51 protein-coding genes (2 of these 51 running past the window's edge) are annotated in these 57,671 nt (G+C 52.1%); 23 read left to right on the plus strand and 28 right to left on the minus strand.

What is annotated here, in order from left to right:
* From lptB to yrbL, 7 genes are all read left to right on the plus strand, one after another.
* Positions 1-385: the 3' portion of an LPS export ABC transporter ATP-binding protein gene (gene lptB, locus ACJHW7_RS13790; protein ID WP_000224099.1), read on the plus strand. 341 nt of this gene lie to the left of the window's left edge; 385 of the gene's 726 nt are visible here — the last part of the coding sequence; the start codon falls outside the window, past its left edge; the stop codon is at positions 383-385.
* Positions 386-432: 47 nt separating this feature from the next.
* Positions 433-1,866 (plus strand): RNA polymerase factor sigma-54, encoded by a 1,434-nt coding sequence (gene rpoN / locus ACJHW7_RS13795; RefSeq protein ID WP_000809051.1) that lies wholly within the window; start codon positions 433-435, stop codon positions 1,864-1,866.
* A gap of 22 nt (positions 1,867-1,888) precedes the next feature.
* A complete protein-coding gene (gene hpf, locus ACJHW7_RS13800; protein ID WP_001176599.1) occupies positions 1,889-2,176 on the plus strand; it encodes a ribosome hibernation promoting factor in 288 nt (95 codons plus the stop codon).
* 117 nt (positions 2,177-2,293) lie between these two features.
* Positions 2,294-2,785 carry a PTS IIA-like nitrogen regulatory protein PtsN gene (gene ptsN / locus ACJHW7_RS13805; RefSeq protein WP_000183676.1) on the plus strand — a complete coding sequence of 164 codons (492 nt, stop codon included), beginning with the start codon at positions 2,294-2,296 and terminating at the stop codon, positions 2,783-2,785.
* 45 nt (positions 2,786-2,830) lie between these two features.
* On the plus strand, positions 2,831-3,685 hold the full coding sequence (gene rapZ / locus ACJHW7_RS13810) for an RNase adapter RapZ (protein WP_000243741.1): 855 nt from the start codon (positions 2,831-2,833) through the stop codon (positions 3,683-3,685).
* Positions 3,682-3,954: a PTS phosphocarrier protein NPr gene (gene npr, locus ACJHW7_RS13815; protein ID WP_000216791.1), complete on the plus strand. Its 273-nt coding sequence runs from the start codon at positions 3,682-3,684 to the stop codon at positions 3,952-3,954. Before rapZ ends, npr begins: the two co-directional genes overlap by 4 nt.
* A gap of 213 nt (positions 3,955-4,167) precedes the next feature.
* Positions 4,168-4,800 (plus strand): PhoP regulatory network protein YrbL, encoded by a 633-nt coding sequence (gene yrbL, locus ACJHW7_RS13820; protein WP_000620387.1) that lies wholly within the window; start codon positions 4,168-4,170, stop codon positions 4,798-4,800.
* On the opposite strand, the gene mtgA is transcribed toward yrbL, so the two are convergent.
* From mtgA to ACJHW7_RS13840, 4 genes are all read right to left on the minus strand, one after another.
* Positions 4,797-5,525 carry a monofunctional biosynthetic peptidoglycan transglycosylase gene (mtgA, locus tag ACJHW7_RS13825; protein ID WP_000047091.1) on the minus strand — a complete coding sequence of 243 codons (729 nt, stop codon included), beginning with the start codon at positions 5,523-5,525 and terminating at the stop codon, positions 4,797-4,799. The two genes, yrbL and mtgA, sit on opposite strands and share 4 nt — an antisense overlap.
* On the minus strand, positions 5,522-6,175 hold the full coding sequence (elbB, locus tag ACJHW7_RS13830) for an isoprenoid biosynthesis glyoxalase ElbB (protein WP_001302019.1): 654 nt from the start codon (positions 6,173-6,175) through the stop codon (positions 5,522-5,524). The genes mtgA and elbB overlap by 4 nt, the downstream gene beginning before the upstream one ends.
* Positions 6,176-6,404: 229 nt before the next feature.
* A complete protein-coding gene (arcB, locus tag ACJHW7_RS13835) occupies positions 6,405-8,741 on the minus strand; it encodes an aerobic respiration two-component sensor histidine kinase ArcB (RefSeq protein WP_000809774.1) in 2,337 nt (778 codons plus the stop codon).
* 95 nt (positions 8,742-8,836) lie between these two features.
* Entirely contained in the window at positions 8,837-9,766 is a 930-nt protein-coding gene (locus tag ACJHW7_RS13840) for a TIGR01212 family radical SAM protein (protein WP_001299745.1), read from the minus strand.
* A gap of 674 nt (positions 9,767-10,440) precedes the next feature.
* Between ACJHW7_RS13840 and gltB the strand changes: the two genes are divergently transcribed.
* From gltB to ACJHW7_RS13855, 3 genes are all read left to right on the plus strand, one after another.
* The gene (gene gltB / locus ACJHW7_RS13845) at positions 10,441-14,901 is read left to right on the plus strand and encodes a glutamate synthase large subunit (protein WP_001388534.1); all 4,461 of its coding nucleotides are present in this window, start codon (positions 10,441-10,443) and stop codon (positions 14,899-14,901) included.
* A 12-nt stretch (positions 14,902-14,913) separates the two neighbouring features.
* On the plus strand, positions 14,914-16,332 hold the full coding sequence (gene gltD, locus ACJHW7_RS13850; protein ID WP_021557256.1) for a glutamate synthase subunit GltD: 1,419 nt from the start codon (positions 14,914-14,916) through the stop codon (positions 16,330-16,332).
* Positions 16,333-16,515: 183 nt separating this feature from the next.
* Positions 16,516-17,643 (plus strand): YhcG family protein, encoded by a 1,128-nt coding sequence (locus ACJHW7_RS13855; RefSeq protein WP_000445143.1) that lies wholly within the window; start codon positions 16,516-16,518, stop codon positions 17,641-17,643.
* A 59-nt stretch (positions 17,644-17,702) separates the two neighbouring features.
* On the opposite strand, the gene nanQ is transcribed toward ACJHW7_RS13855, so the two are convergent.
* From nanQ to nanR, 6 genes are all read right to left on the minus strand, one after another.
* The gene (nanQ, locus tag ACJHW7_RS13860) at positions 17,703-18,167 is read right to left on the minus strand and encodes an N-acetylneuraminate anomerase (protein WP_000979870.1); all 465 of its coding nucleotides are present in this window, start codon (positions 18,165-18,167) and stop codon (positions 17,703-17,705) included.
* Complete coding sequence (gene nanK, locus ACJHW7_RS13865) at positions 18,164-19,039, minus strand: N-acetylmannosamine kinase (protein WP_000209065.1); 876 nt, start codon at positions 19,037-19,039, stop codon at positions 18,164-18,166. The genes nanQ and nanK overlap by 4 nt, the downstream gene beginning before the upstream one ends.
* Entirely contained in the window at positions 19,036-19,725 is a 690-nt protein-coding gene (locus tag ACJHW7_RS13870; protein WP_021557257.1) for an N-acetylmannosamine-6-phosphate 2-epimerase, read from the minus strand. The genes nanK and ACJHW7_RS13870 overlap by 4 nt, the downstream gene beginning before the upstream one ends.
* 47 nt (positions 19,726-19,772) lie before the next feature.
* Positions 19,773-21,263: a sialic acid transporter NanT gene (nanT, locus tag ACJHW7_RS13875; protein ID WP_000108459.1), complete on the minus strand. Its 1,491-nt coding sequence runs from the start codon at positions 21,261-21,263 to the stop codon at positions 19,773-19,775.
* A 108-nt stretch (positions 21,264-21,371) separates the two neighbouring features.
* A complete protein-coding gene (gene nanA, locus ACJHW7_RS13880) occupies positions 21,372-22,265 on the minus strand; it encodes an N-acetylneuraminate lyase (protein WP_021557258.1) in 894 nt (297 codons plus the stop codon).
* A 121-nt stretch (positions 22,266-22,386) separates the two neighbouring features.
* Complete coding sequence (nanR, locus tag ACJHW7_RS13885; protein ID WP_000523844.1) at positions 22,387-23,178, minus strand: transcriptional regulator NanR; 792 nt, start codon at positions 23,176-23,178, stop codon at positions 22,387-22,389.
* A 379-nt stretch (positions 23,179-23,557) separates the two neighbouring features.
* On the opposite strand from nanR, the gene dcuC reads away from it, so the two are divergent.
* Positions 23,558-24,925 carry an anaerobic C4-dicarboxylate transporter DcuC gene (dcuC, locus tag ACJHW7_RS13890; RefSeq protein ID WP_000467020.1) on the plus strand — a complete coding sequence of 456 codons (1,368 nt, stop codon included), beginning with the start codon at positions 23,558-23,560 and terminating at the stop codon, positions 24,923-24,925.
* A 41-nt stretch (positions 24,926-24,966) separates the two neighbouring features.
* On the opposite strand, the gene sspB is transcribed toward dcuC, so the two are convergent.
* From sspB to zapE, 5 genes are all read right to left on the minus strand, one after another.
* A complete protein-coding gene (gene sspB / locus ACJHW7_RS13895) occupies positions 24,967-25,464 on the minus strand; it encodes a ClpXP protease specificity-enhancing factor (RefSeq protein ID WP_000366126.1) in 498 nt (165 codons plus the stop codon).
* Between the two features lie 5 nt (positions 25,465-25,469).
* The gene (gene sspA, locus ACJHW7_RS13900) at positions 25,470-26,108 is read right to left on the minus strand and encodes a stringent starvation protein SspA (protein ID WP_000257293.1); all 639 of its coding nucleotides are present in this window, start codon (positions 26,106-26,108) and stop codon (positions 25,470-25,472) included.
* 394 nt (positions 26,109-26,502) lie between these two features.
* On the minus strand, positions 26,503-26,895 hold the full coding sequence (gene rpsI, locus ACJHW7_RS13905; protein ID WP_000829818.1) for a 30S ribosomal protein S9: 393 nt from the start codon (positions 26,893-26,895) through the stop codon (positions 26,503-26,505).
* A 15-nt stretch (positions 26,896-26,910) separates the two neighbouring features.
* The gene (gene rplM / locus ACJHW7_RS13910; protein WP_000847559.1) at positions 26,911-27,339 is read right to left on the minus strand and encodes a 50S ribosomal protein L13; all 429 of its coding nucleotides are present in this window, start codon (positions 27,337-27,339) and stop codon (positions 26,911-26,913) included.
* Between the two features lie 218 nt (positions 27,340-27,557).
* Complete coding sequence (gene zapE / locus ACJHW7_RS13915) at positions 27,558-28,685, minus strand: cell division protein ZapE (RefSeq protein ID WP_021557259.1); 1,128 nt, start codon at positions 28,683-28,685, stop codon at positions 27,558-27,560.
* 193 nt (positions 28,686-28,878) lie between these two features.
* Between zapE and zapG the strand changes: the two genes are divergently transcribed.
* The 3 genes from zapG to degS all read left to right on the plus strand — a co-directional run bounded on the left by zapG (position 28,879) and on the right by degS (position 31,955).
* On the plus strand, positions 28,879-29,277 hold the full coding sequence (gene zapG / locus ACJHW7_RS13920; RefSeq protein ID WP_001295270.1) for a Z-ring associated protein ZapG: 399 nt from the start codon (positions 28,879-28,881) through the stop codon (positions 29,275-29,277).
* Between the two features lie 153 nt (positions 29,278-29,430).
* Entirely contained in the window at positions 29,431-30,798 is a 1,368-nt protein-coding gene (gene degQ / locus ACJHW7_RS13925; protein WP_001295271.1) for a serine endoprotease DegQ, read from the plus strand.
* Between the two features lie 89 nt (positions 30,799-30,887).
* Positions 30,888-31,955, plus strand: a complete 1,068-nt coding sequence (degS, locus tag ACJHW7_RS13930) for an outer membrane-stress sensor serine endopeptidase DegS (protein ID WP_000497728.1) — start codon at positions 30,888-30,890, stop codon at positions 31,953-31,955.
* 62 nt (positions 31,956-32,017) lie between these two features.
* Here the strand turns inward: degS and mdh are convergent, their stop codons facing one another.
* Positions 32,018-32,956: a malate dehydrogenase gene (gene mdh / locus ACJHW7_RS13935; protein ID WP_001295272.1), complete on the minus strand. Its 939-nt coding sequence runs from the start codon at positions 32,954-32,956 to the stop codon at positions 32,018-32,020.
* Between the two features lie 434 nt (positions 32,957-33,390).
* Here mdh and argR point away from each other — a divergent pair, with 434 nt between their 5' ends.
* Together argR and yhcN are read left to right on the plus strand one after the other, a co-directional pair.
* Positions 33,391-33,861 carry a transcriptional regulator ArgR gene (gene argR, locus ACJHW7_RS13940; RefSeq protein ID WP_001257846.1) on the plus strand — a complete coding sequence of 157 codons (471 nt, stop codon included), beginning with the start codon at positions 33,391-33,393 and terminating at the stop codon, positions 33,859-33,861.
* 364 nt (positions 33,862-34,225) lie between these two features.
* On the plus strand, positions 34,226-34,489 hold the full coding sequence (gene yhcN / locus ACJHW7_RS13945) for a peroxide/acid stress response protein YhcN (RefSeq protein ID WP_000695690.1): 264 nt from the start codon (positions 34,226-34,228) through the stop codon (positions 34,487-34,489).
* Positions 34,490-34,544: 55 nt separating this feature from the next.
* On the opposite strand, the gene ACJHW7_RS13950 is transcribed toward yhcN, so the two are convergent.
* The 4 genes from ACJHW7_RS13950 to aaeX all read right to left on the minus strand — a co-directional run bounded on the left by ACJHW7_RS13950 (position 34,545) and on the right by aaeX (position 38,025).
* Positions 34,545-34,817, minus strand: coding sequence for a barstar family protein (locus tag ACJHW7_RS13950; protein ID WP_001029005.1), 273 nt, complete (start codon positions 34,815-34,817; stop codon positions 34,545-34,547).
* A 91-nt stretch (positions 34,818-34,908) separates the two neighbouring features.
* Positions 34,909-36,876, minus strand: a complete 1,968-nt coding sequence (gene aaeB / locus ACJHW7_RS13955) for a p-hydroxybenzoic acid efflux pump subunit AaeB (protein ID WP_000510951.1) — start codon at positions 36,874-36,876, stop codon at positions 34,909-34,911.
* Between the two features lie 5 nt (positions 36,877-36,881).
* Complete coding sequence (gene aaeA / locus ACJHW7_RS13960; protein ID WP_000854021.1) at positions 36,882-37,814, minus strand: p-hydroxybenzoic acid efflux pump subunit AaeA; 933 nt, start codon at positions 37,812-37,814, stop codon at positions 36,882-36,884.
* Between the two features lie 7 nt (positions 37,815-37,821).
* On the minus strand, positions 37,822-38,025 hold the full coding sequence (aaeX, locus tag ACJHW7_RS13965) for a p-hydroxybenzoic acid efflux pump operon protein AaeX (RefSeq protein ID WP_000051841.1): 204 nt from the start codon (positions 38,023-38,025) through the stop codon (positions 37,822-37,824).
* Positions 38,026-38,207: 182 nt separating this feature from the next.
* Here aaeX and aaeR point away from each other — a divergent pair, with 182 nt between their 5' ends.
* Positions 38,208-39,137 carry an HTH-type transcriptional activator AaeR gene (gene aaeR, locus ACJHW7_RS13970; protein WP_000440317.1) on the plus strand — a complete coding sequence of 310 codons (930 nt, stop codon included), beginning with the start codon at positions 38,208-38,210 and terminating at the stop codon, positions 39,135-39,137.
* A 127-nt stretch (positions 39,138-39,264) separates the two neighbouring features.
* Here the strand turns inward: aaeR and tldD are convergent, their stop codons facing one another.
* From tldD to csrD, 8 genes are all read right to left on the minus strand, one after another.
* The gene (tldD, locus tag ACJHW7_RS13975) at positions 39,265-40,710 is read right to left on the minus strand and encodes a metalloprotease TldD (RefSeq protein WP_000055909.1); all 1,446 of its coding nucleotides are present in this window, start codon (positions 40,708-40,710) and stop codon (positions 39,265-39,267) included.
* Positions 40,711-40,865: 155 nt separating this feature from the next.
* Positions 40,866-44,666: an AsmA2 domain-containing protein YhdP gene (gene yhdP, locus ACJHW7_RS13980; protein WP_021557260.1), complete on the minus strand. Its 3,801-nt coding sequence runs from the start codon at positions 44,664-44,666 to the stop codon at positions 40,866-40,868.
* Between the two features lie 67 nt (positions 44,667-44,733).
* Positions 44,734-46,203: a ribonuclease G gene (gene rng, locus ACJHW7_RS13985; protein WP_000123197.1), complete on the minus strand. Its 1,470-nt coding sequence runs from the start codon at positions 46,201-46,203 to the stop codon at positions 44,734-44,736.
* The gene (yhdE, locus tag ACJHW7_RS13990) at positions 46,193-46,786 is read right to left on the minus strand and encodes a nucleoside triphosphate pyrophosphatase YhdE (protein WP_000203096.1); all 594 of its coding nucleotides are present in this window, start codon (positions 46,784-46,786) and stop codon (positions 46,193-46,195) included. Before yhdE ends, rng begins: the two co-directional genes overlap by 11 nt.
* A gap of 8 nt (positions 46,787-46,794) precedes the next feature.
* Positions 46,795-47,283 carry a rod shape-determining protein MreD gene (gene mreD / locus ACJHW7_RS13995; protein WP_000179409.1) on the minus strand — a complete coding sequence of 163 codons (489 nt, stop codon included), beginning with the start codon at positions 47,281-47,283 and terminating at the stop codon, positions 46,795-46,797.
* Positions 47,283-48,386 carry a rod shape-determining protein MreC gene (gene mreC, locus ACJHW7_RS14000; RefSeq protein ID WP_000802516.1) on the minus strand — a complete coding sequence of 368 codons (1,104 nt, stop codon included), beginning with the start codon at positions 48,384-48,386 and terminating at the stop codon, positions 47,283-47,285. Before mreC ends, mreD begins: the two co-directional genes overlap by 1 nt.
* Positions 48,387-48,451: 65 nt before the next feature.
* On the minus strand, positions 48,452-49,495 hold the full coding sequence (gene mreB, locus ACJHW7_RS14005; protein WP_000913396.1) for a rod shape-determining protein MreB: 1,044 nt from the start codon (positions 49,493-49,495) through the stop codon (positions 48,452-48,454).
* Between the two features lie 304 nt (positions 49,496-49,799).
* Positions 49,800-51,740, minus strand: coding sequence for an RNase E specificity factor CsrD (gene csrD / locus ACJHW7_RS14010; RefSeq protein WP_001241436.1), 1,941 nt, complete (start codon positions 51,738-51,740; stop codon positions 49,800-49,802).
* 151 nt (positions 51,741-51,891) lie between these two features.
* Between csrD and ACJHW7_RS14015 the strand changes: the two genes are divergently transcribed.
* The 6 genes from ACJHW7_RS14015 to prmA form a co-directional block, all read left to right on the plus strand.
* Positions 51,892-52,866, plus strand: coding sequence for an MDR family oxidoreductase (locus tag ACJHW7_RS14015; RefSeq protein ID WP_001148478.1), 975 nt, complete (start codon positions 51,892-51,894; stop codon positions 52,864-52,866).
* A gap of 977 nt (positions 52,867-53,843) precedes the next feature.
* Positions 53,844-54,314, plus strand: coding sequence for an acetyl-CoA carboxylase biotin carboxyl carrier protein (gene accB / locus ACJHW7_RS14020; RefSeq protein ID WP_000354622.1), 471 nt, complete (start codon positions 53,844-53,846; stop codon positions 54,312-54,314).
* Positions 54,315-54,324: 10 nt separating this feature from the next.
* Positions 54,325-55,674: an acetyl-CoA carboxylase biotin carboxylase subunit gene (gene accC / locus ACJHW7_RS14025; RefSeq protein WP_000884639.1), complete on the plus strand. Its 1,350-nt coding sequence runs from the start codon at positions 54,325-54,327 to the stop codon at positions 55,672-55,674.
* A 108-nt stretch (positions 55,675-55,782) separates the two neighbouring features.
* Positions 55,783-56,025, plus strand: coding sequence for a YhdT family protein (locus ACJHW7_RS14030; protein ID WP_000381170.1), 243 nt, complete (start codon positions 55,783-55,785; stop codon positions 56,023-56,025).
* Entirely contained in the window at positions 56,015-57,466 is a 1,452-nt protein-coding gene (panF, locus tag ACJHW7_RS14035) for a sodium/pantothenate symporter (RefSeq protein ID WP_001175728.1), read from the plus strand. Before ACJHW7_RS14030 ends, panF begins: the two co-directional genes overlap by 11 nt.
* Positions 57,467-57,477: 11 nt before the next feature.
* Positions 57,478-57,671, plus strand: partial view of a 50S ribosomal protein L11 methyltransferase gene (gene prmA / locus ACJHW7_RS14040; RefSeq protein WP_001145827.1) — the 5' portion only. It continues 688 nt past the right edge of the window; only the first 194 of its 882 coding nucleotides appear in the window; the start codon lies at positions 57,478-57,480; its stop codon lies off the right edge, out of view.

A 57,671-nucleotide genomic window follows, 5' to 3' on the forward strand; every position in this document is an offset into this window, starting at 1 on the left:
TGAAGACCGCGCGAACGAGCTGATGGAAGAGTTTCACATTGAGCACCTGCGTGACAGCATGGGGCAGTCACTCTCCGGGGGTGAACGTCGCCGTGTAGAAATTGCCCGCGCACTGGCTGCGAATCCGAAATTTATTCTGCTCGACGAACCGTTTGCCGGGGTTGACCCGATCTCGGTTATCGACATTAAACGCATCATTGAGCACCTGCGCGACAGCGGCCTGGGCGTGCTGATCACTGACCACAACGTGCGTGAAACACTGGCGGTTTGTGAACGCGCTTATATCGTCAGTCAGGGGCATTTGATCGCCCACGGCACGCCTACAGAAATCTTACAAGACGAACACGTTAAGCGTGTATACCTTGGGGAAGACTTCAGACTCTGATAGGGTAGAAGTTTGCGACGTTTTAGCAGGAGAGTACGATTCTGAACATGAAGCAAGGTTTGCAACTCAGGCTTAGCCAACAACTGGCGATGACGCCACAGCTCCAACAGGCAATTCGTCTGTTGCAGTTGTCGACGCTGGAACTTCAGCAGGAGCTACAGCAGGCGCTGGAGAGTAATCCGCTGCTTGAGCAAATCGACACTCATGAAGAAATCGACACCCGCGAAACGCAAGACAGTGAAACGCTGGACACCGCCGACGCGCTCGAACAAAAAGAGATGCCGGAAGAGCTGCCGCTCGATGCCAGTTGGGACACCATTTACACCGCTGGTACACCATCCGGCACCAGCGGTGACTACATTGACGATGAGCTGCCGGTCTATCAGGGCGAAACGACGCAGACCTTGCAGGATTACCTGATGTGGCAGGTCGAGCTGACACCGTTTTCCGACACTGACCGCGCTATTGCTACCTCTATCGTCGATGCCGTTGATGACACCGGTTATCTGACTGTCCCGCTGGAAGATATTCTCGAAAGTATGGGCGATGAAGAGATCGACATCGACGAGGTTGAAGCCGTCCTTAAGCGGATCCAACGGTTTGATCCGGTCGGTGTAGCGGCAAAAGATCTGCGTGACTGCCTGCTAATCCAACTCTCCCAATTCGATAAAACCACGCCGTGGCTGGAAGAGGCCAGACTGATCATTAGCGATCATCTCGATCTGTTAGCCAATCACGACTTCCGCACTTTAATGCGCGTCACGCGTCTGAAAGAAGATGTGCTGAAAGAAGCCGTCAATCTGATCCAGTCGCTCGATCCGCGCCCCGGGCAGTCGATCCAGACTGGCGAACCTGAGTATGTCATTCCAGATGTGCTGGTGCGTAAGCATAACGGTCACTGGACGGTAGAACTCAACAGTGACAGCATTCCGCGTCTGCAAATCAACCAGCACTACGCCTCGATGTGCAATAACGCGCGCAACGATGGTGACAGCCAGTTTATCCGCAGCAATCTGCAGGATGCCAAATGGTTGATCAAGAGTCTGGAAAGCCGTAACGATACGCTACTGCGCGTGAGTCGCTGTATCGTTGAACAGCAGCAAGCCTTCTTTGAGCAAGGTGAAGAATATATGAAACCGATGGTACTGGCCGATATCGCCCAGGCTGTCGAAATGCATGAATCGACGATATCTCGCGTGACCACGCAAAAATACCTGCATAGTCCACGAGGCATTTTTGAACTGAAGTATTTCTTTTCCAGTCACGTCAATACCGAGGGCGGCGGCGAAGCTTCCTCCACGGCGATTCGTGCGCTGGTGAAGAAATTAATCGCGGCGGAAAACCCAGCGAAACCGTTGAGCGACAGCAAGTTAACCTCTTTGCTGTCGGAACAAGGTATCATGGTGGCACGCCGCACTGTTGCGAAGTACCGAGAGTCTTTATCCATTCCGCCGTCAAACCAGCGTAAACAGCTCGTTTGACCCAACCGATAAGGAAGACACTATGCAGCTCAACATTACCGGAAATAACGTCGAGATCACCGAGGCACTGCGCGAATTTGTTACAGCCAAATTTGCCAAACTTGAGCAATATTTTGACCGAATCAACCAGGTCTATGTTGTTCTGAAAGTGGAGAAAGTCACCCACACCTCAGATGCAACACTGCATGTAAACGGTGGTGAAATTCATGCCAGCGCGGAAGGTCAGGACATGTACGCTGCCATTGATGGCTTAATTGATAAGCTGGCACGCCAGTTGACCAAACATAAAGATAAACTGAAACAACACTAATTGTCCGGGCAATTAGCATGTGCATGGCGGCCTGTTGTGCGGCACAACGGGCCATTTGTACGGTTAATGCTCCGAGCCTGTTCCACTGTTTGAGTGGGCAGGTTCTTAGGTGAAATTATGACAAATAATGATACAACTCTACAGCTTAGCAGTGTTCTTAACAGGGAATGTACGCGAAGCCGCGTCCACTGTCAGAGCAAAAAACGCGCCCTGGAAATCATCAGCGAGCTGGCGGCGAAACAACTTAGCCTGCCGCCTCAGGTGGTTTTTGAAGCTATCCTGACGCGGGAAAAAATGGGCAGTACCGGTATCGGCAATGGTATTGCAATTCCGCATGGCAAACTGGAAGAAGATACTCTGCGTGCCGTTGGCGTTTTCGTTCAGCTCGAAACGCCTATAGCTTTCGATGCCATCGACAACCAACCGGTGGACTTACTTTTTGCCCTGCTGGTGCCGGCAGACCAAACTAAAACGCACCTGCATACTCTGTCGCTGGTGGCGAAACGTCTGGCGGACAAAACCATCTGCCGCCGTTTACGCGCAGCCCAGAGCGATGAAGAGCTGTATCAAATCATTACGGATACCGAAGGTACTCCGGATGAAGCGTAGTTATTCGGTAATGTCTCTTTTAGACGTTGTGAGGAGAAACAGTACATGGTACTGATGATCGTCAGCGGACGTTCAGGTTCAGGTAAATCTGTCGCCCTGCGTGCGCTGGAAGATATGGGTTTTTACTGCGTGGATAACCTTCCCGTAGTGTTGTTACCCGATCTGGCTCGAACCCTGGCCGATCGCGAGATTTCTGCCGCCGTCAGCATTGATGTTCGTAATATGCCGGAGTCACCAGAAATATTCGAACAGGCGATGAGTAACCTGCCTGACGCTTTCTCACCGCAACTACTGTTCCTGGATGCCGACCGTAATACCTTAATTCGTCGTTACAGTGACACGCGCCGACTGCATCCGCTTTCCAGCAAAAACCTGTCGCTGGAAAGTGCTATCGACAAAGAAAGCGATTTGCTGGAGCCTCTGCGTTCGCGAGCGGATCTGATTGTCGATACCTCAGAAATGTCCGTTCACGAGCTGGCTGAAATGCTGCGTACCCGTCTGCTGGGTAAACGTGAACGCGAACTGACAATGGTCTTTGAGTCTTTCGGCTTCAAACACGGTATCCCTATCGATGCAGATTACGTCTTTGACGTGCGCTTCTTGCCGAACCCGCACTGGGATCCGAAACTGCGTCCAATGACAGGTCTTGATAAGCCCGTCGCCGCGTTCCTCGACCGCCACACAGAAGTACACAATTTTATCTACCAGACGCGAAGCTATCTTGAGCTATGGTTACCTATGCTGGAAACCAACAACCGTAGCTACCTGACGGTCGCCATTGGTTGTACCGGCGGGAAGCACCGTTCGGTGTATATTGCAGAGCAACTGGCAGACTACTTCCGCTCGCGCGGTAAAAACGTCCAGTCACGCCATCGTACGCTGGAAAAACGTAAACCATGACCGTCAAGCAAACTGTTGAAATCACAAACAAGCTGGGCATGCATGCCCGGCCTGCAATGAAGCTGTTTGAATTAATGCAGGGTTTTGACGCTGAAGTGCTGTTACGTAATGACGAAGGCACCGAGGCCGAAGCCAACAGCGTTATTGCGCTGCTGATGTTAGATTCTGCCAAAGGACGGCAGATTGAAGTTGAAGCGACCGGCCCACAGGAAGAGGAAGCACTGGCAGCCGTTATCGCCCTCTTTAACTCTGGTTTTGATGAAGATTAATCTTCATCACTTTGACATACAACTCCCTTCAAACTCCCCCCGACAATAAGAAAATCACGTACTGAAATCGTTCTCAATCAACGTCATTTGTACATTTTGTGCGCTTTTCACTTTCAGAAGAACCTTAAGAAAACCTTAAGAGGCATTGTTTAGGTTTTGTTTAAGTTAATCGACCATACTGGAGATCGTCAGAAAATATTTCCAGGAGATGGCATGATTCGCTTATCTGAACAAAATCCCCTGGGCACCGGAAGACATCGGAAATGTTATGCGCATCCGGAAGATGCCCAACGCTGTATCAAGATTGTCTACCATCGTGGCGATGGTGGCGATAAAGAGATCCGCCGTGAGTTAAAGTACTACGCGCATCTTGGTCGCCGGTTAAAAGACTGGAGTGGAATACCGCGCTATCACGGTACCGTTGAGACGGATTGCGGAACCGGTTATGTCTACGATGTGATTGCAGATTTTGACGGCAAACCCTCCATTACGCTGACCGAATTTGCTGAGCAATGCCGTTACGAAGAAGACATTGCACAACTGCGCCAGCTACTGAAACAGCTGAAGCGTTATTTGCAGGATAACCGTATCGTGACGATGTCGCTGAAGCCGCAGAATATCCTCTGTCACCGCATCAGTGAGTCAGAGGTTATCCCGGTCGTCTGCGACAACATTGGTGAAAGCACATTGATTCCACTGGCGACCTGGTCGAAGTGGTGTTGTCTGCGTAAGCAAGAGCGGTTATGGAAACGATTTATCGCCCAACCGGCGCTGGCTATTGCCCTGCAGAAAGATCTGCAACCTCGTGAGAGCAAAACGCTGGCCCTCACTTCGCGCGAAGCTTAATCCAGCTGGTGTTGTTGCATAAACGGCTCACCGCCTAACTGATACATCTGCCGTAAAATCCACGCCTGACGGCTACGCACGTAGCCCGATGGCGAGGAGACTTTGAAACGAAGTGGATTAGGTAATACAGCTGCCAGTAAGGCAGCTTCCGATCGGGTAAGTTTGCTCGCGGGTTTGTGGAAATAACGTTGTGCCGCAGCTTCGACGCCAAACACACCGTCGCCAAATTCGGCGATATTCAGGTAAACCGTCAGGATACGCTTTTTGCTCCAGACTGTTTCTATCCCCAGCGTTAATCCGGCTTCCAGCCCTTTTCGAACCCAGCTACGCCCATCCCATAAAAAGAGATTTTTGGCCGTCTGCTGAGAAATCGTTGAAGCACCGCGAATACGGTTTTCATTGCGCTCGTTGTGCGCCAGGGCTTTCTCAATGGAAGCGACATCAAAGCCCCAGTGCTCAGGAAATTTCTGATCTTCTGCGGCAATCACCGCCAGTCCCATCCACGGCGAGATTTGATCCATACTGACCCAGTCAGAATGTGCCACGTAACGAAAATTGCCATGCAGCCAGGCGCTGACCTGTCGCTCGACCATTACCGCTGAGAAAGGAACAGGCGCAACGCTAAACAACGCGATGCCCCCGCCCCAGAAAACGGCGAGGACAACCATTAACCGCAGAAGAAAACGGCGAACGAAACTAAACACCGTTAAGCGGCTTTTACTCATTCAGCCAGAACCAGCACGCGGGAAACCAGCTTATCAATGCCGCTCGCCGCTTCTGCAATGTTCTGCGCCAGCATATATGCCGGGGTGGTGACAATCTTATTGTCTTCATCAACCACGATATCATCGACAGGACACGGCACATGCTCTGCGCCCATCTCTTCCAGCACTTCTGCGGTATCGATATCAGTACCGATGGTCAAACGCAGCGGGAAATCGAAAATTTTCGGCAGCATCGCCGGGGCAATACACATAAAACCAAGCGGTTTTCCGGCCTGATGCATCGCTTGTGCCAGCGCCTTTAATTCACGGTCAACGGTGCATTCGCGACCAAGACTGGCAAAATTGCTTAAATTCTTTGCCGCGCCAAACCCCCCCGGCACAATCAACGCATCCAGTTCAGCGGCATCGGCCTGGGCCAGAGGACGGATTTCACCGCGCGTTATTCGTGCCGCTTCAATCAGCACATTGCGCGTTTCCGTCATCGCTTCGCCAGTTAAATGGTTGATAACATCAACCTGCTGCTTATCCGGTGCAAAGCAGACCGCCTGCGCACCGCTGCGTGAAATAGCTAACAACGTCAACACCGCTTCATGAATTTCAGAACCGTCATAGACACCGCATCCGCTCAGAATTACGCCAATTTTCTTCATTGTGATCATCCTTTCGCAATTGACTGAAACACATTAATTTTTTTAATAAAAATGGTACGCATCACACATTTAACTGATTCATGTAACAAATCATTTAAGTTTTGCTATCTTAACTGCGTGCGGCCTGAAAAACAGTGCTGTGCCCTTGTAACTCATCATAATAATTTACGGCGCAGCCAAGATTTCCCTGGTGTTGGCGCAGTATTCGCGCACCCCGGTCTAGCCGGGGTCATTTTTTAGTGGCTTTTGCCACCCACGCTTTCAGCACTTCTACGTCGTGACGCCACTCTTCTTTCATCTCTTCAATCCATTCACCAACGTTATCTTCCCAGGCAGGAAGGTCAGGAGACTGAATTTGCTGACCCAGCTGTTGCAGATGGCGTAACCCCACTGACCCCGCCGCACCTTTAATTTTATGTCCTTCCTCAACAATGCCTTTTTTATCCTGCGCCGTCAGATTCGACTCCAGCACGCTGACATAGCCCGGCATCATCTTCTCAAACACCGCTAACCCGTCGGTGATCAGCTTCGGTCCTACAAGTTCGAGATACTGTTCCAGCATGGGAATATCGAGCAATGCTTCTGATTTACTGTTCTCTTCTGTCGTCACCGTACTCTCCTCATCATCCTGGGTATCCCAGAATTTCTTGATCATCGCGGTTAGCGCCGGAACAGAAAGCGGCTTACTCAGCACATCATCCATTCCAGCATTGAGGTACTCTTGCTTGTCTTTCAGCACGTTAGCGGTTAAAGCCACCAGCGGCGGTAAATCCTCGCGCGGATAACGCTTCGTCAGTTCACGAGAGATATCCAGCCCGGTCATATCTGGCAACTGAATATCCAGCAACACCAGGTCGTATTCGCCCGGTTTAAACATCTCCAGCGCCGCCTTGCCGGTCATGGCGACATCAACGCTGTTACCTAATTTTTCCAGCACAGAACGCGCGACAATCACGTTCAGTTCAATGTCTTCCACCAGTAGCACATTCAGCGCCGGTAAAGGCATATCGTCTTCATCAAACGCATCATCGACCTCTTCTGCCACCGACGGTGCGTGGATCGTCAACGTAAAGGTTGAACCTTTGCCCTGTTCGCTGGTAACCGTAATATCGCCGCCCATATTTTTCGCCAGACGACGAGAAACGGCCAGACCAATACCGGTGCCGGTGGCAGGTTTACCGCCATGACTGTCTTTCACCTGGTAATACATGGCGAAGATTTTATCCAGCTCATCCTGCGGAATGCCGATACCAGAATCTTCCACTTCAAAATGCAGCATATCGCCTTCATCGTAGCGCACGCGCACGGTAACCTGGCCTTGCTGGGTGAATTTGACGGCGTTACTGATGAGGTTCCACAGGATCTGCCGTAAACGCGTCCCGTCGGTAATGACCTGATGCGGTAATGGCAGCGTAGGCTCCAGGTTAAAGCGCAATCCTTTTTGTTGCGCCTGCAAGGCGGAGAGATTTTCCAGATCGGCAAGGAAGCTGGTGAAATCAACCGGCTGATTATCAAGCTGGACCTTGCGCCGTTCCATCTTATCCATGTCGATAATATCGTTGAAGATATTCCCCAGCGTGACGGCCGAAACATGGATAGTTTTGAGATATTTTTCCTGCTCGGCGGTGAGTTCGGTATCCAGTAGGATGCGGCTCAGGCCGACGATACCGTTCAGCGGTGTACGCAATTCGTGACTGATGGTGGAAATAAACGTCGTTTTGTCGCGGCTGGCGCGTTCAAGCGCATCCTGATACCGCTTACGCTCGGTAATGTCGCGACCAAAGCCCATCAAACCGTGACGTTTACCCACGCGGTCGTAGTACGGCACTTTACGAATTTCAAAGCAGGCTTTGCGTCCGTCGGGATAATCCAGCCACTGCTCATAGGTCAGTGACACATTATGACGGAACACTTTTTCATCGGTTTCAATGACTTTCGCAGCGGCTTCCGGTGAGTAAACATCAGCAGGTTTCAGATGAACCAGTTGTTTTTCGCTTTTTCCGGTCAGCAGCTCCATCGCGCGGTTACAGCCGGAAAACTCTTTATCTTCGTTACGATAAAAAACCAGGTCGGGTGAAGCATCAAGGAAGGAACGTAAGAATGAGGATTGCTGCTCGAGCTGAATTTGTGTCTCTTCGCGCTCTTTGATTTCAATTTTCAGTTGGCCGAAGGTTTCCTGCAGTTCTGCTTCCGCTTTTTCACGAACGGCAATTTCCTGATTTAGCTGGGCAATATTATCTTTTAACTGAACGTTGAGGCTCAAATCGCGCTCGCGCATCTCCTCCAGTTTTTGCACCAGCCGTGACAGACGTTGTCGTGACTCCTCCAGTTGCTCGACGACCACCGATAGAAAGTAGACCGCCCACGGCGTAATCAGCAAACCAAAGAAGATAGAACGAATAACATCAATGCTTTCGACCTGACCATGCAGCACCATGGTTACCGCCATTTGTACCACAATGGCAAGAACGACGAGGGCCAGCGCCAGCAACATTGAGAAGCGCACCAGACCTAACTTCATCATCAGGTCAACATAATACTGCGCCAGCAGACGAATTTGCTTCATTAGGGAATTCCTTCACGACAACCTGCCCCAATAATACCCAATTCTGACAGTTACGTTATAAATTGTGTGAGAAATGCGGAATTCCCCTCAATGACCTACTCCGTAGGAGGTAGCCACGGACGTCCCAGCGCCGATCCCTGTACGCCATGTTCATTCAGATAGCGATCCAGCTCGACCATTCCCGTCCATCGATTTTCGCACCACAGCGGAGCAAGCAGCGTCGGGCGACGGGCGCTGGCGGAAATGCGGTGGTAGATCACTTCCGGTGGCGTATGGCGAATCATTTCTCCGGCAGTGAGTGTGTAATCCTCCAGTTCAATACCGTTCAAACGCCCCGCTTCCCAGGCTTTCGCCATAATGCTGCCTTTCACAATATGCAGCGGATGCAGCTTTATGCCGTCCACGCCGGTTTCAACCACGCGCTCCAGCGTTTGCAAACATTCAGCCTGCCCTTCGCCAGGCAGGCCGACAATTAAGTGGGAACACACCTTCAGCCCGCGCTGACGTGCCAGCTGGGTTGTACGCTGATAACAGGCAAAATCATGGCCGCGGTTGATGCGATGCAGTGTTTTGTCGTGGGCGGTTTGTAGCCCCAGCTCCAGCCACACTTCGTAACCCTGGTCCTTATATTCGCAAAGCAGATCCAGCACCGCATCCGGCACGCAGTCCGGGCGGGTACCAACACACAAACCGACAATATTGGCCTGGCTCACCGCCTGCTGATACATAGAACGCAGCACCTGAACTTCCGCAAAGGTGCTGGTATACGCCTGAAAGTAGGCCAGATAGCGTTTAGCGCGGTTAACTAAATTCGCCTGGTGCGCCAGTTGCTCGGCAATGGAACGATGTTGCTGCGCTTCATCAGCAAACGAGGCAACATTACAGAATGTGCAGCCGCCACGCCCGATGGTACCGTCACGGTTAGGGCAGCTAAAACCGCCATGCAGCGTCAGCTTATGCACCTTTTGCCCATAACGACGGGTGAGATCACCACCAAACATATTGACTAATTTCTGTAACTGCATAATCTGATAGACCGCGCCTTGAAAAGAGGCCAAAGCCTGCCATTTTTAGCTCATTTCGGCGATGACCTGGATCAATCGTCCCGGCCTGCCTTTACCAACTGCATAATCAATCAAAATTACCGAAATTTCATGCATAATCACATAAATCACTTTTGCTTATCTTGTGTCAGATTTTTTTATCTCCTTATGGATTTTAGGCAAAAACAGTAGCATGAAACGCCATTACCAATTAAGGCAGTATAAAATGCTGGTTTTCTCGTCAGTTCAAGGCAGGATAAGGGTTAACACGCCTTTATGACAGTCAGGAATTGGCTGTTTCTCTAACGACGCTCCTTTTAGCCTTAATTAGAAAATCTATTTTAATTTCAGTCAATTAATAAAGAATTTTGCGCTAAAGCACATTTCTGTACCAATAAGCTTGCCATTTGACCTGTATCAGCTTTCCCGATAAGTTGGAAATCCGCTGGAAGCTTTCTGGATGAGCAGCCTGCTCATCATATTTATGCAGTAATTGAGATCCCCTCTTCACCGTATTAACCGATGCGAAAAGGACAACAAGGGGGCGAATGCGAGGCGCGCGTATGACACGCAAACCCCGTCGCCACGCTCTTTCTGTGCCCGTGCGCAGCGGTTCGGAAGTGGGGTTCCCGCAGAGCCTGGGGGAGGTTCACGATATGTTGTACGATAAATCCCTTGAGAGGGATAACTGTGGTTTCGGCCTGATCGCCCACATAGAAGGCGAACCTAGCCACAAGGTAGTGCGTACTGCAATACACGCACTGGCCCGCATGCAGCACCGTGGCGCGATTCTCGCCGATGGTAAAACCGGTGACGGTTGCGGCTTGCTGTTACAAAAACCGGATCGCTTTTTTCGCATCGTTGCGCAGGAGCGCGGCTGGCGTTTAGCGAAAAACTACGCCGTCGGGATGCTATTCCTGAATAAAGATCCTGAACTCGCCGCTGCCGCACGCCGCATCGTTGAAGAAGAACTGCAACGCGAAACCTTGTCGATTGTGGGCTGGCGTGATGTCCCCACTAACGAAGGCGTGCTGGGTGAAATCGCCCTCTCCTCTCTGCCACGCATTGAGCAAATTTTTGTGAACGCCCCGGCAGGCTGGCGTCCACGCGATATGGAGCGCCGTCTGTTTATCGCCCGCCGCCGCATTGAAAAGCGTCTCGAAGCCGACAAAGACTTCTACGTCTGTAGCCTGTCGAATCTGGTGAACATCTATAAAGGTCTGTGTATGCCGGCGGATCTGCCGCGCTTTTATCTGGATCTTGCGGACCTGCGTCTGGAATCGGCCATTTGCCTGTTCCACCAGCGCTTCTCCACTAACACCGTACCGCGCTGGCCGCTGGCGCAGCCGTTCCGCTATCTGGCGCATAACGGTGAAATCAACACCATTACCGGTAACCGTCAGTGGGCGCGTGCGCGTACCTATAAATTCCAGACGCCGCTTATCCCTGACCTGCACGACGCCGCACCGTTCGTCAACGAAACCGGCTCTGACTCCAGTTCGATGGATAACATGCTGGAACTGCTGCTGGCAGGCGGGATGGATATCATCCGCGCTATGCGTCTGTTAGTGCCGCCCGCCTGGCAGAACAACCCGGATATGGACCCGGAACTGCGTGCCTTCTTTGACTTTAACTCCATGCATATGGAGCCGTGGGATGGCCCGGCGGGCATCGTGATGTCTGACGGTCGTTTTGCCGCCTGTAACCTCGACCGTAACGGTCTGCGTCCGGCGCGCTACGTCATCACCAAAGATAAGCTCATCACCTGCGCCTCTGAAGTCGGTATCTGGGATTACCAGCCTGACGAAGTGGTCGAAAAAGGCCGCGTCGGGCCAGGCGAACTGATGGTAATCGACACTCGCAGTGGGCGTATTCTGCACTCGGCAGAAACCGATGACGATCTGAAAAGCCGCCACCCTTATAAAGAGTGGATGGAGAAAAACGTCCGCCGACTGGTACCGTTTGAAGATCTGCCCGATGAAGAAGTGGGTAGTCGCGAACTGGACGACGACACGCTTGCCAGCTACCAGAAACAGTTTAACTACAGCGCGGAAGAGCTGGACTCCGTAATTCGCGTACTGGGCGAAAACGGTCAGGAAGCGGTCGGTTCGATGGGCGATGATACCCCATTCGCCGTGCTCTCCAGTCAGCCGCGCATTATTTACGACTACTTCCGCCAGCAGTTTGCCCAGGTGACTAACCCGCCAATCGACCCGCTGCGTGAAGCGCATGTTATGTCGCTCGCCACCAGTATCGGTCGTGAAATGAACGTCTTTTGCGAAGCAGAGGGCCAGGCGCACCGTTTAAGCTTTAAATCGCCGATTCTGCTCTACTCCGATTTCAAACAGCTCACGACGATGAAAGAGGAGCACTACCGCGCAGATACGCTGGATATCACCTTTGACGTCACCAAAACCACGCTCGAAGCGACGGTCAAAGAGCTGTGCGACAAAGCCGAAAAAATGGTACGTAGCGGCACCGTGCTGCTGGTGCTCTCCGACCGGAATATCGCTAAAGATCGCCTGCCGGTTCCGGCTCCAATGGCGGTTGGCGCGATCCAGACCCGTCTGGTCGATCAAAGCCTGCGTTGCGATGCCAACATCATCGTCGAAACCGCCAGCGCCCGCGATCCGCACCACTTCGCCGTGTTGCTGGGTTTCGGCGCGACGGCTATTTATCCGTACCTTGCCTATGAAACGCTGGGCCGCCTGGTAGACACCCACGCGATTGCCAAAGATTATCGTACCGTGATGCTCAACTACCGTAACGGCATCAACAAAGGCTTGTACAAAATCATGTCCAAAATGGGCATCTCCACCATCGCCTCTTACCGCTGCTCGAAACTGTTTGAAGCGGTCGGTTTGCACGATGATGTAGTGGGCCTGTGCTTCCAGGGGGCGGTCAGCCGCATTGGGGGGGCGAGCTTTGAAGACTTCCAGCAGGATCTGCTGAATCTCTCGAAACGTGCCTGGCTGGCGCGCAAGCCCATCAGCCAGGGCGGCCTGCTGAAATACGTCCACGGCGGCGAATACCACGCCTACAACCCGGACGTGGTGCGCACGCTGCAACAGGCGGTACAGAGCGGCGAGTATAGCGACTATCAGGAATACGCGAAGCTGGTTAATGAGCGTCCGGCAACCACGCTGCGCGATCTGCTGGCAATTACGCCGGGTGAAAACGCGGTCAACATTGCCGATGTTGAACCAGCAAGCGAACTGTTTAAACGCTTCGATACCGCGGCGATGTCTATCGGCGCGTTAAGCCCGGAAGCTCACGAGGCGCTAGCGGAAGCGATGAACAGCATCGGCGGTAACTCGAACTCCGGTGAAGGCGGTGAAGATCCGGCGCGCTACGGCACCAACAAAGTGTCGCGCATCAAGCAGGTGGCGTCCGGTCGCTTTGGGGTTACTCCGGCGTATCTGGTCAATGCCGACGTCATTCAGATTAAAGTCGCCCAGGGCGCGAAGCCGGGCGAAGGCGGTCAGTTGCCGGGCGACAAAGTCACTCCTTACATTGCCAAACTGCGCTATTCGGTGCCGGGCGTGACGCTGATCTCCCCGCCGCCGCACCACGATATCTACTCTATCGAAGACTTAGCGCAGCTCATTTTCGACCTCAAGCAGGTTAACCCGAAAGCGATGATCTCCGTGAAGCTGGTTTCCGAACCGGGCGTTGGTACCATCGCCACCGGTGTGGCGAAAGCTTATGCCGATTTAATCACCATCGCAGGCTATGACGGCGGCACCGGCGCAAGCCCGCTGTCGTCAGTGAAATACGCAGGTTGCCCGTGGGAGCTGGGGCTTGTTGAAACCCAGCAGGCGCTGGTTGCCAATGGTCTGCGTCATAAGATCCGTTTGCAGGTCGATGGCGGCCTGAAAACGGGTGTCGATATCATCAAAGCGGCGATTCTCGGCGCGGAAAGCTTCGGCTTCGGCACTGGCCCAATGGTGGCGCTCGGTTGTAAATATCTGCGTATTTGCCACCTGAACAACTGCGCCACGGGTGTAGCAACTCAGGATGACAAACTGCGTAAGAATCACTATCACGGCCTGCCATTCAAGGTGACGAATTACTTTGAGTTTATCGCCCGTGAAACACGCGAGCTGATGGCACAGCTTGGCGTAACACGTCTGGTGGATCTGATTGGTCGCACCGACCTGCTGAAAGAGCTGGACGGGTTCACCGCCAAACAGCAGAAACTGGCGCTGTCAAAGCTGCTGGAGACCGCCGAACCGCATCCAGGTAAGGCACTCTACTGCACCGAAAACAACCCGCCGTTTGATAACGGCCTGCTGAACGCGCAGTTGCTGCAACAGGCGAAACCGTTTGTCGATGAGCGCCAGAGCAAAACCTTCTGGTTCGATATCCGCAACACCGACCGCTCTGTCGGCGCGTCGCTTTCAGGCTATATCGCCCAGACGCATGGCGATCAGGGGCTGGCAGCCGATCCGATTAAAGCGTACTTCAACGGCACTGCAGGCCAGAGCTTCGGCGTGTGGAACGCGGGCGGCGTGGAACTGTACCTGACCGGTGATGCCAACGACTATGTCGGTAAAGGCATGGCGGGCGGCTTAATCGCCATTCGTCCTCCGGTTGGTTCCGCCTTCCGCAGCCATGAAGCAAGTATTATCGGCAACACCTGCCTGTATGGCGCGACCGGTGGTCGTCTGTATGCCGCAGGCCGCGCGGGTGAACGTTTCGGCGTGCGTAACTCCGGTGCTATCACCGTGGTAGAAGGCATTGGCGACAACGGTTGTGAATATATGACGGGTGGTATCGTCTGCATTCTGGGTAAAACCGGCGTTAACTTCGGTGCGGGCATGACCGGCGGCTTCGCTTACGTTCTCGATGAAAGCGGCGATTTCCGCAAACGCGTTAACCCGGAACTGGTCGAGGTCTTAAGCGTTGACGATCTGGCGATCCATGAAGAGCATCTGCGTGGTCTTATCACCGAGCATGTTCAGCATACCGGTTCTCAGCGTGGTGAAGAGATTCTGGCGAACTGGTCAACCTTCGCCACTAAATTTGCGCTGGTTAAACCGAAGTCCAGTGATGTCAAAGCACTGCTGGGTCATCGTAGTCGTAGCGCAGCAGAGTTGCGCGTGCAGGCGCAGTAAGGGGTAGCAACAATGAGTCAGAATGTTTATCAATTTATCGACCTGCAGCGCGTTGATCCGCCAAAGAAACCGCTGAAGATCCGCAAAATTGAGTTTGTTGAAATTTACGAGCCGTTTTCCGAAGGCCAGGCCAAAGCGCAGGCTGACCGCTGCCTGTCGTGCGGCAACCCATACTGCGAGTGGAAATGCCCGGTACACAACTACATCCCGAACTGGCTGAAGCTCGCCAACGAGGGGCGTATTTTTGAAGCGGCAGAACTGTCGCATCAGACCAACACTCTGCCGGAAGTATGCGGACGTGTCTGCCCGCAAGACCGTCTGTGCGAAGGTTCCTGCACCCTGAACGATGAGTTTGGCGCGGTGACCATCGGCAACATTGAGCGTTATATCAATGATAAAGCGTTCGAAATGGGCTGGCGTCCGGATATGTCCGGCGTGAAACAGACCGGTAAAAAAGTGGCGATTATCGGCGCAGGTCCGGCAGGTCTGGCGTGTGCAGATGTCCTGACGCGCAACGGCGTACAAGCGGTCGTCTTCGACCGTCACCCGGAAATTGGCGGCTTGCTGACCTTCGGTATTCCGGCTTTCAAACTGGAAAAAGAGGTAATGACGCGCCGCCGTGAAATCTTCACCGGCATGGGTATTGAATTCAAACTCAATACCGAAGTGGGCCGCGACGTACAGCTGGACGATCTGCTGAGTGATTACGATGCCGTGTTCCTTGGCGTCGGGACTTATCAGTCAATGCGCGGCGGGCTGGAAAACGAAGACGCCGATGGCGTGTACGCAGCGCTGCCGTTCCTTATCGCCAACACCAAACAGTTAATGGGCTTTGGCGAAACTCGTGAAGAACCGTTCGTCAGCATGGAAGGCAAACGCGTGGTAGTACTTGGCGGTGGCGATACCGCGATGGACTGCGTGCGCACGTCTGTACGCCAGGGGGCAAAGCACGTTACCTGTGCCTATCGTCGTGATGAAGAGAACATGCCGGGTTCCCGCCGCGAAGTGAAAAACGCGCGGGAAGAAGGTGTAGAGTTCAAATTCAATGTCCAGCCACTGGGAATTGAAGTGAACGGTAACGGCAAAGTCAGCGGCGTAAAAATGGTGCGTACCGAAATGGGCGAACCGGACGCCAAAGGCCGTCGCCGCGCGGAGATCGTGGCAGGTTCCGAACATATCGTTCCGGCAGATGCGGTGATTATGGCGTTTGGTTTCCGTCCACACAGCATGGAATGGCTGGCAAAACACAGCGTCGAGCTGGATTCGCAAGGCCGCATCATCGCTCCGGAAGGCAACGACAACGCTTTCCAGACCAGCAACCCGAAAATCTTTGCTGGCGGCGATATCGTCCGTGGTTCCGATCTGGTGGTGACCGCTATTGCCGAAGGTCGTAAGGCGGCAGACGGCATTATGAACTGGCTGGAAGTTTAAGCTCTGTCCCAGCGCCGCCTCCTCAGAAAAGAGTCGGCGCTGAAATTCTCCTTTCGTTCTGGAAAGCGCCTCGCATAATCTGAAGAAAACCAATGTAATACGCACATCTGGATTGTTACCGGCAGATGCCCGGCGTATAGCTGATTCCATTATTCAACGCAGCGCCATATAAAGGGACAGATAATGGAATCGCTCTCAGAGAGAACCTCAACAGGCTACCAGCAAATCCACGACGGTATTATTCACCTGGTCGATAGCGCCCGAACGGAAACGGTACGTAGCGTTAACGCGCTGATGACCGCGACATACTGGGAAATTGGCCGACGAATTGTCGAATTTGAACAAGGTGGCGAGGCCAGGGCTGCGTATGGTGCGCAGCTAATCAAGCGACTATCAAAGGATTTAAGTCTAAGGTATAAGCGTGGGTTCTCTGCAAAAAACTTACGCCAAATGAGGCTTTTTTACCTCTTTTTTCAACATGTTGAAATTCGCCAGACAGTGTCTGGCGAATTAACACCATTGGGAATTCCGCAGACACCATCTGCAGAATTCCCATCGGCAAAGATTTGGCAGACGCTGTCTGCCAAATCTTTCCCCCTGCCCTGGTCCACCTACGTCCGTTTACTTTCCGTTAAAAACGCTGACGCCCGCAGCTTTTATGAAAAAGAGACGCTCCGCTGTGGCTGGTCTGTTCGCCAGCTAGAACGGCAAATTGCGACCCAATTTTATGAGCGAACACTGCTGTCACATGACAAATCAGCCATGCTGCAACAACACGCTCCTGCCGAGACGCATATTCTTCCGCAACAGGCGATACGCGATCCCTTTGTGCTCGAATTTCTGGAATTGAAAGATGAATACTCAGAATCCGATTTTGAGGAGGCGCTGATCAACCACCTGATGGATTTCATGCTGGAACTTGGGGATGATTTTGCCTTTGTTGGTCGGCAGCGAAGGTTACGCATTGATGACAACTGGTTTCGTGTCGATCTGCTGTTTTTCCACCGCCGTTTACGCTGCCTGCTAATCGTCGATCTAAAAGTGGGCAAATTCAGCTATAGCGATGCCGGACAGATGAATATGTATCTCAACTACGCCAAAGAGCACTGGACGCTACCGGATGAAAATCCGCCCATCGGTCTGGTTCTCTGTGCAGAGAAAGGAGTCGGAGAAGCGCATTATGCACTGGCTGGTTTGCCTAACACCGTTCTGGCGAGTGAATATAAGATGCAACTACCTGATGAAAAACGACTCGCGGATGAACTCGTTCGGACACAGGCGGTGCTAGAAGAAGGCTATAGACTCCGTTAATTTCAGCGGTTTCGAATTCTGCAGACACTGTCTGCAGAATCTTTAAAACGAACTAAGTTTTAAGCCATTAAATCAGCCTTAACCTTCACCACAACCTTTTTAATCTCACCAGGTTCGCCGACAACGCATCCTGGTTTATGCGGTTCTCCCGGCATAAACACGGCGAACATTCCCGGTTTTAAGTTGATGGTTTGCTCGTTTTCAATGGCGCTGCAAAGCTGGTAATCATCTTCATGGTGGAACTCTTCACACTGGCGCGCAGTGCCTGCCGTGCCAAACAGAATCCGTTCCTCACCTTTTAATAACAGCTGGATATCAATGTATTGCTCGTGCAATTCCGCTTTTTTCTCGACGGGCGATTGAGTGTTAAACGTCATGACATTCATAAAAATATTGTCGCCCTGTAATTCGTAACGACCCGGCGCTTTTTCTTGCGGTCTGGCAGCTAATGCCAGCGTTAACGCGTCCTGTAACGCAGGATGTAACCCAGCAGACGGTAATGACTGTACTTCACCCATCATCATAATTTTTCTCCCTGGGCCAACAGCGCAGCCCCAAGTAAACCTGCATCATGGCGGTAGTGCGCCGCCAGTAAATCAACATGAAATGCCGCTGGCTCCTGCGCCAGATACGTTTCCACCAGCGCCAGATACCCTTCTGCCAGACCAACGCTGCCACCGACCACCACGCACTGACAATCAGTTGTGGCTTTAATATCAGCGATCAGCCTTGCCAGCACATGTGCGGAGCGGTGAATCAGCTGCTGCGCCTGCTCGTCGCCCTGTCCGGCGCGCATGAAAATAGTTTTCGCATCCGCGCCAGCCAACTCCCCCTGCGCTGCCGCTGCAATACCGCGACCAGAAGCAATCGCTTCCACGCAACCTGTGCGTCCACAGCCGCAGACTGGGCCGTGTGGATCGGCAAGCGTATGCCCGATGTGCCCCGCCAGACCGCCAGGGCCGGTAAGCAGTTTGCCGCCGCTCACTACACCGCCGCCGACGCCAGTGGAAACGGTGATAAACACCATCTCGGTTACATCGCCTTCCAGCGCCTGATACTCTGCCCATGCTGCGGCCTGCGCGTCGTTAATGGCAATGGTCGGCAAATTGGTAAGTTGTTCCAGCGTTTTGACTAACGGAAAGTGTAACAATCCACCAAGATTATGCGGATTCAGCGCCAGCAAGCTGCCGTCGCGAATAATCCCGGTTGAAGCGATGGCAACCCGCTGCGCATGAGCTTGCAACGGAGAGACTAATGCGGATAAGGCATCACGCAGTGCCTGCGGAGTCTGGCTGGCAGGCGTAGGAAGTTCTCGGCGATCGCGGATCTGCCCGTCAGCGCCAATCAGCGCGGCGGCAAGTTTAGTACCGCCGATATCAATCGCCAGCGTGGTCATAGCACCGCCTTTTTCATCGCTGTGTTGTACCACTGACAAATGTGTTCAAGACGCGTAATGGCAGAACCGACCGTCACCGCCCACGCGCCGTGGCGCATCGCATCAGCCGCCTGAGCAGGCGTGTTGTAACGCCCTTCGGCAATCACCCGACATCCGGCGTCGCTCAACCTTTTCACCAGCGTCAGATCCGGCTCTTCTGGCGTTTCAGGCGTGGTATAGCCAGAAAGCGTAGTGCCAATAATTTCGGCTCCCAGCTTTTGGCATGCCAGGCCGTCTTCCGGCGTTGAGCAGTCGGTCATCGCCAGTAAACCGTGATGGTGGATACGTGCCAGCAGCATTTCAACAGGCACCGGACGCGGGCGGTCGGTGCCGTCAATGGCGATAATGTCCGCGCCCGCCTGCGCCAGCGCATCGACATCTTCAATATAGGCCGTGATGCGTACCGGAGAATCCTCCAGATCGCGTTTCACAATTCCAATAATCGGCACGCTCACCACCGCACGCGTGGCTTGCAGATTTGCCACACCTTCGATGCGAATGGCAACCGCGCCCGCCTGCTCTGCCGCTAATGCCATGGCTGCGACGATTTCGGGTTTATCGAGCGGGCTGTCAGGAACCGGCTGGCAGGAGACAATCAGGCCACCGTTAGCAGCGATTTTTTGATCCAGTTGTGCAAGTAACGACATACATCTTCCCTTAGCGAAAGGCCCGGTACATAGACCGGGCAACAGGATTAACTTTTGGTTTTGACTAAATCGTTTTTGGCGCTGCCAAATGGCACGGCACCGCTAAATGGTTTGCCGTCGATAGCGTCATGAGTACGCAATGCTTCCGGGCGCAGCCAACGCTGAACGCGGGAAGGCATATCCAGACCAATCAGCAGGATCACCACAAATGTCAGACTGAACGAGAGCGATGCCAGCGCAGTACCCAGATCCAGACGTTGAGCGATCAACGCGCCGATGATTGGGGCCAGTGCGCCACCCAATGCGCCAACGTTATAGGTAAAGCCCAGGCCCGCTGCACGCTGGTCGGTATCGAAATAACCGCCAATCAGTTTCGGTAAGATCCCGGCGATCCCTTGTCCAAGCATTTGCTGGAAGAACAGTAACAGACCGAGCACCCAGACGTTTGCACCGCCAATCGCAAATACCGGAATAATCAGCAGCTGCGAGGCCAACAGACTACAAACGTACGCTTTGCGGGTTCCCAGCCAGTCACCGAGGAAGCCACCGACGCAGCACCCCACCGCCGCGCCAAAGCCACTAAAGAACAGCACATTGGCGACAGTATGCGGGTTATAAGCCAGATCGGTTTTCAGATACGTTGGCAGCAGCGCCTGAATCGGCCATGAGTAGAGGAAAGCAAACAACACGACCACCATCAGCATTACGCCAGTTGGCCAGCGTTTGCCCGTACTCTGCACCATAAAGCTGATAAAGATTGCGGCGCATAACAGCCCAAGAACAGCGACGATCGCGGCATTTTGCAGGTTACCGGCGAAGCAGAACCACAGCGCAGTAGCCGCCGCCAGTGTCATTACGATATTGGCAATGCGATGTTCACCACGGTAGAGAATATCCACCATTGTGCGTACTGGTGCTTTACCTGCGTGTTTCTCTTTCCAGTCTTCCGCTTCCGGGATGTTTTTACGCAGCCAGAGAGCAAAGATAATTGGCAAAATGCCGATAAAGAACAGCGCACGCCAGCCCCAGACCGGAACCACCAGGCTGTAGACCTGAGCGGCAACGACGGCCCCCACAGAGAAGCCTGAAATCAGAAAGCCACTGGCTTTGTTACGCAGATGTTTTGGCCAGCTTTCAATGACATAGGTGGCGCTGGAACCGTATTCACCCGCCATCCCCATGCCGATGACCAGACGAGCGATAAACATGGTGATGTAGCCTGGCGCAAAGCCGCAGGCCAGCGTCCCGGCCGAGAAGAGAACGATGCTGGTGACCATTGCCAGACGACGCCCGTAGCGGTCACCCATAGCGCCGAGCATCAGGCCGCCGAACCAGCGAGAGATAAAGGCTGCGGAGATCAGACTTGCCGCCTGCACCGTCGTCAGCCCGAATTCACCTTGTACTTCGGTGAGTACCAGGGCGATTAAAACGAAATCAAAACCGTCAAGCAGATATCCCAACCAGGCAGCGGAAAATGCCCGCCATTGTGCACGATTGAGATGGCGATACCACGGGATATTCTGGGTTGTAGTACTCATTGTGAGTCTCCCGCGGTGGGCGATGCCCACACGCTTTGGTATGAAAATTGTAGGGTACAGATGCGTTTATTTCCCCTCACCCGGTAGGGGCGAGCGAGGGGAAACAACTCACCCGCGCTCTTGCATCAACTGCTGGGCCAGCGCCTTCAGTTCTGGCAGATATTTTTCATCTACCGGACCAAACGGTTTGCGGCACAGCGGCACAGACACGACATCCATATAATGCAGAACAGTTTTCAGGCCGCGGAATACGCCCGTTTTGATCAGTAAATCAATGACTTTATTGCACTCAGTTTGCAGTTTCTGCGCGGTCTGGATATCGCCTTCTTTCAGCGCCTTCACGATCCCCTGATAGCGCCAGCCCATGATGTTGTAAGTACTGCCGATACCACCATCAGCGCCTGCCAGCAAGCCGGAAGCGAAGATTTCGTCGTAACCGTTATAGAGCACCAGATCAGGATGTTCACGACGGATCTGTTCCATCTGATAGAGATCGCCAGAAGTCTGTTTCAGCGCACCGACGCCAGGCAACGTAACAAGTGTGTTGATCTGATCCAGGGTCAGTTTTACCCCACTCAGGGCTGGAATGTTGTACACCACCATCGGCAACCCATCCGCTGAATCAATAATTGCCCGATAGTGATCGCAGTGTTCTTCAAAGCTGAAAGGATAGTAGAACGGCGTGACGGCGGAGACGGCATCGAAGCCATAACGTTTAGCCGATGCCGCAAGTTGTTGGCTTTCGACGGTGCTGACGCAACCGACGTGGGCGATGAGTTTAATCTTACCTTTCGCCTCTTCGGCGACGATTTCCAGTACCTGTTCACGCTCGGAAAGGCTTTGTACAAAGGCTTCGCCGGTCGAACCACCCACGTATAAACCGTCAATGCCCTGCTGAATATTGAACTGAACCAGGCGGCGCAGACTCGCTTTATCCAGTGCTTGTTGTTGATCAAAAGGAGTCAGGAGTGCAGCCATTACGCCACGTAAATTCGTTGCCATAAATACCTCTGAAGTGATACTTGTCTGATAAACGATATACCTTTATACCTGTTATACCAGATCAATTAAGCAACACCCCATACAGAAAGCTGATAATGCGATCTGCTTCACTAAAGTGGCATTATTTCTTTTTGTTGGTGGTCTGACCGAAGGCGTGCCAGGTAGCAGAGACGCTGTTGAGATGCGATTGCAACGCACGATCGGCTTCGTCAGGATCATGACGCCGGATCGCGTCAACGATCGCAATATGCTGTTGATAGCTAACGTTGTTATGCTCGTGCAGAGCCTGATCAGCCACGGTTGGACGTGCGGCGATCAGCCAGTCGAGCAGGGCAACGTGGATCGCCATGAAGATTGGGTTACCTGGGATCTCCGCCAGCACGCGGTGGAAATCAACGTCTGAGCGAATGAATGCCGCGTTGTTATCCAGCGACTGACTGTTGATTTCCAGTGCTTTTGCCAGCAAATCGATTTGCTCATCGGTGGCGTGTTCAGCCGCATAGCGCACCAGGCTGGATTCAAAGAACAGACGTAATTGTTCGAAATGGGCAATCCCACCAGGATGAGAAAGGAAATCTTTCGCCATGCCGGAAAGCTCACCGATGATGGTGTCCGCAGAAGGACGCGAGACGCGAGCGCGTTCGCCGTTGTTTATTTGCACCAGACCTTTGCGTTTTAACGCTGCCAGCGCTTCACGCACCGAAGGACGCCCGACGTTAAAGAACGCCATCAGTTCGCGTTCAGACGGTAATTGTTCACCTTCGCCAAATTCACGACGGCGGATCATCTGTTCCAGCTCTTCTTCCACCATTTCGGAGAGTTTTTTACGCGCCAGCGGGCGGCTACGCAAGTTGCGACCAATTGCAGGTGAAGAATCTTCGGTTTGCGAATCAAATGCGTTCATAAGGCCCATTCTGTAAGGTCAGTGTGATTAACATCATCAGTGACATCCTATCACAGGATTGAAAGTAGGGGAAAATGGCAGGGTTTTCTCTTTGTGCCTCATCATTACCATAATTAACGGAATAATTAACTATTGCGAAAAATTAATGTAACGCAGATAAAAACATCCCGATTGAATTATTTACAAGACTATTCACGAGCATTATGAATATTATGAATGTGTTCTTACAAAATAATCATAAGCGCATATTTTTTAATGAAAAATCACCTCACCTACAATTAAAAACACGACATCAGCACCATAAATAGACTTGCAAAAAATATAACATCATTGTTTTCAATCTGCCATTTATGGGATTGACCGTTTTCTTTTGACACGGAGTTCAACAATGTTCGGCATAATTATATCTGTCATCGTATTAATTACGATGGGCTATTTGATCCTGAAAAACTACAAACCTCAGGTGGTGCTGGCTGCCGCAGGTATCTTCCTGATGATGTGCGGTGTCTGGTTAGGGTTCGGTGGTGTACTCGATCCCACCAAAAGCAGCGGCTACTTGATCGTCGATATTTATAATGAAATCCTGCGCATGCTGTCCAACCGCATTGCCGGATTGGGGCTGTCGATTATGGCGGTGGGCGGTTATGCCCGCTACATGGAGCGCATAGGGGCCAGTCGCGCGATGGTGAGCTTGTTAAGCCGCCCGTTAAAACTCATTCGCTCGCCGTATATTATTCTGTCGGCAACTTACGTCATCGGCCAAATCATGGCGCAGTTTATTACCAGCGCCTCCGGTCTGGGTATGTTGCTGATGGTCACCTTATTTCCGACGCTGGTGAGTCTGGGAGTAAGTCGCCTCTCTGCGGTGGCGGTTATCGCAACCACGATGTCCATTGAGTGGGGGATTCTGGAAACGAACTCCATTTTTGCAGCCCAGGTCGCGGGAATGAAAATTGCCACTTACTTCTTCCACTACCAGCTTCCGGTCGCCTCTTGCGTCATTATCTCGGTGGCGATCTCCCACTTTTTCGTGCAACGCGCTTTTGACAAAAAAGATAAAAATATCAATCACGAACAGGCAGAGCAAAAAACTCTCGATAATGTCCCGCCGCTCTATTACGCCATTTTACCTGTGATGCCGTTAATCCTGATGCTCGGCTCGCTATTCCTTGCCCACATCGGGCTGATGCAGTCAGAACTGCATCTGGTGGTGGTGATGTTACTGAGTTTGACGGTGACGATGTTTGTTGAGTTCTTCCGCAAGCATAAATTACGCGAAACAATGGACGATGTGCAGGCGTTTTTTGACGGCATGGGTACGCAGTTTGCCAACGTGGTAACGCTGGTGGTCGCGGGTGAAATATTTGCGAAAGGCTTAACGACGATTGGCACTGTCGATGCGGTTATCAGGGGTGCGGAGCATTCTGGTCTGGGCGGTATTGGCGTGATGATTATTATGGCGCTGGTCATTGCCATTTGTGCCATTGTGATGGGCTCTGGCAATGCGCCGTTTATGTCATTTGCCAGTCTTATTCCGAATATCGCAGCCGGACTACATGTACCAGCGGTTGTAATGATTATGCCGATGCATTTTGCCACGACGCTAGCGCGCGCGGTTTCGCCGATTACTGCGGTGGTAGTCGTTACGTCAGGAATTGCAGGCGTTTCGCCTTTTGCGGTGGTGAAGCGGACAGCGATCCCCATGGCAGTCGGTTTCGTGGTGAATATGATTGCCACAATCACGCTATTTTATTAAGCCATTAAAAGACAAAACAGGCCACCAGGGCCTGTTTTGTATTACTTAACAACGCGTAATGCCGGTCGACCACCGCGTGGTGGCTGCGGAGGTTCATCGTCAGGATGAGTGTCATCATCGTGATCTGGCTTGTCGCCATCAATAACCGACATAACGGTTTCGTTGTCTGCCGATGCCTCTTCATCATTCATGATGCTGGCATCTTCATCGTAGGCAGCTTCAGGTTCAAACATCGTGCCAGCGCCATTTTCACGGGCGTAGATAGCCAGCACGGCAGCCAGCGGCACAGAAACCTGACGCGGAATGCCACCAAAGCGCGCGTTAAAGCGCACCTCATCATTCGCCAGTTCCAGATTGCCGACAGCACGCGGCGCAATGTTGAGTACGATTTGCCCGTCACGCGCATATTCCATAGGAACCTGCACGCCAGGGAGCGTCACATCCACCACCAGGTGCGGCGTGAGCTGGTTATCCAGCAACCACTCATAGAATGCACGCAGCAGATAGGGACGACGTGGTGTTAGCTGTGACAAATCCATACAGATTAACTCCGGCCCAGACGCATTTCACGTTCTGCTTCAGTTAAAGAAGCAAGGAAAGAGTCACGCTCAAAGACGCGGGTCATATAGCCTTTCAGCTCTTTCGCACCCGGGCCGCTGAACTCGATGCCCAGTTGCGGCAGACGCCACAGCAGCGGAGCAAGGTAGCAATCGACCAGGCTGAACTCATCACTCAGGAAGTACGGCTTCTGACCGAAGACCGGCGCAATCGCCAGCAGTTCTTCGCGCAGTTGCTTACGTGCGGCATCTGCTTCAGAAGCTGAACCGTTGATGATGGTGTTCATCAGCGTGTACCAGTCTTTTTCGATGCGATGCATGTACAGACGGCTTTCACCGCGAGCTACCGGGTAAACAGGCATCAGTGGCGGATGCGGGAAACGCTCATCCAGATATTCCATAATGATGCGAGATTCCCACAGGGTCAGCTCACGATCCACCAGGGTCGGAACGCTCTGATTCGGGTTGAGGTCAATCAGATCCTGAGGCGGATTGTCCTTTTCCACGTGTTCGATCTCGAAACTTACACCTTTCTCAGCCAGCACAATGCGGACCTGATGGCTATAGATGTCAGTAGGACCGGAAAACAGCGTCATTACCGAACGTTTGTTGGCAGCGACAGCCATGAAAACCTCCAGGTATAGTCAGAATTTTTACTGCTACCAGCCACCAGGTGGCCAGTCAGAAGTTGTGTTACCCAGTAAGGAACGACTCTCTTTGTTCGAAAATCAAACAAAAAATGAGCAATACCCGACATTTGGGCAGAAAATTGGATGATAGTTTACCAGATTTTGCGACCTTTGTGGTGAGTCGATGCCGGAAATGGGGAAAAAGAGATGCGCTTTAGTCTGAAATAGTTGACTTAGCCCCTTATTGGCGATGTGGTTTTTGTTTTGCCTGTCTGTCAGACGGCAGCAAAAAGCAACTTTCCATTTTTTACGCTAATTCAAAATTTAGCCATAAAAAAACCCGCCGAAGCGGGTTTTTTCGCAAATTGTTTTCTGCCGGAGCAGAAGCCAATTAACGTTTGGAGAACTGCGGACGACGACGTGCTTTACGCAGACCGACTTTCTTACGTTCAACCTGACGAGCGTCACGAGTAACGAAGCCAGCTTTACGCAGTTCAGAACGCAGGGACTCGTCGTATTCCATCAGAGCGCGGGTGATACCGTGACGGATCGCACCAGCCTGACCAGAGATACCACCACCTTTAACGGTGATGTACAGGTCCAGTTTCTCAACCATGTCGACCAGTTCCAGCGGCTGACGAACTACCATGCGGGCAGTTTCACGACCGAAGTACTGTTCCAGAGAACGTTGGTTGATTACGATTTTACCGTTGCCCGGTTTGATGAAAACGCGAGCTGCGGAACTTTTGCGGCGACCAGTGCCGTAGTATTGATTTTCAGCCATTGCCTATAATCCCGATTAGATGTCAAGAACTTGCGGTTGCTGTGCCGCGTGGTTGTGCTCGTTACCCGCGTAAACTTTCAGTTTACGGAACATAGCACGACCCAGCGGGCCTTTTGGCAACATGCCTTTAACCGCGATTTCAATCACACGCTCAGGACGGCGAGCAATCATCTCTTCAAAGGTCGCTTGTTTGATACCACCGATGTGGCCGGTGTGGTGATAGTACACTTTGTCAGTACGCTTGTTGCCGGTTACAGCAACTTTGTCAGCGTTCAGAACGATGATGTAATCACCGGTATCTACGTGCGGAGTGTATTCCGCTTTGTGCTTACCGCGCAGGCGACGAGCCAGTTCAGTAGCCAGACGGCCCAGAGTTTTACCGGTCGCGTCAACAACATACCAGTCGCGTTTTACGGTTTCTGGTTTAGCTGTAAAAGTTTTCATTAAAAGCTTACCCAATAAATAGTTACACGTTGGTGAACACCCAAACGTCTTCAATTGTTGAGGTTCACACGACAAAGTCCGGCAAACCTACCCCTTCGAATAGCCTATGCCAGCACACAAAAAGTTTTGGGAAAAAAACTTTCTTGTAACGTGGGGTCGCAGGATTATAGAGAAGTCGGGGTCAAAGATCGACCCCTTTTTGTGATTTGTGGCAGGTTTTAACCCGCCAAATGCTCGCGCTTCAGATACTCTTCGCTTTGCATCTCTTGCAGACGTGACAGGCAACGCTGGAACTCAAACTTCAGCCGCTCACCCTGATAAATTTCATACAGCGGCACTTCTGCACTCACCACTAATTTGACATGGCGCTCGTAAAACTCATCCACCAGCGCAATAAAGCGCCGCGCTTCGCTCTCCATCAACCGCGTCATAACTGGTACATCAAACAACATGACCGCATGAAAGAGACGTGAGAGCGCAATATAGTCATGCTGACTGCGGGCGTCGACGCACAGCGTAGTAAAAGAGACCGCCAGCGTCTGGTTCTCGACGCCCATTGTCGCTAATGGCCGATGGTTGATTTCTAACGTTGGTGAAATTTCTCGTTTCGCCCCCGCCAGCGCCAACCATAGTTTATCCATTTGCGCCCGGATTTCATCGTTGAGTGGCGAAAGCCACAGATGCGCCTGAGTGAGTGTACGCAGTCGATAATCAACACCAGCGTCCACGTTCATTACATCACAATGCTGTTTAATGGCATCGATTGCAGGCAGAAAACGCGCACGTTGCAGGCCATTTCGATAAAGTTCATCCGGCGGAATATTTGACGTCGCTACCAGGGTAATACCGCGGGCGAACAGGGCTTTCATCAGACCGCCAAGTAGCATGGCGTCGGTAATATCAGAAACAAAAAATTCGTCAAAACAGAGCACGTCAGTTTCGGCTTTAAAGCGATCGGCAATAATTTCCAGCGGATCGGTCTGCCCCTGTAAGGCAGTTAGCTCTTCGTGCACCCGCAGCATAAAACGGTGAAAGTGCAGGCGCTGTTTCCGCTCTCCCGGCAGGCTTTGATAGAAAAGGTCCATCAGCCAGGTTTTCCCGCGTCCTACACCGCCCCACATATATAAGCCACGCACTGGCGTATGCTTTGTGTCTTCGCGTTTACCCCACAGCTTACCGACCCGCGCCATTAGCCCACTCGTCCTGGGGGCTGGTGGCCTGCTATTGATGAGTTCCTGATAAATAATTTCCAGGCGGCTGACGGCCTCTTTTTGAACGTCGTCGGGTTGATGGCTGCCTTCATTGAGCGCCTTCAGGTATTGCGATGTTGGGGTAACGCTTTGCATGATCTTATTGTTATTCCTTGAATAATCGGTGCGCCGTTGTTCACGGTTGACGAAAAAAAGGCCGTTCTACACTACGCGATATGCAGTCGGGATTCCACTTCTGTGGCATTAACGGTTATAGTGGCATAATCAGCCGCAGGCATGGAGCCTGAAGCCAACACCCTACGGAAACAAAAGACAACGGGAGATGTTCATGACCTGGGAATATGCGCTAATTGGGTTAGTCGTCGGCATCATTATTGGTGCTGTGGCCATGCGTTTTGGTAATCGTAAACTACGCCAGCAACAGGCGTTGCAGTACGAACTGGAAAAGAATAAAGCTGAACTGGACGAGTATCGCGAAGAGCTGGTTAGCCACTTTGCCCGCAGCGCGGAATTACTGGATACCATGGCGCACGACTATCGCCAGCTGTATCAGCACATGGCGAAAAGCTCCAGCAGCCTGCTGCCGGAACTGTCTGCTGAAGCAAACCCGTTCCGTAATCGTCTGGCAGAGTCTGAAGCCAGCAACGATCAGGCACCGGTGCAGATGCCTCGCGACTATTCTGAAGGCGCATCCGGCCTGCTGCGTACTGGCGCGAAGCGCGACTAATTTATTTTTCGGGCGCAGCCATTGCGCCCTCCTCTTCTCTCCCTCCCCGACTATCATTTAATCTGGTGTCTCATTGTTAGCCGTCTGAAAATTCAATAACATCAAACTGTTTTGAATCTCTTTTCTTATCATTCAGGTACGAGAGCAGGAATAATGAAAAAACAAACCCAGCTGTTGAGTGCATTAGCGTTAAGTGTCGGGTTAACTCTCTCGGCGTCATTTCAGGCCGTCGCGTCGATTCCAGGCCAGGTTGCCGATCAGGCCCCCCTCCCCAGTCTGGCTCCAATGCTGGAAAAAGTGCTTCCGGCAGTGGTGAGCGTACGGGTGGAAGGAACGGCCAGTCAGGGACAGAAAATCCCGGAAGAATTCAAAAAGTTTTTTGGTGATGATTTACCGGATCAACCTGCACAACCCTTCGAAGGTTTAGGCTCCGGTGTCATCATCAACGCCAGTAAAGGCTATGTGCTGACCAACAACCATGTGATTAATCAGGCACAGAAAATCAGTATTCAGCTCAATGATGGGCGCGAGTTTGATGCAAAACTGATTGGTAGCGATGACCAGAGCGATATCGCCCTGTTGCAAATTCAAAACCCGAGCAAATTAACGCAAATCGCTATTGCCGACTCCGATAAATTGCGCGTCGGTGATTTTGCCGTGGCGGTCGGTAACCCATTTGGCCTTGGGCAAACCGCCACCTCTGGCATTGTTTCCGCATTAGGACGCAGCGGGTTGAATCTTGAAGGTCTGGAAAACTTTATCCAGACAGATGCTTCCATTAACCGCGGTAACTCCGGCGGTGCACTGTTAAACCTTAACGGTGAGTTAATTGGCATCAACACTGCAATCCTTGCGCCTGGCGGCGGGAGCGTCGGAATTGGATTTGCCATCCCCAGTAATATGGCGCGAACACTGGCGCAGCAGCTTATCGACTTTGGTGAAATCAAACGCGGTTTGTTAGGCATCAAAGGCACCGAGATGAGTGCCGATATCGCCAAAGCCTTCAACCTTGACGTGCAGCGTGGCGCGTTTGTCAGCGAAGTGTTGCCAGGTTCTGGCTCGGCGAAAGCGGGCGTCAAAGCGGGCGATATTATTACCAGCCTCAACGGCAAACCGCTGAATAGCTTTGCTGAGTTGCGCTCTCGTATCGCGACCACCGAGCCGGGCACGAAAGTGAAGCTTGGCCTGCTGCGTAACGGCAAACCACTGGAAGTAGAAGTGACGCTCGATACCAGCACCTCTTCGTCGGCCAGCGCTGAAATGATCACGCCAGCGCTGGAAGGTGCAACGTTGAGCGATGGTCAGCTAAAAGATGGCGGCAAAGGTATTAAAATCGATGAAGTTGTCAAAGGAAGCCCAGCTGCTCAGGCTGGCTTGCAAAAAGACGATGTGATCATTGGCGTCAACCGCGATCGGGTGAACTCGATTGCTGAAATGCGTAAAGTGCTGGCGGCAAAACCGGCCATCATCGCCCTGCAAATTGTACGCGGCAATGAAAGCATCTATCTGCTGATGCGTTAATGTCGTAAACCGGGCATCAGGCTGACGTGTGATGTCCGGTTAACTCGTGGTATGCTGCTGCCGTTCCCTTTTTTAATGACGCCTCCATCATGTTTGTGAAGCTCTTACGTTCCGTTGCGATTGGATTAATTGTCGGCGCTATTCTGCTGGTTGCCATGCCTTCGCTGCGCAGCCTTAACCCGCTTTCCACTCCGCAATTTGACAGTACCGATGAGACGCCTGCCAGTTATAATCTGGCGGTTCGCCGCGCCGCGCCAGCGGTGGTTAACGTTTACAACCGTGGTTTGAACACCAACTCTCACAACCAGCTTGAGATCCGCACCCTGGGATCCGGTGTAATCATGGATCAACGCGGTTATATCATCACCAATAAACACGTCATCAACGACGCCGATCAGATCATCGTCGCCTTACAGGATGGACGTGTATTTGAAGCATTGCTGGTGGGATCTGACTCTCTAACCGATCTGGCGGTACTTAAAATTAATGCCACTGGCGGTTTACCTACCATTCCGATCAATGTACGTCGCGTACCGCACATTGGCGACGTGGTACTGGCGATCGGTAACCCGTACAACCTCGGGCAGACCATTACCCAGGGGATTATTAGTGCCACGGGTCGAATCGGTCTGAACCCGACCGGGCGGCAAAACTTCCTACAAACCGATGCTTCCATTAACCACGGTAACTCTGGCGGCGCGCTGGTGAACTCGCTGGGAGAACTGATGGGCATTAACACGCTGTCGTTTGATAAGAGTAACGATGGCGAAACGCCGGAAGGTATCGGCTTTGCGATTCCTTTCCAGTTAGCAACCAAAATTATGGATAAGCTGATCCGCGATGGTCGCGTGATCCGCGGCTACATTGGTATCGGCGGACGCGAGATCGCACCACTGCACGCGCAGGGCGGTGGTATAGATCAACTGCAAGGGATCGTGGTTAATGAAGTGTCACCTGACGGCCCGGCGGCGAATGCGGGTATTCAGGTCAACGATCTGATTATTTCGGTGGATAACAAACCGGCCATCTCTGCTCTGGAGACGATGGATCAGGTGGCAGAAATTCGCCCTGGCTCGGTGATCCCGGTTGTAGTGATGCGTGATGATAAGCAGTTAACGCTGCAGGTCACCATTCAGGAATATCCGGCAACCAATTAAGTCGAGTGCTCAAAACAAAAAACCGGAGTCTGTGCTCCGGTTTTTTATTATTCGCTAATCAATTACTTATTAACGAACTCTTCGCCCAGGGCGATATCTTTCTTGAGCGTATCCAGCATACCTTCCAGCGCGTTCTGTTCAAATGCGCTCAGGGTACCGATAGATTTACGCTCTTCCACGCCGTTTTTACCCAGCAGCAGCGGTTGAGAGAAGAAACGGGCGTACTGACCGTCGCCTTCAACGTAGGCACATTCGACAACGCCTTGTTCGCCCTGCAGTGCGCGAACCAGAGACAGACCAAAACGTGCAGCTGCCTGGCCCATAGACAGGGTTGCAGACCCGCCACCGGCTTTCGCTTCAACCACCTCAGTACCCGCGTTCTGGATACGTTTGGTCAGATCAGCCACTTCCTGCTCGGTAAAACTAACGCCAGGAACCTGTGACAGCAGCGGCAGAATGGTAACACCAGAGTGACCGCCAATAACCGGCACTTCAACTTCGCCTGGCTGTTTGCCTTTCAGTTCCGCAACAAAGGTGTTGGAACGAATGATATCCAGCGTGGTAACGCCAAACAGTTTGTTTTTGTCATAAACACCGGCTTTTTTCAACACTTCAGCAGCAATCGCAACTGTGGTGTTAACCGGGTTAGTGATAATACCAATGCACGCTTTCGGGCAGGTTTTCGCAACTTGCTGTACCAGGTTTTTCACGATGCCGGCGTTAACGTTAAACAGGTCGGAACGATCCATACCCGGTTTACGCGCTACACCTGCAGAGATAAGAACGACATCTGCGCCTTCCAGCGCCGGAGTCGCATCTTCACCAGAAAAACCTTTGATTTTCACAGCAGTAGGGATATGGCTCAGATCGACAGCCACACCGGGAGTCACTGGAGCGATATCATACAGAGAGAGTTCTGAACCTGAAGGCAGTTGGGTTTTTAACAGTAGTGCAAGCGCCTGGCCAATACCGCCAGCAGCGCCGAGGACTGCGACTTTCATCCTAAACTCCTTATTATATTGATAAACTAAGATATGTTGCTCCGCTGCCGCGACCTTAATCCACAAAATTGCCGTTTACAATGACCACATCTCAAGAATGTGTAGTCACGCAAGTTTAGCGTTTATGCATTTAATTGCCGTAATCAGGAACCTAACTTACGTAATTAACAGTCGCTTATGCATTAGCGCAACATTCCAACAGGTGGTGACAATATACCCTACCGTTCAGCCAAAACAACATCAATTTGATAACAATTAATTTACTTTTAAGCAGAATTTGCATGCCGTGACGCAGGCATGTTTCTCAATAACGAAATTTGATAAAATCCCGCTCTTTCATAACATTATTTCAGCCTTCTTCAGGGCTGACTGTTTGCATAAAAATTCATCTGTATGCACAATAATGTTGTATCAACCACCATATCGGGTGACTTATGCGAAGCTCGGCTAAGCAAGAAGAACTAGTTAAAGCATTTAAAGCATTACTTAAAGAAGAGAAATTTAGCTCCCAAGGCGAAATCGTCGCCGCGTTGCAGGAGCAAGGCTTTGACAATATTAATCAGTCTAAAGTCTCGCGGATGTTGACCAAGTTTGGTGCTGTACGTACACGCAATGCCAAAATGGAAATGGTTTACTGCCTGCCAGCTGAACTGGGTGTACCAACCACCTCCAGTCCATTGAAAAATCTGGTGCTGGATATCGACTACAACGATGCAGTTGTCGTGATTCATACCAGCCCTGGCGCGGCGCAGTTAATTGCTCGCCTGCTGGACTCACTGGGCAAAGCAGAAGGTATTCTGGGCACCATCGCTGGCGATGACACCATCTTTACCACCCCTGCTAACGGTTTCACCGTCAAAGACCTGTACGAAGCGATTTTAGAGCTGTTCGACCAGGAGCTTTAATCTCTGCCCCGTCGCTTCTGGCGGCGGGGAAAATGTTGCTTATCCCTCTCAACCCCCTGCTTTCCCCTGCGATTAATTTAACGAATAGTGCGTTTTACTGCGACATGTCATTCACACAATGAATACATACGGTAAAAAAAGCACATTATGCAAAATTCATTATCTAATTGAAAATACTAGAATTAACGATAAATAACCGTATTTTCAATTCTTTTTTGTTATTAAAATTCACATTTTTAACACTTAGTATCAACAGAAACAGTTAGCGTGGTATTAATTAGTCCAATAATTAGTGTATACTTGATTTTGTGATATGGGTCACGAAACAAAGGCCCAGCTAAAAGATTATGTCGAGGTAAAAATCATGAAAATCAAAACCACTGTTGCTGCATTAAGCGTACTTTCTGTTCTCTCTTTCGGTGCATTCGCTGCCGACTCCATTGATGCTGCACAAGCACAAAATCGTGAAGCAATCGGGACCGTATCCGTAAGTGGTGTGGCGTCTTCGCCAATGGATATGCGTGAAATGCTGAACAAAAAAGCGGAAGAGAAAGGCGCAACGGCCTACCAGATTACTGAAGCTCGTAGCGGTGACACCTGGCACGCTACGGCTGAACTGTACAAATAAACCCTCATCGTCTTGTCCGACGATATTGCCCCCGGTTCGGGGGCTTTTTTTTGCGCTAATGACGAACATTAAAACGCAAATGCCCTTCCAGCTCTTCCTCTGCCTCATCAAACAGCAATATTAACGCGCCAAAACGGCGACGCGTTTTCTCTCCCAGATGAACAAATTCAATCTCAAGTGGTAGCGGCAGGACATCGTTCATTAACACATCCCATAGTGAGTCGAGATCGCGTACCTTATCTTTCGCCAGACCAAAGGCTTGGCTGAAGTCGCGATAAAAATCCTCCTGACTCTCAATCTCATCAAAATCAAAGGTATAAATATTCATCTGTTGCCACCGTCACGTTTCGCGGCGAGTTCTGCCGTTCATCGCTAAGTATAGCCATGAAAAAACCGACGCTTTTGGCGTCGGTTTTGACTTAACTATCGGTCAACGCATGTTGATACTTATGGAGCATCCCCGCCAGCCGATGAACCGGTTCCGTCACCTGCGGTGGAGCTTGCCAGATGCGTAGCTTTTCCTGGTAGATTTCCAGTTCTTCCAGCAACTGACCAAAGTACCGACGACGTTTATCATCGCTACGGGCAGATATCACATGGTCTGCTGTGCGGCGCATTTGTCGGTGAAACGCCGATAAATCCTCGTTAATCGGGATCGGCGCATCACGCAGGCGCTGGTGCGCGATAATCATCGTCAGCGCCAGGCGAAATTTCGGCAAATCCCCTGGGAACTTATTCATCAGCAAAAACAGCTGCTGATAAAGTGCCGGGAGGTGGTTCTCTTTACGACGTGCCACATTGGTAGTCATCGCGGAAACAGCGGCAGAAACAAACTGATTAAGCAGTACACGTCCAGTCCTGTCGCGCGATTTATCCCGCACAAGCAAAATAACGGTGAACGCGAGCACACAGCCGACGATTTGCCCTAATGCGCTGTCGAGAAACTGACTGAAATGGAAAGTCATCGGGTTATCCAGCACGATAATATTTATGGTGCTGGCCAGCGCCCCCATCGAGCCCAGTCGCCGTTTCTGTACTTCTATACCGAGGAAAAATCCCAGCACTGCCAGGCTAATACACAGCAGCAACATGCTCTGTTGGGTATTAGGGATAATCACCAAAAAGTAGAGCAGCCCTAACGGCAGCGCGGCCAGCGTCCCGTAGATAAAGTCGATCGCCACCATGCGTGGATTCGGCAAACGCATTGCCAGTGACGTCACTACCGCAATCATCACCATTGCACCACTGCCGGAAGTCCAGCCCGTCCACAGCCAGAAAAGCGTGCCCAGAATGCAGGAAAGTGTGGTTCGCCAGAAGTTAACCATCGCATGATGACGTTCGGCTGACTCTACTTTGACTTCCGGTTCGCCTTGCAGGATCTCTTCTTCGGTGGCGTTGATTTTTGTGTTACTGATAACGCCGCGCTTGAGAAGCTGATAACGCGTTGCCGCCGCGACCCAGCTATAAATGGTGACAGGCGTTTCCCGTTCCCCGGTCCAGGCGATAACTCTCCGCAGGCGTTTGAGCTGCTTGTGGACGTCCTGCGCGGTTTCTACCGGCGTGTCAAAAAATTCGCGGAAAGTATCAGTGATCAATTCCGGGCGCGTATTCTGAATAAGATAAGTTTCGCAGGATTGGGTAATCAGCGTCAGCGATAGCGTATTGATCGCTTTTAAACGTCGATTGGCCCGCGCCCAGCGGGAAGATTCCATATTCAGGTTGCTGCGCATGCCTTGTAGCGCCGTGGTGCGTCGCACCAGGTCGCCCCAGGCTTTATCGACAACTTCACCATCGCCATGCTTGATACAGAGTTGCATTAATTGATATTGCGCGACCAGCAAACTTTCCAGCTCTCGATCCACTTCTTGTTTGATCGATCGCGGAGAAAAGAGCAAATCCGCCATAATCGCACACACAATACCGATAACGATCTCGCTACAACGTTCGACGGCAAACTGCGGCGTAAGCAATGGTTCCGGCTGAATGGTGATCACAATGATCAGCGCGGTATAACCGGCCAGCCCCCACGCGTACGAGTTTTCTATTCGTACCAGCGAGGATATCCAGGTACAAAAACCGGCCCAGATACAGCACACCAGAATCATCAATAATGGTGCGCGGATCATCGCAATGATGATCACCAGTCCGGCAATACAGCCAATAAATGTGCCGATGATGCGCAAAAAGCCACGATAGCGAATAGCGCCAGAATACGGTTCACCTCCCGCAGCAAAGGCCGGACCGGCGGCAACAATCGCCGCTGTCAGTACCGCCCAGCGTGGCGTTTCCAGCTGGAAGTGAAAGCCAACAAACAGCGCCAGTACAATGGCGGTCGCCAGTTTTACCGCAAAGCGAATATGTTGGTTAGCAATGGAGAAAATACCCATCGTGATTAACCAAACTCACGCAGGCGATGGGCCATTTTACGGAAGAACGAATCCTGGCTTTCGTCGCGATCTTGTTTGCCAGTGACCACCACTGTAGCAGTGGTGCCCGCAGGCCAGATGTTCTCTTGCTGGTTGTCGAGACGAATACGAACCGGAACACGTTGCGCCAAACGCACCCATTCAAGGTTAGAGTCGATGGTCGCCATCCCTTTGTCGTCACGCGTGCTGCTGGCGTTGGTGACCCCAGCGGCAACACTATCAACAGTCCCTTTCAGCACTTTGTTACTGCCAAGCGGCGTGATCTCTGCACGATACCCCGGACGCACCCCTTCCAGCTTAGTTTCTTCCATATAGGCCAGTACATAGAAGGAGTTCTGTTTCACCAGCGCAACCGCCGTTGATCCTCGAGTAATAAACTCACCGGTATAGACGTTGAGGTTGGTCACCCAGCCATCTGCTGGCGCGCGGATCACCGTGCGTTCAAGATCCAGTTTTGCCAGATCGCGGGTCGCCTGCGCTTTCGCTAACTGATGCAGAACCGTTTGTAGTACGTTGTTAGCCTGGTCGATCTCTTCGCGAGACATCGCCTGCACACCGAGACGGTTACGACGTCCGGCCTCCTGGCGTTTCTCCTGTGCCAGTACCTGATAATAAGCAACATCGGCTTGCGCTTCCTCAAGCGCCTTTTGATAGCGCGGCTGGTCGATGGTGAACAGTATCTGTCCTTTTTTCACCAGCTGGTTATCATGAACATTCACCTGGGTAATGAGTCCAGAAACGTCCGGCGCGATCGCAACGACGTCAGCGCTAAAGCGCGCGTCACGCGTCCAGGGGGATTCGGTGTAATAGACCCAGGCATTAAAAATTGCGATGAAGGCCAGAATGACTAATACGACCGTGATGGCCGTACGGGAGAATTTTCTTATTAGTGTTTTCACTTCAACCTCAAACGAACAGTCGCGATATCAAATAAAACAAGCAGCAATAGAGCGCGGTGTTGAACAACGCCGGATGCCAGACAAAGTCGTAGATACCTGTTGGCACAAGTACCCGGCGCACCAGCCAGAAAATCGCCAGTGATAAAAGCAATTCAAAAAATATCGGTGGGAAGGACAGCCCAAACACCACGATAACGGGAAACAGACTCATGTTGACCTTGGTTGTAAAGAGAGAGCAGGCGTTATTATTTTCAGCATCTGTCGCCGCAGAGAAGGGCATGGAAAGCCGGGCGAGAGCAACATTGCTGTAGATTGATATTTAATATATTAGCGTAACTGTTATGCTGTTATCTATATTATGTGATCTAAATCACTTTTAAGTCAGAGTGAATAATGGAACGACTAAAACGCATGTCGGTGTTTGCCAAAGTAGTTGAATTTGGCTCTTTTACCGCCGCCGCCAGACAGCTACAGATGAGCGTTTCGTCCATCAGTCAGACGGTGTCAAAACTGGAAGATGAGTTGCAGGTAAAGCTGTTAAACCGTAGCACACGCAGCATTGGCCTGACCGAAGCCGGTAGAATTTACTACCAGGGCTGCCGTCGTATGCTTCATGAAGTGCAGGATGTTCATGAGCAACTGTATGCCTTCAATAACACCCCCATCGGGACGCTACGCATTGGCTGTTCTTCAACTATGGCACAAAATGTTCTCGCCGGGCTGACAGCCAAAATGCTGAAAGAATACCCAGGTTTGAGCGTCAATCTGGTTACCGGAATTCCAGCCCCCGACCTGATTGCCGACGGTCTGGATGTGGTGATCCGCGTCGGCGCGTTGCAGGATTCCAGCCTGTTTTCCCGCCGTCTTGGCGCGATGCCAATGGTGGTGTGCGCCGCGAAAAGCTATCTCACACAATACGGCATACCGGAAAAACCCGCCGATTTAAGTAGCCATTCATGGCTTGAATACAGCGTGCGGCCCGACAATGAATTTGAACTGATTGCACCGGAAGGGATCTCGACTCGCCTGATCCCGCAAGGGAGATTTGTGACTAATGATCCGATGACGCTGGTGCGCTGGCTAACGGCGGGTGCCGGGATCGCCTACGTGCCGCTGATGTGGGTGATCAACGAGATCAATCGCGGTGAGCTGGAGATCCTGCTGCCGCGTTATCAGTCAGATCCACGCCCGGTTTATGCGTTATATACCGAAAAAGATAAGCTGCCGCTGAAGGTACAGGTCGTGATCAACTCGCTGACGGATTATTTTGTTGAGGTCGGTAAATTGTTTCAGGAAATGCACGGGCGCGGGAAAGAGAAGTAATTCATATTGTACTGTTACGTTGTACAAACCTGTGCCAACGGGTTCCCCTAACCTTCTCCACAGAGGGGCAAGGGGACCGTTCATGCACGTAGAAAGATTAATTATCCTTCTGAAAATACTGAAATTATTACGCGGTACCGCCAACAGTCAGGTTATCAACTTTCAGCGTTGGCTGGCCCACGCCAACCGGCAAACTTTGCCCTTCTTTACCGCAGACACCCACGCCGTTATCCAGTTTCAGGTCGTTGCCCACCATCGAAATCTGCTGCATGGTTTCGATACCGGAACCAATCAACGTCGCGCCTTTCACCGGCTTCGTTACTTTACCGTTTTCAATCAGATACGCTTCTGAAGTGGAGAAAACGAATTTGCCGGATGTAATATCCACCTGACCGCCACCAAAGTTCGGTGCATAGATACCGTACTCAACAGATTCAATAATTTCTTGCGGGGTCGATTTACCCGGCAGCATATAGGTGTTGGTCATACGCGGCATCGGCAGATGAGCGTAGGATTCACGGCGACCGTTGCCAGTCGGTGTCATCCCCATCAAACGCGCGTTGAGTTTATCCTGCATGTAGCCTTTCAGGATGCCATTCTCAATCAGCACGTTGTACTGACCTGGCGTACCTTCATCATCAATCGCCACCGAACCACGGCGATCGACCATCGTGCCGTCATCAACCACGGTACACAGTTCTGAAGCCACCAGCTCCCCGACCTGTCCACTAAATACTGAAGTGCCACGGCGGTTGAAGTCGCCTTCCAGACCGTGCCCCACCGCTTCATGCAACAGCACGCCCGGCCAACCTGCGCCAAGTACTACCGGCATGGTGCCCGCTGGTGCGGCGACGGCAGAAAGATTGACCAGCGCCATACGCACTGCTTCTTTTGCCCATGCATCCGCACGGACTTCACCGTCAAGATCGGCAAGGAAGAACTCATAACCAAAACGACCGCCGCCGCCACTGGCACCGCGTTCGCGTTTGCCATCTTCTTCGACCAGAACGCTCACGGAAAGACGCACCAGCGGACGAACATCCGCCGCCAGCGTGCCGTCGGTGGCCGCAACCAGAATTAATTCATAAACGCCGCTGAGGCTGGCAGTCACTTCTTGTACGCGCTTGTCCGCTTCGCGGGCAACCTTATCGACGCGACGCAGGATATCCAGCTTCTCTTCACGGCTCATGCTTTGCAGCGGATCTACCGAGGTATACAACGGGCTATGCTCTACCGCGCCCAGCGTCTGTACTTTGCCATCACCACTATCACGGACGATGGTGCGCGCCGCTTGCGCACTCTGTTCCAGCGCCAGCAGGCTGATTTGGTCAGCGTAAGCAAATCCGGTTTTTTCACCACTGATTGCACGCACACCAACGCCCTGATCGATGTTGTAAGAACCATCTTTAATAATGCGGTCTTCTAAAACCCAGGATTCGTGATAGCTCGACTGAAAATAGAGATCGCCATAATCAAGGCGACGTTCGGCCAGTTGACCGAGGATCGCGAACAAGTCCTGATGTTTCAGGCCGTTCGCCGCTAGCAATTGTTCACTTACCAGGTTCAGACTCATCGTTTTTGCTACTCGTTAGTTACTGCAGTAGAGGATTTTTTACGGCTGCCGGATGCGGCGTGAACGCCCTATCCGGCCTACAGTTATGTTCCGGCTCGTTGGCCTTTGGCAACGATTATCATATGAGATTGGGGCAATTACGCGCCCTCGTCAAATCATTGCGCTTTTTCTTTACGCGGTTGGCGCAACACTTCGTTGATTTGCGGATCGTCCAGCGGACCCGAAATGTGATAGCGCAAAATGGAGACTTTGCTCCACAGCGGCCCCAGCACTTTACTGGCTGCAAATACTGCCGCTCCAACAATGGGGTTAACCGCAAAAGCCGCAGCCACGCCCACCGTCGCAGAAATCTCTGGTGCGACAACCGCTTCCATATTCAGGTCGCGACGCACCAGATTTACCGACCCTTTCATCGCAATGTCCGCTTCCAGGCCATCCACCAGCGTGTCGTCGGTGTGCATAACACCGTCTTTAATCCACGCGGTGCTGCGAATGGAGTCAAAATAGAACCCTTCACCAAAGGTGTCTCTGAAATCAAAACGCAGCTTACGCATCAGGGCATCTACGCTCAATAAGCGCAGCAATTGCCCGGCATGTCCGGTATTGATTTCGGTAATTTCGCCTTTGCCCAGTTGAGTATGAATGATGCCATTCAACGTCGCCTCATCTGGCTGCCACGGTGCTTTGCGCCAGTGTAAATCGTAATCCACATTAAATGACGACTGGCGTATGGGCGTCGTGACACCAAAAAATTCTGCGGCGGCATCAATTTTCTGCCCGCGCAGTTTTCCTTTCAGCGAGGTACGTTCATTCCCCGGATTATTAACCCATTCACCATCGGCAGTAAGCCGCGAGAAACCAGTATCAATCAGTCCATTGGTCAGCGTTAACGTATCGCCAGAAATGGTGAGATCACTGTCAATGCGACCGAATTTTTGCCCCCAGAACCAGCACTCTGCGCATCGTATTTGTGCGTCCGGCCAGCCACGGAAGTTAATGCGCTCCGTTGTCGGGAAAGGTGATGACGGCGTTGAATCACCACGAGTTTTCGCCACGCTCGGGTTGTAATAAAGATATTTGATATTCGCCAGCCACGGCGCGTTATTACGCATCGCCAGCGTGGCATTGATTTCACGCCCCTGCGCCTCAACCAGGGTGCCATTTGCCGTCGGTTGCGAAACAATACTCAGGTTATTCCATTGCTGATTTCCCAGTGACAACATAGGCGTACGTAACGTTATGTGTTGTGGGAAACTCGCTGCACCACCGACACTCTCCGCAGCGCCTTTCTGGAACAGGGCCAGCCACTCGGCACCATTCATCGGCGGCATATTGAGTTCAACGCCACTTTGTTCCGGCAACGGCGGGAGCGTTTTACTGTCTGCCGCCCAAATAGCACGATCGAGCGTGAGCTTTTGACCGAGCAACCAGCGGCTATTGAAATGATTATCCGCACCAGCCTGTCCGGTTAATTCAAAGCTGTTGAGATTGCCATCAACCTTAACGTTTACCGCTAGTGGTTCACCCGCAGGTTTGGCTAACGGTGAAGGTAAGTGACTGCTCACATTCTTTAGATCGCCGTTCAGCTCTACGTTATAGGTCGCACCAGCATGATAAGGCAGATCAATGCCCACTTTACCATCCCACGCCACGCTGCCACTCAATGCTTCGTTCACCGCTTCAGGCAGAACGCCGGTTTTCGCCGGTTGCCAGTTACCGTTGAGGTTTACCGCTACCTGGTAGGCTTTTGCCCCTTCTTTGGTGGAAAAATCCACGTTCAACGGCTGATTAAACCAGCTTGCTGTCAGTGGTTCACTTTGCAGATCGCCATTGATAAAGCTGAATTTACCGCTCAAATTTTTCAGGGTGCTGTCGAGTGGTTTGATAAACAGACTGTTATTACGCAGCGTCACTTCACCTTTCGCGGTTACCAGCTCGCCGTTCAGCGGGATATCAAGATGTAAGCGAGCATTCACATCGCCGTCGAGCTGGAGTTCTTGCAGGGTCGCACCCAGAGAATCTTTCAGCGGTGTCTCATCAAAGTAAGGGCCAACGGCTTTACCCGGACCTTTAATGTCAGCGTCAATCAGCAGTTTTTCTTTTGAGTAGTCAGGGATCACTGCGGTGAGATTACTCGCGCGCACGCCGCCCAGATTAACGCCATCGGTTTTCATCCATAAACCGTCGTTAATAAAGTCCAGTTCAATATCAAGGTTAGTTAATGCAGGCCAGTCCGGCTGGAAGGCGAACTTCGCGTTGCGCAGCGGCACCAGCACTTCAAACTGACCTTCGTTGTGTTTATAGGGGAAGAGTTGCGGATTGCCACCATAAACCAGCGTCGCGTTATCCGCTTCACCGCCCTGAATCGCGCCACTTAAGTAATCAACCAGGTCTTTACCCATCAAGTTTTCCGGGAAATAGCGCCAGGCTTGTGAACCATCATCGGTACTGATGCCAGCCAGAATACCCAGCCAGGGTTCATCGTTAGCAGGTTGCAGGTAACGAAAACCGCCGCGCGCATGGACGGCTTTGGCTTTAACGTCAATATTACGCCCATCCAGCTGGAAACCTTTGTCATTGTTCAGCCAGCTTATAGTTGCCTGACCGTCGGCGATTTCCAGTGGCGCACGGAATACCGTTTCGTAAGGCATCTTTGCCTGCTTCATCGACGCGGTAAGCAAACCATTTTCAACGCTGCCGGAAAGCGTCCCGGAGAAGTGTTCCGCACCCGGTAATAATTTCCATTGCTTCCAGGCCAGATCGCTCCACGATGCCTGAAAACGGGTATTGTCTGCCGCCTGAAGCGGGATATCCAGCGCCAGAGTGTTAATCTTGCCGCTCGGTTGTGTGGAGCGCCAAACATCACCCAGTGCAGGTGAAAGTTTCGCGGCCAGCGGGCGTATGCCCTCCAGGCCTGCCAGCTCCAGATTACTGGCGCGAATCCGGAGTTCGTCACTGCGTTTATTGTCTTTGCCGCCAACGTCCTGTTCCGGTATCCAGGCCAGCGTCAATGCTCCGCTCGGCCAGGGTTTACCGTCCATCGTGATCCGTGTATCGGGAATAGAGAACTGCCAGCCCGGATTTTCACGCGTAATATGCGCGGTCAGATTATCCACCGACAGCGTATGCGTTTCCTTCTCGCCCAACCAGCTGGCACCGCCCTGTTTCAGCCAGACGTCACCGCCGGTTACATCGCCTTTGTCGATCGTCATCCAGCCTTCAAGGGAGAACTGTGCCGTTTCCAGAGCAATATTGTCCTGCATCCATTTACCGAGCCACGGCTTCAGGTCGATGTCATCCGCCTGTAGCCAGACGCGACCATTGCTTAACAACCCCTCATCATCGCGCAAATCCATGCGCACCTGCATCACGCCGTGCTGTCCGGTAAGGCTGGAGAGGCTTACCAGGCCTTCCGCACGGTGTCGACGTGGATCGTTCAGCCAGGTGAGTTGTGGGATCGCCAGCTCGGCGCGCTGACCGGATGGCGTCAGAAAACTGACTTCACTGTCGCGGAGATCGAAATGGTCAAATTGACGAAGAAACAGATCGCTGATGTGACTGGCTTCCAGACTGTCATCGCTACCACCGCTGGTGATAGGAGTGTTGGTGCGAAAGCGCAGCTGCCAGAAAGTGAGGTCGCGAAACTGCCAGCGCATATGTAACAGGCTCTGCCAGACATCCAGCGCCAGAGTAACGCGTTTAACCGAAAATTCGCCGCCATCTTTTAGTTCTGCACGGATGTCGTGTGCTTCAAGCGTCGGGCCAAAATTCTGCCAGCTGGCTGAGAGCTGACTGGCTTCTACCGGCATGCCAGTCGCGGATTCTATTTTGTTGAGGATTTCCGGACGCCAGGCGTCAAGATGCGGTAAAGCAATACGCAGGCCGCTAACCAGCAGGGCTGCGATCACAACGAGCGCGGCTCCAGTAAGCAGTAAAATCCCCGGCAATCGCCTCACCCGTCACTCCTTGTCTGCTAAAAATGTGACTCAAAAACCCTTTGCCGGATGGCGGCCCAGCATCTGTTTACATCATTACGACGTCAAACTGCTCCTGGTTATAGAGCGGTTCAATTTGTACTTTAACCTGTTTACCAACGAAAATTTCCACTTCCGCCAGCGAGTGTGACTCTTCGCCTTTCAAGGCTTCAGCTACTGCCGGAGAAGCATAGACCAGGAAACGGTCGGAGTCGTAAGCATGGTGGACACGAACAATCTCGCGCATGATTTCATAGCATACCGTTTCCACGGTTTTCACCGTTCCGCGACCGTGGCAGGTTGGGCATTCGTTACACAGTACGTGCTCAATGCTTTCGCGGGTGCGTTTACGCGTCATCTCCACCAGCCCCAGCGCCGAAAAACCATTAACGCTGGTTTTCACCCGGTCTTTGCTCAACGCCTGCTCCAGCGAGTGCAGCACGCGGCGGCGGTGATCTTCATTATTCATATCGATGAAATCAATAATGATAATCCCACCCAGATTACGCAACCGTAACTGGCGAGCGATAGCCTGCGTCGCTTCAATATTGGTATTGAAAATGGTGTCGTCCAGATTGCGATGACCGACAAACGCTCCGGTATTGATGTCCACGGTGGTCATCGCTTCGGTCTGGTCGATAATCAGATAACCACCGGATTTCAGTTCTACTTTGCGTTCCAGCGCTCGCTGGATTTCGTTTTCGACATCAAAGAGATCGAAAATCGGCTGGCGTCCGGTGTAATGCTCCAGCTTGCTGGTCATCTCGGGAATGTACTCCGAGGTAAACTCCAGCAATGCTTCGTAAGTCAGGCGTGAGTCAACGCGAATGCGGTCCAGTTCGGCGTCGGCGAAATCACGCAGAACACGCTGCGCCAGCGCCAGTTCGCCGTACAGCTGATAACGGGTCTGCGGGCGTTTTTTACGCTCCATAACTTTGGTCCAGACGCGTTTCAGATAAGCGGCATCGGAGGCCAGTTCAGCCTCGCCAACCCCTTCCGCTGCGGTACGGATGATAAACCCGCCCTGCTCGTCGCAATACTCTGCGACCACTTTTTTCAGGCGTTCACGTTCTGATTCGCTTTCAATACGTTGGGAAACCCCAACGTGAGAAGCCCCTGGCATAAACACCAGATAGCGAGAAGGCAGCGTGATATCGGTGGTCAGGCGCGCACCTTTAGTGCCAAGCGGATCTTTCACCACCTGCACCATCAGATCTTGCCCCTGACGAACCAGTTCCGAGATGTCGCGCACCGTGAATTGCTTTTGTTCTTCACCCGCCACACATTCGGTGTGCGGCATGATATCGGATGCATGAAGAAACGCGGCTTTATCCAGCCCAATATCTACAAAAGCCGCCTGCATACCCGGAAGTACACGACTTACACGACCCTTGTAGATATTGCCTACTATTCCGCGTCGCGCCTCACGTTCAATATGAATTTCCTGCAGAATACCGCCATCAATATACGCCACTCGCGTTTCCGAAGGCGTTACGTTTACTAACAATTCAGCCGTCATGTTTATCCCTTTTCTCACGCAGTGCGTTAAAATTACTTAATAATTCATACGTTTCAACCAGCGGTAAGCCGACTACGGCGTGATAGCTGCCATTTATCTTCCTGACAAAACAGCCACCCAGCCCCTGAATACCGTATGCACCTGCTTTATCTAACGGTTCACCGCTGGCGACATAGCCCGCGATGTCTTCGTCTGTTAACGTTCTGAAAGTCACATCGGTGACCACCAGGCAATCGAGAATGTGCTGGCTGTCGGCCAACGCCACTGCCGTCATCACCTGATGGGTCTGACCCGATAATTTGCGCAACATCTGCGCCGCATGCTCTGCGTCGCGCGGTTTCTCCAGCACTTCTCCATTCAGGATAACGATAGTATCCGCACCCAGCACCGGGAGATCCTGCGCCGTTTGCGCGACACCCGCCTGTGCTTTCTCGCGCGCCAGACGCACAACATACTGCTGCGCGCTCTCCTGCGGCTGACGCTGCTCCTCAATGCCTGTAACAATACGTTCAAAGGTCACGCCAAGTTGCGCAAGTAACTCCTGACGACGCGGAGAACCGGAAGCTAAATACAGAGAAGTCATAGAAACCTTTATTGCACTGCAAACTGCTGACGGACTTTACGCATCAGCAAGAAAATCCACGGCCAGAGCACCCCATTGACTACACTACTCCAGAACACTTCCGGTCTGAAAGAGACGTTAATCACTAAAAACTCTGCCCAGAAAACAATAATATCCACCACCAGCGAAAGCAACATGACGACCAGCGCCTGCTGCCATAATGCGAGGTTGCGGAAAAGCTGGTATTTCAGCGCCACCAGGTAAGCAATGATGCTCATCGCCAATACGCGTACGCCAAGCGTCGAGCCGCTGATCAGATCCAGTATGGCACCCATCACAAAACCTGTGCCCACATTTACGCGATGAGGCAAGGCCAGGATCCAATACAACAAGATGAGTAACACCCAGTTTGGCCGGAAAACAATCAGGTTATCCGGCCAGGGCATGATTTGCAGCAACAGCGCAATGAGGAAAGAGAGCCAGATTACCCAACGTCCCTGGCTACGATAGCTCGCCACTATTGCCCTCCCGGCGCACGCGCAGGCGGTTGAGCACCACTTTGCGGCGGCGTAGCCCTTTGTGGAGAGCGATTAGCAGCAGGCTGTGTGGGCGCAGCAGGCGCAGTAGCTGCATTTCCTGTCGTCGGTTGCTGCGGAGTCGGCTGAGCGATCCCCGTTGCCGGTTCAGGTAACTTTGGCCCCATCGCGTCTGGCGAAGGCAATACCTGCGGCATCATCTGCATCAGACGTTCATTAGCAACACGATGCACCTCTTCCGGCGTCATCGGGTTAGCGCCGTTACGATCCGCGCCCCACAGCAGCAGCAGATAACGCAAACGTTGCAGTCCTGCAGTCGGACGCGCCTGAATCACAGTATAAGCGCGCTGGGTATCGAGTTTTACGGAAGAGACAACCGCGACCGGATAGCCTTCCGGGAAACGACCGCCCAGACCGGAGGTCACCAGCACATCACCAACACGAATATCCGTATTCGCTGGCAGATGCTCAAGCTGCAAATCATCCGTACAACCGTTACCGGCTGCAATTACGCGGATATCGTTGCGCAGCACCTGGATTGGCAGCGCGTGGGTCGCATCACAAATCAGCAGCACGCGACTGGTCAGTTTAGCGACGGCCACCACCTGACCAACAACACCTTTGTCGCTGATGACCGGCTGGCCTTCATAAACGCCATTAACGCTACCTTTATCGATAACAACTTGATCGCTATAAGGATCGTTAACCGTGGAGATAACCTGAGTCACCATTTTCTGCTCATCCTGACGCAGCGGGGAACCCAGCAGCTCGCGCAGACGCGCGTTCTCCTGTTTGTATTGTCCAAGCATCAGCAGTTCACTGTTTTTCAGCAACAGTTCCTGACGTAACGCCCGGTTTTCAAGTTCTAGTTGGTCACGCGAGGCCAGCGTCTGCGATACGCCATCCAGCAATTCACGAGGAGCATTGGAAACAAAGTAGAAAGGACTGACGGCGGTATCCATATAAGTACGGATTTGACTGAACGTCCCCAGGCGGCTGTCGGCAATAATAATGCCGAGCGCCACCAGCACCGCCAGAATAAGGCGAATCTGTAGCGACGGGCCACGGCTAAAAATTGGCTTCATAAGTTATGCGTATTCTCGTATCAGACCAGGCAGGGTAAACAGACATTTCCCCTGCCTGCATCCGATTACTCTTCGCTGAACAGGTCGCCGCCGTGCATGTCGATCATTTCCAGCGCTTTGCCGCCACCGCGCGCCACACAGGTCAGCGGGTCTTCAGCAACAACGACTGGAATGCCGGTTTCTTCCATTAACAAACGGTCAAGGTTACGCAGCAGTGCGCCACCACCGGTGAGCACCATGCCGCGCTCGGAGATGTCGGAAGCCAGTTCCGGCGGGCACTGTTCCAGTGCAACCATTACCGCGCTCACAATACCGGTCAGCGGTTCCTGCAGTGCTTCGAGGATTTCGTTGGAGTTCAGGGTAAAACCGCGTGGAACACCTTCTGCCAGGTTACGGCCACGAACTTCGATTTCACGGACTTCATCGCCCGGGTAAGCCGAACCGATTTCGTGCTTGATACGTTCTGCGGTGGCTTCACCGATCAGAGAACCGTAATTACGACGCACATAGTTGATGATAGCTTCGTCGAAACGATCACCACCAATGCGCACGGAAGAGGAGTAAACCACGCCGTTCAAGGAGATAACAGCAACTTCAGTGGTACCACCACCGATATCAACCACCATAGAACCGGTCGCTTCAGAAACCGGCAGGCCAGCACCAATTGCGGCAGCCATCGGTTCTTCAATCAGGAAGACTTCACGGGCACCAGCGCCCTGCGCGGATTCACGAATTGCGCGGCGTTCAACCTGGGTCGCGCCAACCGGTACACAAACCAGAACGCGCGGGCTTGGACGCATAAAGCTGTTGCTGTGCACTTGTTTGATGAAGTGCTGGAGCATTTTTTCAGTCACGAAGAAGTCGGCGATAACGCCGTCTTTCATTGGGCGAATGGCAGCAATATTGCCCGGCGTACGGCCCAGCATCTGCTTCGCGTCATGACCTACTGCAGCTACGCTTTTCGGTGAACCGGCACGATCCTGACGAATGGCCACCACGGAAGGCTCATTCAATACGATGCCTTGTCCTTTTACATAAATGAGGGTATTCGCAGTACCCAGGTCAATGGACAAGTCATTGGAAAACATGCCACGAAATTTTTTCAACATACTAAGGGATAATCCTGAAAGCTGGGGCGGAAAAGAAAATCCGCTTACTTTACCAACCACACGCAGCAGCGACAAGGCGCAAAAATCATCTGCTACGGTGAAAATTAGTGCAGTTCGTTTCCTTTGTTACAAATCTCTGCCTGAGTCCAGAAAGGCTTAATGCATCAGCAGCATTCCTCGCCTGTTTGCAACCGCGTAAGGTCATTCATCTGCATATGTGCTGCAACAATCTGGCGAGCAGACAAGCACACTCCCATGAGACGCAGCGCGCGTTATTCTACGTGAAAACAGATTAAACGGCAGGTTAAACCGAGTATCTTTGTGAATATTTTTTCACGTTAGTATCAAGTGGCTGTGAGGACGCGAAAAAATCCCCTTGCCCGCCTGTAACACCGCGCTGAATCAGGGTCTGCCACTCGCTTCGCGAACGCACACCGGTGGCGTAAACTTGGGTGCTGGTCCCGGAGCAGGCTTCCACCAGGCTTTGAACCAGCAGCTGGTTCTCCGTTCGCTTCTCAATGTTTCTGACCAGCCCCGGATGGAGCTTGAGTAACTCAACATTAAGTTCTTTGATCCAACTGGTGCTTACCAGCGTCAAACCAGCCTGGTTGACGGCTACCCGTACCCCTAAAGCATTCACTAAACGAATAACAGGTTGTAAACGACTGATATGTTGACCTACATCGGCCTCTGCAAGTTCAATAATTATGCGTTTTCGTTGTGATTTTTCACATTGCATTAACGTATCGCGCAGCCAACGCTGAAAACGCGGGCGAATCAGCGACTCAACGGTAACCTGAATCGCCAGATTTTCCTCTGGCCAGTAACGCAATAGTGGAATAAGACGGCTGATTTGCAGACGGTCATACTCTTCCGATAAGCCAAACTGCAAGACCATCGGCATATACTCCGCCGAGCTAACCTCTTCATTACCATCGAAGATGCGGCACATGAGTTCGCGATGATGAACCTGACCTTCGCGAGTAACCGCCGGTTTTTGATAAAGGCGCGGGCCGCCGCGACTGAGCATTTGCTCGATAAGCGTACGCCAGCGAACATTACCGCGTCCTTTTTCAGGCAACGAGTCATCGTAAATAGCCCAGCTATTGCCGCCCTGCAATCCCGCATTACGCGTGGCAGACTCTGCATGTTCCATTACCTGCTCGGTATCCTGACCACTACGCCAGGCGCAGATACCAATGTGGATCATATCGTCGCGATCGAGCATTTTATTGTTCGGCAAGGTATCGACGGCTTTGATTAACTGACCGGCGATGCTCTCTGCCTCTTTTAACGTCCGGTGCGGTAACAGCGCAGCAAAATCACTGCGGTGGTAACGCGCCAGCAGTGCGCCAGGGTAGCGCATCATAAATGTCGACAGCAGATTCGTCAGAGTGAAGAACTGTTCTTCAACCTGGCTGTGCCCCCAGGTATCGCTCAACATATTGAAATCCGGCAGACGAATCATCATCACGATCCCGTGGGTACCTACTTTCTCCTGATCTTCCAGTAACGTTGCTAACTGATTATCGAAAAAGAGTCGGTTATTGAGGCCGGTTTTCACGTCCTGGGCGGCATAAGAGCGGATCAGCGTATCAAGACGGCTGTGTTGTTCGCGTGCGTTCTGAATTTCACGAAGCAGCGTATCTAGCGCACTGCTGGTTCTGGGCGGCCATTCATAGATGGTTCCCAACACATTAGAGCCACGCTCACCGTTTAAGATACGAGTAGCCCGGGTTTCCAGCAATTCTTGCCCGGCAAGTTGCCGTTGTAACCAGCGTACCGCCAGAAAGAGCATAACAATGATAAAGCCAATCGCCCCCGTGAGCGGCGCGGTAGTCATTAAAGAATGGAAATAGTTGCCCATCGGATCCTGATAAACCAGACGCAGCGACATCCCCGGATGCTTTATCAACGGAACACTCAGTTCGCGAAACAGATCGCTGGAGCCAACCGGACGATAACTACCATTTCTGGCCAGGGTATAAACCTGTTTATCACCATGGAGCAGGTCTACACGAACGATATCTGCCGACATCATTAATTCGGTAATTTGTGGCCTTAATGTGCTGAAGTCATTCGACACAAGGTGGGTATCAATCGCCGTCGCCACCGCCTGAACGCGATGACTAAACTTATACTGAATTGCGTTGTAGAAACTTAGCGAACAGCCCAGCAAAGTCACAAAAATTGTTAACCCGGTGAGCAGCGTAACAAAGGCCGAAAATTTCGTCGTTAATCTCATCCTTGTGTTAACTCCGATAGTGAGGAAGCGGGCATACTAGCAAATCAGATTTATCTCGCAATTTATTGCGCTTCATCGGCTTTGCTTTTCCATTAGCGAGTATAGTCTTCAGAAATTATTTTCCAATCCATCATGCACATGAGGACCACTTATGCAGGCGTTACTTTTAGAACAGCAGGACGGCAAAACTCTCGCATCGGTACAGACACTTGACGAAAGTCGCCTGCCGGAGGGCGATGTCACGGTTGATGTTCACTGGTCGAGCCTGAACTATAAAGATGCGCTGGCGATTACCGGTAAGGGAAAAATCATCCGTAATTTTCCGATGATTCCTGGGATCGATTTTGCCGGAACTGTACGCACCAGCGAAGATCCGCGTTTTCATGCCGGTCAGGAGGTGTTACTCACTGGCTGGGGCGTTGGTGAAAACCACTGGGGTGGGCTGGCGGAGCAGGCGCGAGTGAAAGGTGACTGGCTGGTTGCCATGCCGCAAGGGCTGGACGCGCGTAAAGCAATGATTATCGGTACTGCCGGTTTTACCGCCATGCTGTGTGTGATGGCGCTGGAAGATGCCGGTGTTCGCCCGCAGGACGGGGAGATTGTCGTGACGGGTGCCAGTGGTGGCGTCGGCAGTACCGCCGTGGCGCTGCTGCATAAGTTGGGTTATCAGGTCGTTGCCGTTTCCGGTCGCGAAAGTACCCATGAATATCTGAAAAGTTTAGGTGCCAGTCGTATTCTCCCTCGTGATGAGTTTGCCGAATCCCGTCCTCTGGAAAAACAAGTCTGGGCTGGGGCAATTGACACTGTTGGCGACAAAGTGCTGGCAAAAGTGCTGGCGCAAATGAATTACGGCGGCTGCGTGGCGGCCTGTGGTCTGGCGGGTGGTTTTACTCTGCCAACCACGGTCATGCCATTTATTCTGCGTAATGTCCGTTTGCAAGGGGTGGATTCAGTAATGACGCCACCAGAACGCCGCGCACAAGCCTGGCAGCGACTGGTCGCCGATTTACCGGAATCATTCTATACCCAGGCGGCAAAAGAGATATCTCTGTCAGAGGCACCGAACTTTGCCGAGGCCATCATTAATAACCAGATCCAGGGTCGCACGCTGGTGAAGGTTAACTAACCATTTAGCAAGGAATAATAAGAGAGGGAACTCATTTTGACATCATTATTCAATCGGTTAACGGGAAAAGCGGTTAGCCGGACAGCTTTCGTCGAACACCTTGGTCAGGAAGTTGTACAACATCATCCAAACTGGAAAGTCATGATTTCGACTGACCACAAATTGATGCGCATTGATACTCCTCTAAACAGCCATTATTGATATGCCTCCGTCGCCTGTTAGGTTTATGGTGCTTTGCCTGGGCGACACTACGCTTAACCTGTTACTGATTTCTGGTCCCATGGGGTGAATAATCTGATTTTATTTGACTACAAATTAACCACTCGAACCTATTTAATGCTGAGAATTGTCAGTCGGTTGATTTTGCGTGCTTTAGCATTCACATCTATCCAGACGATGCAGTGAAAATTGGGTAATCCCCAGCAACCGCTGCGTAATGTCGTCTATCTTGTCGCGATCCTGGCATCCCTACATTATTTGTGGTCTGTGAAGATTATCTCATTGCAGCCCCTCATCTTCGCAGGGCTGGCTTTTCAGCTTTTCACCTTACGTTATAAGAAGTTCCGTCGATGATGGCGCTAATTTCGTGAATTGTGCGGCTTGTTGCAAATTACACGGTGTTGAAGGTTATTTACATGTTAGCTGTTGATTATCTTCCCTGATAAGACCAGTATTTAGCTGCCAATTGCTACGAAATCGTTATAATGTGCGACCTCGTCCTCCCTGACGCAGTTTTTGCGCTGCGGAAAAGGTGACATTGGCGCAACGAAGGTATATTTTGTTTTTTGCCGGAGGATAGCAGCAGATCGCTGCACAATGTCCGTCAAGTCTAACATTGACACTCTGGGGCAAAATAGACCGGCGTCCCGGCCTGCTGGAATTTATCGCTATGCATACAGCTGTCGGGGCATACGCTTTACAGACGGCGGTGAAACGCCTGTCACAATCACACTAAACAAAGAGTACGGAACCCACTCATGGATATTCGTAAGATTAAAAAACTGATCGAGCTGGTTGAAGAATCAGGCATCTCCGAACTGGAAATTTCTGAAGGCGAAGAGTCAGTACGCATTAGCCGTGCAGCTCCTGCCGCAAGTTTCCCTGTGATGCAACAAGCTTACGCTGCACCAATGATGCAGCAGCCAGCTCAATCTAACGCAGCCGCTCCGGCGACCGTTCCTTCCATGGAAGCGCCAGCAGCAGCGGAAATCAGTGGTCACATCGTACGTTCCCCGATGGTTGGTACTTTCTACCGCACCCCAAGCCCGGACGCAAAAGCGTTCATCGAAGTGGGTCAGAAAGTCAACGTGGGCGATACCCTGTGCATCGTTGAAGCCATGAAAATGATGAACCAGATCGAAGCGGACAAATCCGGTACCGTGAAAGCAATTCTGGTCGAAAGTGGACAACCGGTAGAATTTGACGAGCCGCTGGTCGTCATCGAGTAACGAGGCGAACATGCTGGATAAAATTGTTATTGCCAACCGCGGCGAGATTGCATTGCGTATTCTTCGTGCCTGTAAAGAACTGGGCATCAAGACTGTCGCTGTGCACTCCAGCGCGGATCGCGATCTAAAACACGTATTACTGGCAGATGAAACGGTCTGTATTGGCCCTGCTCCGTCAGTAAAAAGTTATCTGAACATCCCGGCAATCATCAGCGCCGCTGAAATCACCGGCGCAGTAGCAATCCATCCGGGTTACGGCTTCCTCTCCGAGAACGCCAACTTTGCCGAGCAGGTTGAACGCTCCGGCTTTATCTTCATCGGCCCGAAAGCAGAAACCATTCGCCTGATGGGCGACAAAGTATCCGCAATCGCGGCGATGAAAAAAGCGGGCGTTCCTTGCGTACCTGGTTCTGACGGCCCGCTGGGCGACGATATGGATAAAAACCGCGCCATTGCTAAACGCATTGGTTATCCGGTGATTATCAAAGCCTCCGGCGGCGGCGGCGGTCGCGGTATGCGCGTAGTGCGCGGCGACGCTGAACTGGCACAATCCATCTCCATGACCCGTGCGGAAGCGAAAGCTGCTTTCAGCAACGATATGGTTTACATGGAGAAATACCTGGAAAATCCTCGCCACGTCGAGATTCAGGTACTGGCTGACGGTCAGGGCAACGCTATCTATCTGGCGGAACGTGACTGCTCCATGCAGCGCCGCCACCAGAAAGTGGTCGAAGAAGCGCCAGCACCGGGCATTACCCCGGAACTGCGTCGCTACATCGGCGAACGTTGCGCTAAAGCGTGTGTTGATATCGGCTATCGCGGTGCAGGTACTTTCGAGTTCCTGTTCGAAAACGGCGAGTTCTATTTCATCGAAATGAACACCCGTATTCAGGTAGAACACCCGGTTACCGAAATGATCACCGGCGTTGACCTGATCAAAGAACAGCTGCGTATCGCTGCCGGTCAACCGCTGTCGATCAAGCAAGAAGAAGTTCACGTTCGCGGCCATGCGGTGGAATGTCGTATCAACGCCGAAGATCCGAACACCTTCCTGCCAAGCCCAGGCAAAATCACCCGTTTCCACGCACCTGGCGGTTTTGGCGTACGTTGGGAGTCTCATATCTACGCGGGCTACACCGTACCGCCGTACTATGACTCAATGATCGGTAAGCTGATTTGCTACGGTGAAAACCGTGACGTGGCGATTGCCCGCATGAAGAATGCGCTGCAGGAGCTGATCATCGACGGTATCAAAACCAATGTTGATCTGCAGATCCGCATCATGAATGACGAGAACTTCCAGCATGGTGGCACTAACATCCACTATCTGGAGAAAAAACTCGGTCTTCAGGAAAAATAAGACTGCAAAAGCGTCAAAAGGCCGGATTTTCCGGCCTTTTTTATTACTGGGGATCGACAACCCCCATAAGGTACAATCCTCGCTTTCTTCACCCATCAGGGACAAAAAATGGACACTCGTTTTGTTCAGGCCCATAAAGAGGCGCGCTGGGCGCTGGGGCTGACCCTTTTGTATCTGGCAGTTTGGTTAGTAGCCGCTTACTTACCTGGCGTTGCCCCCGGTTTTACCGGCTTTCCGCGCTGGTTTGAGATGGCCTGCATCCTGACGCCGCTACTGTTTATTGGACTGTGCTGGGCGATGGTGAAATTTATCTATCGCGATATCCCACTGGAGGATGACGATGCAGCTTGAAGTAATTCTACCGCTGGTCGCCTATCTGGTGGTGGTGTTCGGTATCTCGGTTTATGCGATGCGTAAACGGAGCACCGGCACCTTCCTTAATGAGTATTTCCTCGGCAGCCGCTCTATGGGCGGTATTGTGCTGGCGATGACGCTCACCGCGACCTATATCAGTGCCAGTTCGTTTATCGGCGGGCCTGGAGCTGCTTATAAATACGGCCTGGGTTGGGTATTGCTGGCGATGATTCAGCTTCCTGCAGTCTGGCTTTCGCTCGGTATTCTCGGCAAGAAGTTCGCGATTCTTGCGCGCCGCTACAATGCAGTGACGCTGAACGATATGCTGTTTGCCCGCTACCAGAGTCGTCTTCTGGTGTGGCTGGCGAGTTTGAGTTTGCTGGTTGCGTTCGTTGGGGCAATGACCGTGCAGTTTATCGGCGGTGCGCGCCTGCTGGAAACCGCGGCGGGTATTCCTTATGAAACCGGGCTGCTGATTTTCGGTATCAGCATTGCGTTGTATACCGCCTTTGGCGGCTTTCGCGCCAGCGTGCTGAACGACACCATGCAAGGGCTTGTGATGCTGATTGGCACCGTTGTGCTGCTTATTGGCGTGGTACATGCCGCTGGCGGCTTAAGCAACGCAGTACAGACCTTGCAAACCATCGATCCGCAACTGGTTACGCCACAAGGCGCTGACGATATTCTGTCGCCTGCCTTTATGACGTCGTTTTGGGTACTGGTGTGCTTTGGCGTGATTGGCCTGCCGCATACTGCGGTGCGCTGTATCTCTTATAAAGACAGCAAAGCAGTACACCGGGGGATCATCATCGGTACGATTGTAGTCGCAATCCTGATGTTCGGTATGCACCTGGCCGGAGCGTTAGGTCGTGCAGTGATCCCCGATCTCACCGTACCGGATCTGGTGATCCCGACGTTAATGGTAAAAGTGCTGCCACCGTTTGCTGCCGGGATCTTTCTGGCTGCACCTATGGCTGCGATCATGTCGACAATTAACGCCCAATTGCTACAAAGTTCCGCTACGATCATTAAAGATCTCTATCTGAATATCCGTCCGGATCAAATGCAAAACGAGACGCGTCTGAAGCGGATGTCGGCGGTAATTACGTTAGTTCTCGGCGCGTTGCTGCTGCTTGCCGCCTGGAAGCCGCCAGAAATGATCATCTGGCTGAATTTGCTGGCCTTCGGTGGGCTGGAAGCCGTTTTCCTGTGGCCGCTGGTGCTGGGTCTTTACTGGGAACGCGCCAACGCCAAAGGCGCGCTAAGTGCGATGATCGTTGGCGGCGTGCTGTATGCCGTACTCGCGACGCTGAATATTCAGTACCTGGGCTTCCACCCTATCGTGCCCTCGTTACTACTAAGTTTGCTGGCTTTCCTGGTCGGAAACCGTTTCGGTACATCCGTCCCGCAAGCTACCGTTTTGACTACTGATAAATAAAGAGTTTTGCCATGCCTTGGATCCAACTGAAACTGAACACCACCGGCGCGAACGCGGAAGATCTTAGCGATGCGCTGATGGAAGCGGGTGCCGTTTCTATCACTTTTCAGGATACCCACGATACGCCAGTATTTGAGCCGCTGCCGGGCGAAACGCGCCTGTGGGGCGACACCGATGTGATTGGTCTGTTTGACGCTGAAACCGA

It is taken from the genome of Escherichia sp. WS1152 (assembly GCF_046487665.1).
In the GTDB taxonomy this organism is placed as follows: domain Bacteria; phylum Pseudomonadota; class Gammaproteobacteria; order Enterobacterales; family Enterobacteriaceae; genus Escherichia; species Escherichia coli.

Excerpts from the sequence above, each read along its gene's own strand:
- aaeX (WP_000051841.1), bottom strand. The coding sequence starts at position 38,025 with ATGAGTCTGTTTCCCGTTATCGTGGTGTTTGGGCTGTCCTTCCCACCG.
- panF (WP_001175728.1), top strand. The coding sequence starts at position 56,015 with ATGCAGCTTGAAGTAATTCTACCGCTGGTCGCCTATCTGGTGGTGGTG.
- npr (WP_000216791.1), top strand. The coding sequence starts at position 3,682 with ATGACCGTCAAGCAAACTGTTGAAATCACAAACAAGCTGGGCATGCAT.
- arcB (WP_000809774.1), bottom strand. The coding sequence starts at position 8,741 with ATGAAGCAAATTCGTCTGCTGGCGCAGTATTATGTTGACCTGATGATG.
- mreB (WP_000913396.1), bottom strand. The coding sequence starts at position 49,495 with ATGTTGAAAAAATTTCGTGGCATGTTTTCCAATGACTTGTCCATTGAC.
- elbB (WP_001302019.1), bottom strand. The coding sequence starts at position 6,175 with ATGAAGAAAATTGGCGTAATTCTGAGCGGATGCGGTGTCTATGACGGT.
- accB (WP_000354622.1), top strand. The coding sequence starts at position 53,844 with ATGGATATTCGTAAGATTAAAAAACTGATCGAGCTGGTTGAAGAATCA.
- zapE (WP_021557259.1), bottom strand. The coding sequence starts at position 28,685 with ATGCAAAGCGTTACCCCAACATCGCAATACCTGAAGGCGCTCAATGAA.
- sspB (WP_000366126.1), bottom strand. The coding sequence starts at position 25,464 with ATGGATTTGTCACAGCTAACACCACGTCGTCCCTATCTGCTGCGTGCA.
- gltB (WP_001388534.1), top strand. The coding sequence starts at position 10,441 with ATGTTGTACGATAAATCCCTTGAGAGGGATAACTGTGGTTTCGGCCTG.
- ptsN (WP_000183676.1), top strand. The coding sequence starts at position 2,294 with ATGACAAATAATGATACAACTCTACAGCTTAGCAGTGTTCTTAACAGG.
- rapZ (WP_000243741.1), top strand. The coding sequence starts at position 2,831 with ATGGTACTGATGATCGTCAGCGGACGTTCAGGTTCAGGTAAATCTGTC.
- mreC (WP_000802516.1), bottom strand. The coding sequence starts at position 48,386 with ATGAAGCCAATTTTTAGCCGTGGCCCGTCGCTACAGATTCGCCTTATT.
- tldD (WP_000055909.1), bottom strand. The coding sequence starts at position 40,710 with ATGAGTCTGAACCTGGTAAGTGAACAATTGCTAGCGGCGAACGGCCTG.
- yhdE (WP_000203096.1), bottom strand. The coding sequence starts at position 46,786 with ATGACTTCTCTGTATTTAGCTTCCGGTTCTCCGCGTCGTCAGGAGTTA.
- ACJHW7_RS14015 (WP_001148478.1), top strand. The coding sequence starts at position 51,892 with ATGCAGGCGTTACTTTTAGAACAGCAGGACGGCAAAACTCTCGCATCG.
- dcuC (WP_000467020.1), top strand. The coding sequence starts at position 23,558 with ATGTTCGGCATAATTATATCTGTCATCGTATTAATTACGATGGGCTAT.
- rplM (WP_000847559.1), bottom strand. The coding sequence starts at position 27,339 with ATGAAAACTTTTACAGCTAAACCAGAAACCGTAAAACGCGACTGGTAT.
- rpoN (WP_000809051.1), top strand. The coding sequence starts at position 433 with ATGAAGCAAGGTTTGCAACTCAGGCTTAGCCAACAACTGGCGATGACG.
- mtgA (WP_000047091.1), bottom strand. The coding sequence starts at position 5,525 with ATGAGTAAAAGCCGCTTAACGGTGTTTAGTTTCGTTCGCCGTTTTCTT.
- rpsI (WP_000829818.1), bottom strand. The coding sequence starts at position 26,895 with ATGGCTGAAAATCAATACTACGGCACTGGTCGCCGCAAAAGTTCCGCA.
- ACJHW7_RS13840 (WP_001299745.1), bottom strand. The coding sequence starts at position 9,766 with ATGCAGTTACAGAAATTAGTCAATATGTTTGGTGGTGATCTCACCCGT.
- gltD (WP_021557256.1), top strand. The coding sequence starts at position 14,914 with ATGAGTCAGAATGTTTATCAATTTATCGACCTGCAGCGCGTTGATCCG.
- argR (WP_001257846.1), top strand. The coding sequence starts at position 33,391 with ATGCGAAGCTCGGCTAAGCAAGAAGAACTAGTTAAAGCATTTAAAGCA.
- accC (WP_000884639.1), top strand. The coding sequence starts at position 54,325 with ATGCTGGATAAAATTGTTATTGCCAACCGCGGCGAGATTGCATTGCGT.
- zapG (WP_001295270.1), top strand. The coding sequence starts at position 28,879 with ATGACCTGGGAATATGCGCTAATTGGGTTAGTCGTCGGCATCATTATT.
- ACJHW7_RS13870 (WP_021557257.1), bottom strand. The coding sequence starts at position 19,725 with ATGTCGTTACTTGCACAACTGGATCAAAAAATCGCTGCTAACGGTGGC.
- aaeB (WP_000510951.1), bottom strand. The coding sequence starts at position 36,876 with ATGGGTATTTTCTCCATTGCTAACCAACATATTCGCTTTGCGGTAAAA.
- nanT (WP_000108459.1), bottom strand. The coding sequence starts at position 21,263 with ATGAGTACTACAACCCAGAATATCCCGTGGTATCGCCATCTCAATCGT.
- degS (WP_000497728.1), top strand. The coding sequence starts at position 30,888 with ATGTTTGTGAAGCTCTTACGTTCCGTTGCGATTGGATTAATTGTCGGC.
- hpf (WP_001176599.1), top strand. The coding sequence starts at position 1,889 with ATGCAGCTCAACATTACCGGAAATAACGTCGAGATCACCGAGGCACTG.
- ACJHW7_RS13855 (WP_000445143.1), top strand. The coding sequence starts at position 16,516 with ATGGAATCGCTCTCAGAGAGAACCTCAACAGGCTACCAGCAAATCCAC.
- aaeR (WP_000440317.1), top strand. The coding sequence starts at position 38,208 with ATGGAACGACTAAAACGCATGTCGGTGTTTGCCAAAGTAGTTGAATTT.
- degQ (WP_001295271.1), top strand. The coding sequence starts at position 29,431 with ATGAAAAAACAAACCCAGCTGTTGAGTGCATTAGCGTTAAGTGTCGGG.
- nanQ (WP_000979870.1), bottom strand. The coding sequence starts at position 18,167 with ATGATGATGGGTGAAGTACAGTCATTACCGTCTGCTGGGTTACATCCT.
- ACJHW7_RS13950 (WP_001029005.1), bottom strand. The coding sequence starts at position 34,817 with ATGAATATTTATACCTTTGATTTTGATGAGATTGAGAGTCAGGAGGAT.
- ACJHW7_RS14030 (WP_000381170.1), top strand. The coding sequence starts at position 55,783 with ATGGACACTCGTTTTGTTCAGGCCCATAAAGAGGCGCGCTGGGCGCTG.
- yhcN (WP_000695690.1), top strand. The coding sequence starts at position 34,226 with ATGAAAATCAAAACCACTGTTGCTGCATTAAGCGTACTTTCTGTTCTC.
- nanR (WP_000523844.1), bottom strand. The coding sequence starts at position 23,178 with ATGGGCCTTATGAACGCATTTGATTCGCAAACCGAAGATTCTTCACCT.
- csrD (WP_001241436.1), bottom strand. The coding sequence starts at position 51,740 with ATGAGATTAACGACGAAATTTTCGGCCTTTGTTACGCTGCTCACCGGG.
- mdh (WP_001295272.1), bottom strand. The coding sequence starts at position 32,956 with ATGAAAGTCGCAGTCCTCGGCGCTGCTGGCGGTATTGGCCAGGCGCTT.
- yrbL (WP_000620387.1), top strand. The coding sequence starts at position 4,168 with ATGATTCGCTTATCTGAACAAAATCCCCTGGGCACCGGAAGACATCGG.
- nanA (WP_021557258.1), bottom strand. The coding sequence starts at position 22,265 with ATGGCAACGAATTTACGTGGCGTAATGGCTGCACTCCTGACTCCTTTT.
- nanK (WP_000209065.1), bottom strand. The coding sequence starts at position 19,039 with ATGACCACGCTGGCGATTGATATCGGCGGTACTAAACTTGCCGCCGCG.
- sspA (WP_000257293.1), bottom strand. The coding sequence starts at position 26,108 with ATGGCTGTCGCTGCCAACAAACGTTCGGTAATGACGCTGTTTTCCGGT.
- rng (WP_000123197.1), bottom strand. The coding sequence starts at position 46,203 with ATGACGGCTGAATTGTTAGTAAACGTAACGCCTTCGGAAACGCGAGTG.